The following is a 57,671-nucleotide window of genomic DNA, read 5'->3' on the forward strand; positions in this document are numbered from 1 at the left end:
CGTGGGCTGCGCCAGCGACCCCGCGCGAGGCAGGAGGCGACGGCCACACGCCCAGCCGAAGGCATCGGCAAGCGTGCGCGCAACATAGACGGGCATGTCGGGCACGAGTGCGGCCTCCGCCGCGTTGCCAGGCGGGATGACGAGCGACTCGAAGCCGTGGTTTTGCGCGGCGAGCAGCGCAGGAATAACGCCGGGCACGGGACGCACCGTGCCGTCGAGGCCCAGCTCCCCGAGGAAGAGCGTTGTCTCCAGACGGCGCACGATATCGCCGGAGAGCCCGAAGCCGCCTAGCTCTTCTTCCTGTTCCGTCAGCCCCGCGGTGAGAATGGCGAGTGCAATGGGCAGATCGAAGTGCGCGCCGGACTTGGGCAGGCTCGCGGGCGCCATGGACACGATGATCTTCGTCTTTGGCCACGGCAGCGTGCTATTAGACACGGCGGTGCGAATCCGCGAGCGCGCCTCGCTGATTCCGGTATCGGCCATACCCACGATCTGAATGCCGGGCAGGCCCACCCCGATATTCGCCTCGACGTGGACCGGATGCGCGAGCACGCCGTCGAGGGCCGTCGTCGCAGCCTTACCCAGCGCCATGCTCGACTCCTGCGTAATAGTCCACGTCAAAGTCGTCGCCGCGAGCGGTGAGCGCGAGGACGTCAAAGCGCACGTCGGCGAGCGGCCGGGCCCCGGCGAGCCACTGCTGCGCGGCCTTGCGCATGCGCTTGAGCTTGCGCGGGGTGACAGCCTCCGCCACGCCGAAGGCCGGCGTGGAACGCGTCTTTACCTCCACGAAGACGATGGTGCCGTCCTTCTCACGGACAATGAGGTCTAATTCGCCGCACGCGTAAGCGACGTTGCATCCCAGCACCGTCGCGCCCCGAGCGCAATAAAAGCGGGCGGCCCAGCTTTCCCCGCGCCGGGCCAGGTGCGTACGAGCCTGAGTTTTCGTTTGCATGTGTCTGTCTCCTAGTTAGTTACGGACCGCAGTACTACGGCCTCGTACCTAGCCAAGCGGCAGATACACCACAACGACAAGGGGCCGCCTCGCGGGCGGCCCCGATTCTGTGGATAACGTAGTTCACGATATGAGTTATCCACAGAGAGATTGTTCAACACATTGACAGGTCTCATGCCGGTGTGAATGGCACCGGCACGAACGCGCCTAATCCGGCATGATGAAGTCCGGTTTATCGAGCTCCTCGATATTGACGTCCTTGTACGTAATGACGCGGACGTAACGGACGAAACGCGCGGAGCGGTACATGTCCCACACCCAGGCATCAGACATGCGGACCTCGTAGTAGACGTCCGAGCCGGAGGTGTGCGGGATGAGCTCGACGGCGTTGGCAAGGTAGAAGCGGCGCTCGGTCTCCACGACATAAGAGAATTGGCTCACCACATCGCGGTATTCGCGGTAGAGGGACAGCTCGACTTCGGCCTCGTAGTTGTCCAGTTCCTCAGCGCTCATCGTTGCTCCTTGAGAAAGTTACCTCGTTCTTACAGGCTTTAAACTCTAGCGCCCCGTTACGCCCGCGCCACGTTGCCACGCGCGAGAAATTCCGCCTGCGCTCGGGCCACGTTCGCATAGCTCATGCGGTGCTCCGGCGTGGCGCCCAGCTTTCCGATGGCCCCCTCGTGTGCCTTGGTCCCGTAGCCCTTATGCCCCGCAAGCCCATAGCCTGGGTAACGCTCGTCGAGGTCCACCATAATGTGGTCACGGCTCACCTTGGCCAGCACGCTCGCCGCGGCGATACACCGCGCGGCGGCGTCGCCGCCTACCATCGGGAGCTGGGGCACGGGCAGACCGGGGACCTTGAGGGCATCGGTAAGCACATAACGCGGGCGCACCTCGAGGCGCGCGACGGCGCGGCGCATGCCGGAGACGTTGGCATGCTGAATGCCCCAGTAGTCGATGTCTGAGGCCTCGATGTGGACGACCGACCACGCAAGCGCCTTCGCCTTGATGATAGGAAAGAGCTTCTCGCGTGCGGCGGGCGTGAGCTTCTTCGAGTCCGTGAGCGTCGCCAGCTCCGGGATAATCCGCTGGGGTAGCACACACGCGGCGATGGTGATAGGACCGCAGCACGCGCCGCGGCCGGCTTCGTCTACGCCTGCGACGGGCCCCAAGCCGGCTTGGGCGAGCGCGACCTCGTAGGTGCGCTGCTGTTTAAGCGTGCGCATGCTCAACGGTGCCGATGCGGCTCAACGGCATGACGATGGCACGAACCTTGCCGCGCACGTTGTCGACCGGAATGGTGCCTTGCTCCGCGTCACCCAAGTGCGCGCGGGAATCTGCGGAGTTCGTGCGGTTATCTCCCATGACCCAGATGTGGTCCTCGGGTACTGTGACCGGTCCGAAGTAATCGCCGCCGCAGGCCAGCGAGCCCGTCTCCGGCGAAATAGGATTCTGCGGGGGCTGAAGCACGTACGGCTCCGTGCGCGCCTGGCCATCAACCATGATGCCGGGGTCCCCCGCCTGGCACGAGACCGTCTGGCCTTCGGTCGCGATGACGCGCTTGACGAGGATATTCGCGTCGCCCTGAATAAGGCCCGCCGCGGCGAAGAGGTTCTGCAGGCCGCGAATAAACACGTTATGCGATCGCTGCAGCTCATACGTCGTGTTCCACGAGGGCTCGCCTTCGAAGACGACGACATCCCCGGGCTTGGGATCTGCGAAGTAGTAGCTCACTTTTTCCACCGCGATGCGGTCCCCGTTGCAGCCCTGGCACCCGTGGAGCGTCGGTTCCATGGACCCCGACGGGATAACGTAGATGCGTCCGATGAGCGCCGATCCCACCGCCAACAGTACGAAGGCGGCGAGCATGGTTTTCAGCAGCCATGAGGCGTCATCCCGCACGGATTGCCCCAGCGTAATGCGCTGAGGTTCGCGCGGCAGGCGGTGAGTGTCAGCCCTGGATGTCGATGGCATCAACGCCGCCAATGCGCGTGAACGGGAAGAAGATGAAGGAAACCTTGCCGCGAATATTCTCCTCCGGGATCGTGCCCTGGTATTCGTCTTGCATGTGGTAACGCGAATCAAGCGAGTTCGTGCGGTTATCGCCCATCACCCAATAGTTGCCCTCCGGCACGGTGATCGGACCGAAGTACGGGCCGCCGCACTCCTCCGAGCCGTTCGACTCATCGACGGGGTACGTGGGCGGGTTCTGGATATAGGACTGATCGATAGGCTTGCCGTCGACCATAACGGCCGGGTCGCCCGCCTGGCACGAGACCGTCTGGCCACCCGTCGCAATGACGCGCTTGACCAGCGTGTTCTCATCCGGTGGCGTCAGCGAGACGTAGGACAGTGCGTCCTGAATCTTGTGGATGGTCGGGTTATCCGAGCGCGGCGAAGTATACGCGCCATTCCACGAGTCCGTGCCCTTGAAGACCACAACATCGCCCGGCTCCGGATGCTTATCCCCGTAGTAGCTGACCTTCTCGACGAAGATGCGGTCGCCCGTGCATCCCTGGCAGCCATGCAGCGTCGGCTCCATGGACGCGGACGGAATGACGTACTGGCGGCCGATAGTGTTTTGCACCAAACCCACCACCGCGAGCACCGCGACGACGATGAGCAGAGTCTCTACCAGCCACGGCAGCTGCTTCTTCTGCTTCTTCTCGTTCTTCGATCTGGTCTCATCCGGCACACCCGGCACGTGCGAGTCACCGGATGCGGGTACAGCATTATTAGTCACGGGCTAAAGCCTACAACACGACTCGCCGCGTACTGCAGATCCCTCGGATGCCCAAGTCTCGCCGTCGGCTACGCATAAGGTGTGAGCCAGAAGGTTTATTTCGCCCTCCAGAGGGGGAAATAAACCTTCTTCCTCACACCTTTAGGTAACACGCATCGCGTCAGCGCGACATTTAGCGCTCCCGCAGCACTCCCCGCGCGACCTCAAGCAGCCACTCGTCCGCCCAGTCGCGGCCTAGCTTGCCGTCGACGTAGAAGCCCTGCTCGAAGTAGGACTCGTGCGTATAGCCGAAGTCGCCGGCGACGCGCAGCGAGTTGATGGTTCCTTGGTTGGCTGGATCCGCCATCGCCGCATCCAATCCCGCCGCGTGTTGAAGCTGCGCGACGAGCTGCGTCGTGACCTGCTTCGCCGCACGCTGGCGCAGCTGCGTGGGCGTGTCCAGCTGCGGCGCGAGTCCCAAGTGATAGGCCTGCCAGTAGACGGATTCGGCGGCATCGACGGCCTTGAAGCCCTCGACTGCTACGTCGAACCAGGCGCCGACCTCGGGGCTTATCGAGTTCAGCGGCTCGGACGCGACCTCGAGCACCGGGATGAGATAGTCCGACATCGCGCCCTCATACGCAAGGTTGGGCAACGCCGCGATGAGCCCGATACCCACGAGCTGCTCAATAGATAGTCCCGGGTGCGTATGCGACTCGAGAATCAGGTAGTACTGGGACAACTCCGCCACGGTCGCCACGAGTGTGGGCACCTGGAGGACGGACGCACCCGACTCGGCCAAGGCCGCGCCCACATCTTTGCCCTCTGACATCCCGGCGAGGAAGCGCTCCACCACGCGGGGCGTCAACGTATCCGAGGGGCCCTCCTATTCGACGCGATTGGCGTAGTCCGCGATATCGCGCACGATGGTATCCGAGGGCGTCGCACATGCCATGTCCGTGTTATTGCACAGGGAGACAACCTTGCCCTCCATGCCTGCGAAGTTTCCAGGGCGCTGGCCGGTCATGCCCTCGCGACCAGCGCTCAAGCCCGTCCCGCCGTCGAGGATGATCTCGCCATTCGCCGCGCGTGTGCCCGCGGGCACCGGACCGTAGAGCTTCGCGGGTCGTGCAGGTGGGGCGCCGAGCCGTGCGCGGCCGGGGTCGGCAACAAGGACGACCGCGGCGACATCGTCAGGCGTTACGCCCTTCACGCGGCCGGCGGAAATCTCTGCGGCGATATCACCGGCGACCGAGGCACCCTGGGAGTAGCCAATCACCATGTAGCGCGTGGAAGGGCACGCACGCTCGACGTACTCGAGCTCGCGGCGCGCGTCCTCGACGCCTGCACGCACGGATTCACCATAGGTCGCGGCTTCCGAACCCAGCGCGTTGGGTTGGAAAGCGCTGAATCGGCCGAGGGAGGCCGGATATTGGATATTCGTACCGCTCACATCATCTGCGCCGAGACGAATCTGGAGCGTATCTACGGGATTCCACCCGCTGAAGTCGAGCCCCACCGGCTCCGCGGTGTAATACCGCGCGCTAAATCCCGTGCCGGCCGCCTGCAGAACGTGAATGGCCGTGCACTGGCGTGCGACCGCGCGCGGGGCCGCATGCACCGAAAGCACGGCAATCACAGCGACCAGAAGGCAGGCAAGCACAGAGCGGAGAGCAGAGAGCGTCACGAGGGAATTCTAAGCCGTGCCGTGTAGCCCCGCATAAAACGGCGGAACCGCCCCGCTCCAGCACAGGAGACGAGGCGGTAACAGCGCGCTAGAACTAGCGGCGCTCCTTGATGCGAGCCTTCTTGCCGCGCAGGTCGCGCAGGTAGTACAGCTTCGCACGGCGGACACGGCCACGGCGAACGACCTCGATGGAGGCGATGTTCGGGGAGTGCACCGGGAAGGTACGCTCGACGCCGATACCGAAGGAAACCTTACGGACGGTGAAGGTCTCGCGGATGCCAGCGCCCTGACGGCGGATGCAGACACCCTTGAACAGCTGGGTACGCTCGGTGGTGCCCTCGATGACCTTGACGTTGACGTCAAGGGTATCGCCCGGGCGGAAGTTCGGGATGTCCTCGCGCAGCGAGGCCTTGTCCAGCAGATCAATCTTGTTGGTCATTGATTTTCCTTTTCAATTTAAGACAGAGGACCCAAGCGCTTCCTCAGGGAAGCTGACCGGTTCGTGCCTGTTACATAGAACAGCCATCTATTGTTCCATAACCCCTGCACCCAAACAAAATCTCTCAAATCGCTGACAAACCCGAGGCCTTGTGTTTAGTCTAGGACTCGCACTTATCCCCACGGGAGCCCGCATGGAAGCGGGCTGAGATGGCCGCTGGAACCGCGGCCGCACCGTTCGAACCTGTCTGGTTAGCACCAGCGAAGGAAGAGAGGTCAGGCCCATGTCGGCTACCCATGAGCAAGAAATCCACCCCAAGCACTCCTACTCGCCGATCCGTGAGAAGGGTCTCGAGGTCCCGGAAACCGAAATCCAACTCGACGACTCCCCCACCGGCCCCAACGAGTCTTTCCGCATCTACCGCACCCGCGGCCCGGAATGCGATCCCACGCAAGGGCTTCCGCCCCTGCGACAAGCATGGATCGAAGAGCGTAACGACACCGAAGAATACGAGGGCCGCGCACGCGATCTCGCTGACGACGGCAAGTCTGCCCAGAAGCGTGGTGCCGCGTCCCAGGAATGGAAGGGCACAAAGCCCACGCCACGTAGGGGGACCAAACGCGTCACCCAAATGCACTACGCCCGCCAGGGCATTATCACCAAGGAAATGGAATTCGTCGCCCTGCGCGAGCACTGCGATCCAGAGTTCGTCCGCTCCGAGGTCGCCCGCGGGCGCGCCATCATCCCCAACAACATCAACCACCCCGAGTCCGAGCCCATGATCATCGGCCGGAAGTTCCTCACCAAGATCAACACCAACATCGGCAACTCGGCGGTCACAAGCTCCATCGAGGAAGAAGTGTCAAAGCTGCGCTGGGCCACCCGCTGGGGCGCAGACACCGTCATGGATCTCTCCACGGGCGACGATATCCACACGACCCGCGAGTGGATCCTGCGCAACTCCCCCGTCCCCATTGGCACGGTGCCCATCTACCAGGCACTGGAAAAGGTAAACGGCATCGCGGAGGACCTCACCTGGGAGATCTTCCGTGACACCGTCATCGAGCAATGCGAACAGGGCGTGGACTACATGACCATCCACGCCGGCGTGTTGCTTCCCTACATTCCGCTTACCACCGAGCGCGTCACCGGCATCGTCAGCCGCGGCGGTTCCATCATGGCCGGCTGGTGCCTCGCCCACCACAAGGAGTCCTTCCTCTACGAGAACTTCGACGAGCTCTGCGAGATCTTCTCCCGCTACGACGTCGCCTTCTCCCTCGGCGACGGCCTGCGCCCCGGCTGCCTCGCGGACGCCAACGACACCGCGCAGTTTGCGGAGCTGAAGACCATCGGCGAGCTCACCCGTCGCGCCTGGGAGTACGACGTCCAGGTCATGGTCGAGGGCCCCGGCCACGTCCCGCTCAATATGATTCAGGAAAACAACGAGCTGGAGCAGGACTGGGCTTCCGATGCCCCCTTCTATACCCTCGGTCCCCTCGTCACCGATATCGCGCCCGGCTACGACCACATCACCTCGGCCATCGGTGCGGCCCACATCGCGATGGGCGGCACGGCGATGCTCTGCTACGTCACGCCGAAGGAGCACCTCGGCCTGCCCAACCGCGACGACGTGAAGACCGGCGTCATTACGTATAAGCTGGCGGCCCATGCCGCCGATGTCGCCAAGGGGCACCCCGGCGCCCGCGCCTGGGACGACGCGATGAGCAAGGCCCGCTTCGAGTTCCGCTGGCACGACCAGTTCGCGCTCTCCCTCGATCCGGATACCGCGCAGGCCTACCACGACGAAACCCTGCCGGCCGAGCCTGCGAAGACGGCCCACTTCTGTTCCATGTGCGGCCCGAAGTTCTGCTCCATGCGCATCAGCCAGGACATTCGCGACACCTTCGGCGCGAAGCTCGGCATGCCCACCATGCCTGCGCCCGCTGGCGCGTCCGCAGAAGCAGCAGGAGAAGCCCTCAAAGCCGCCGAGTTCCGCGCCGCCGGCTCCGAAATCTACCAGGAGGTTTAATCCATGCGCGCCGATCTGCGCTGTTACTTTGTGACAGGTTCCGAGCCTTCCGATGCCCTCGCCCGCCGCGCCGCCGCAGCTGCTTCAGGTGGGGCCGGGGTCATCCAAGTACGTTCGAAGCCCATTTCGGCGCGCGACCTCTATGACCTCGGCGCGGCTGTGTCCACCGCCGTCCACGCCGCGAACCCAGGCACCGCCGTCGTCATCGACGACCGAGTCGACGTCGCCCTCGCCCTGCGCGAGGCGGGCTTCCCCGTCGCCGGTGTCCACCTGGGCCAGGACGATCTCTCCGTCCGCGCGGCCCGCGAGCTCCTCGGCCCCGACGCACTCATCGGGCTCACGACCGGCACCCTGTCCCTCATCGAGGACGCCAACCAGTACGCGGACGTCCTCGACTACGTCGGCTGCGGTCCTTTCCGTGCCACCCCCACGAAGGACTCCGGCCGGCCACCGCTGGGACTCGCGGGCNTGCTTGCTCCCGCCGCCGAGGTCGTCTATCAGCAAGACCCGCTCTTCCCACTCATGCAGGCGGCCGGCGCCTGGCACCCGCGGCTCATCGAACTCGTCGCCGCGCACACGGACCTGCCCACCGGCTACCGCACCGAGGGCACCCTCGTCGTCGCCGCGGACCGCGCGGACGCGCAACACCTCTCCGAACTGCTCGACTACCAGACTGCCCACGGCATGGAGGTCGAACGCATTACGACCCGAGCCGCCCGTTCCATGGAGCCCGCGCTCTCCCCGCGTCTCGCCGGTGCCGTCTCCATCCCCGGCGACACGCAGCTCTTCCCGCGGATGTTCGCCGCGGCCGCCCTCGACGCCGCGCGCAATCTCGGCGTCGACGTCCGCACCGAGCGTGTCACCCGTATCACCCCAGACGGCGCGGTCACCACCGACCAAGGCACCCACCAGGCTGACACTGTGGTGCTCGCAGCCGGACTCGGCGTCGCCCACATCAACGGCTGGTACGAGGACACGAACCCGCTTCAGCTGCGTCCCGTCTATGGCGACATTCTGCGCCTCCGCGTACCCGTCTCTCTCCAGCCGCTTGTCACTCGCGTTGTCCGCGGCTTCGTCGAGGACCGCCCCATCTACGTCATCCCCCGCGTCGACGGCACCATCGCAGTGGGAGCGACGACCCGCGAAGACAGCCTCCCCCGCCGCGTCGGCAGCGTCTACGACCTGCTCCGCGACGCCATCCGCGTCGTCCCCGGCCTCGAGGAATGCGAACTCCTCGAAGTCACCACCGGCGCCCGCCCCGGCACGCCCGACGATCTCCCCTACCTCGGGCGCCTCCCGCACGCGCCACAGATCATCGTCTCCACCGGCTACTTCCGGCACGGCATCCTGCTGTCTGCTTTCGCTGCTCGCACGACCCGCGAGCTCATCGAAGAGCAGACTCTCACTCTCGACCTCACCGCCTGCGATCCGCTCCGGCATAAGGACTAACCATGCATATCACCCTCAATGGCTCCCCATACGAGACCAACGCCACAACACTCGCCGAGCTCATCACCGAACTCGGCGCGCCCGAAGACGGCACTGCCGCCGCTATCAATGCCCGCGTCGTGCCCAAGTCGGGGTGGCACACAGCGCTCGAGCCCGGCGCGACCGTCGACTTACTCACCGCCGTCCAAGGAGGCTAAGAATGCTCACCATCGCTGATAAGAACTTCGACTCCCACCTCATCATGGGTACCGGCGGCGCCACGAGCTTCGACGCCCTCGAGTCCGCGCTCGCGGCTTCGGGCACGCAGCTCACCACCGTCGCCATGCGCCGCTTCAACCCTCACGCCGGCGGCGAGTCCGTCTTCGGGCTGATCAAGCGACTGGGTATCACACCGCTGCCCAATACGGCGGGCTGCCGCACGGCCCGCGACGCCGTGCTCACGGCACAGCTCGCTCGGGAGGCGCTCGGCACGAACTGGGTGAAGGTCGAAGTCATCACGGACGAGCACACGCTGCTTCCCGATATCGTGGAGACCCTCGACGCCACCGAGCTCCTCGTCGCGGAGGGCTTCACAGTTCTCGCGTACACCAGCGACGACCCGGCCGCAGCACAGCGCCTCGAGGACGCCGGCGCCGCCGCAGTGATGCCGCTCGGCGCACCCATCGGCACGGGACTAGGCATCCTCAACCCGCACAATATCGAGCTCATCTGCTCCCGCGCGTCCGTACCCGTCCTCATCGACGCTGGTATTGGCACAGCTTCCGATGCCGCCCGCGCCATGGAGCTCGGCTGCTCCGGTGTCCTCCTCGCCAGCGCCGTCAACCGCTGCCAGGATCCGACGGCCATGGCGAACGCCATGCGCCTCGCAGTTGAATCCGGCCTTCTTGCGCGCGACGCTGGCCGCATTCCGAAGCGCGAACATGCCCAAGCTTCCTCCACCTTCGAGGGCTTCGCGTCGTGGCAAGAGGCGGTTCTGTGACGCCCTTATCTCCGGAGGAAGAACGTCGGACCGCCCGCCAAACCCTGCTCATCGGTCGCGACGCGCAGCAACGACTCCACAACGCACACGTCCTCGTCGTGGGCGCTGGCGGCCTGGGCTGCCCGGCACTGCAGCAGCTGGTAGCAGGAGGCATCGGCAAGCTCACGCTCATCGATGACGACGTCGTGGATCTGACAAACATCCACCGGCAGATACTCTTTGGTGCCGCGGACGTTGGTCGCCCCAAGGCGGAGGTCGCAGCCGCCCGAGTACGCGACCTCCAGCCCGGCGTACAGATCAACGCGCGACGCGAGCGTCTCACTTCAGACAACGCGCTCGACCTCGTCGCCGTGGCAGACCTCGTCCTCGACGGCAGTGACACCTATGCAACGAAGTATCTGGTCGCGGACGCCTGCGAGATGACGTCGACCCCGCTCGTCTGGGGCACAGTCCTGCGCTTCCACGGCGACGTCGCGCTCTTCCATTCCGGCGCCGACACCCCGGACGGTCGTGGCGTGGGCCTGCGCGACCTCCTCCCCTCCCCGCCGTCAGACACCGCGACGTGCGAGACCGCCGGCGTCCTCGGCGCGACGACATCCGTCGTGGGCGGACTCATGGCGACCACGGCCTTGGGGTTTCTCTCTGAACTCGACGCACCGGTCGGACGGGTGACGAGCTACGACGCGTTCCCACCGCTATTCCGCACGCTCACCGTGGGCGCAGACCCGGCGCGCCCACTCGTCACCCACCTGCCGGAAGCACAGAAGACTAGCGCTATCGCGCGATGGCCCAGCGCGGTTCTCGATATCCGCGAATACGAGGAGCGACTCTTGGTTGAGCTCACGCCCCCGCCCGGCACACGTCTCGTTGAGCTGCCGCTCTCCCGCATCCACGACGACGCCCACGTCGCCAACGCCCTCCGAGAGCTCGACGCCGACGACGTGGGAGTCCTGTGTTCTCTGGGCAAGAAGTCCGCCGCTTTCGCACTGCGTTACGAGGAGCTTGCGCACACATGCGGTGCACGCCTACACAACATTGACGGCGGAGCTCGTGTCCTCGGTTCCTAGCTAAACCAGTGGCATGTCTATCGAGCTCAAGTCTTGGTCGGTGACCGACTATCTCGACAGCCCTGAAACCATCGCAGCTCACCGAGATCGTGAAGCCGCTCGCGCCGTCGGGCTGACCCTGCGCGTCGACACGATGGAGGACTAGCCAGCGATTTCCTCGCGGAGTGTCTGCTCCAACGTCGTCGTGTCGTGGCCGATGAGCTGAGACAGGGTCTCGGACGGGCCGTCGAGGCCGCCCTGGGCCACGGCGGTGTCCATGCCGAGCAGGAAGCCCATGGTGCCTTCGTCGACGCCTTCGGCCTCGAGCTTGGCGCGGTGACCATCCTCGTCGGACTCGAGGAACTCGATTTGCTGGCCCGAGACGTCAGCGACGGTCTGGGCGAATTCGAGTGCGGTCCAGGCGGTCTGGCCGCCCAGCTCGAGGGTTTCGCCACGGTGCTCATCCGTCGTGGCGAGAACAGCGAGCGCCTCCGCGTAGTCCTTGCGGGAAGCGGATGCGATCGTGCCGTCGCCGGAGTGGGCAAAGTGTGCACCGCGGGCGACGACGAGCTGGTAAGCGTCGAGGTAGTTCTCGTTGTACCAGTTGTTGCGGGCAATCGTCGCGGTAATCGGCGAAGCAGCGAGACGCTCCTCCGTCGCCTTGTGCTCCGGCGCGACGAAGAGCGGAGAGTTATCCGCGCGGGTCGCCGAGGTGTAGATGATCTCCTTCACGCCGGCCTTCTCGGCTGCGTCGATGACGTTGGCGTGCTGCTGCTCGCGCTGGCCCATCTCGGAGCCGGAGATGAAGATGAGGGTCTCGACGCCATCGAGTGCGGCGTCGAGGGTCGCCGAGTCGTTGTAGTCCACGACAGCGGTCTGCAGACCCACGTCGGCGAGTGCCTGCAGCTTGCCCTCGTGACGGCCCATGCCGCGGATATCGCCGGGCTGCACGCCACGATTCATGAGTGCGACGACGGTGAGCGCGCCGAGCTGGCCGGTGGCGCCGGTCATGCCGATGGTGGTCATGGAAAACTCCTTACAGTTAGTGTGTTTTCCACGACTCTACCCCGCTTTAATCTTGAAGCGGCGAGCTAGCGGCCAAAGCCGGCGTTGCGGAGGGCATCGGCAAGCGAGCCGCCGCCCTGGTTGCCACGGGACTGCTTACTGCCGCCCTTGCTCTTCGGGCCGCCTTGGCGGCCCCCGCCGCGCTTTTTCGGCGCAGGCTGACCCGGCTCGTCATTGAGGCGCAGCGACAAACCGATGCGCTGACGCTCGACGTCGACCTCCATGACCTTAACCTTGACGACTTGGCCGGAGCGAACGACCTCATGCGGGTCCGAGATAAACTTGTCGCTCATCGCGGAGACGTGGACGAGGCCGTCCTGGTGGACTCCCACGTCAACGAAGGCGCCGAAGGCCGCGACGTTGGTGACGGTGCCCTCGAGGATCATGCCCGGCTTCAGGTCGGAGACCTTCTCGACGCCCTCCTTGAAGGACGCGGTCTTGAACTCCGGGCGCGGGTCGCGGCCGGGTTTGTCGAGCTCCGCAATGATATCGGTGACGGTGGGCACGCCGAAGGTCTCGTCCGCGAAATCCGCGGGCTTGAGCTTGGTGAGGACGGCGGAGTTGCCGATGAGTTCGCCAACTCCCAGGCCGGTGGACTCAGCGATGCGAGCGACGACCGGGTAGGCCTCCGGGTGGACGGCGGAGGCATCAAGCGGATCCGTGCCGCCGGTAATGCGGAGGAAGCCGGCGGCCTGCTCAAACGCCTTGGGTCCGAGTCGCGGGACCTTCTTGAGTTCCTTGCGCGAAGCAAAGGAACCGTTCTCGTCACGGTAAGCAACGATATTGCCCGCGATGGTGGAGTTCACGCCGGCGACGCGCTCAAGAAGCGGGACCGAGGCCGTGTTGAGGTCCACGCCCACGCCGTTGACGGCGTCCTCGACCACACCGTCCAGGGTGCGAGCAAGCGCGGTCTGGTTCACGTCGTGCTGGTACTGCCCCACGCCGATAGCCTTGGGGTCGATCTTGACGAGCTCCGCGAGCGGGTCCTGGAGGCGACGGGCGATGGACACAGCGCCGCGGAGGGAAACGTCCATGTCCGGGAACTCGTCGGCGGCCAGTTGCGAGGCGGAGTACACGGAGGCGCCGGACTCGGAGACCACGACGGGTGTGGGGCGCTTGCCGCCGGCCTTCGCGATGAGGTCCGCGACTTCGTTGGCCATCTTCTCGGACTCACGGGACGCGGTGCCGTTGCCCACGGCCATGAGATCGACGGCGTGCGTCGCGCAGAGCCCGGCGAGGGTCTGCACGGCGTCGTTCCAGCGGTTCTGCGGCTGGTGCGGATACACAATCGCGGTGTCGAGCACCTTGCCGGTGGGGTCCACGACCGCGCACTTCACGCCGTTGCGGTAGCCCGGGTCGATGCCCAGGGTCGCGCGCTGGCCGGCGGGGGCAGCAAGCAGGACGTCGCGCAGGTTCGTGGCGAAGACCTTGAGCGCGCCATCTTCAGCGATTTCTTTGAGGCGCATGCGCACGTCGAGGCCAGACGAGATGTAGAGCTTAGTGCGCCAGCCCCAATGGACGGCGTCGGACAGCCACTTTGAATCCTTGACATCCAAGTCGAAGCGGTCGGCAATGAGCCCTTCGTACTGGGTATCGTCGCCCGCGTCGAGGTTGAGCTGCAGGATGCCTTCGCTCTCACCGCGCAGGAGCGCGAGGATTCGGTGGGACGGAAGCTTGTCGAAAGGCTCGGAGAACTCGAAGTAATCCTTGAACTTCGCGCCTTCTTGCTCCTTGCCCGCAACGACGCCGGCTGTCATGGTGCCGTCGGTAAACATCTTCTCGCGGACCTCGCCGACGAGGTCCGCGTCGAGTGCGAAACGGTCAATGAGGATGGCACGGGCGCCCTCGAGGGCCTTCTTCGTGTCTTCGAAGCCCTCGGTCTTGTAGTGTTCCGCCAGCTCGGCCGGGTCCGCGGTCGGATTCTCGATCAGCTTATCGGTGAGCGGCTCGAGGCCGGCCTCGCGCGCGATGTCCGCCTTGGTCTTGCGGCGCTTTTTGTACGGCAGGTACAGGTCCTCCAGGCGCGCCTTGGTCTCGCAGCCGCGGATGAGCGCCTTGAGGTCGTCCGTGAGCTTGCCCTGCTCCTCGATGGCGGCAAGCACCGTCTCCTTGCGCTCCTCGAGTTCACGCAGGTACGTCGCACGCTCCTCGATGGTGCGCAGCTGACTGTCGTCGAGCCCGCCGGTGACTTCCTTGCGATAACGCGCAATAAACGGCACGGTATTGCCCTCGGCGAGCAGCTTGAGCGCTGCCTCGATTTGGGACTCGCGTACCCCGACTTCTTGTGCAATGGTAGCTGCAATCATTCGCCTGATTCTACCGGTCGCTTTAGACTCGATCTGTATGAGGGATTGCATCGTCATCGGCGGCGGCCAAGCCGGACTCGCGACCGCGTACTACCTGCGCCGAGCTGGAATCGAACCGCTCATTCTCGACGATCAGAACGGCCCCGGCGCGGCGTGGCGCCATGTGTGGCCGTCCATGACGCTATTTAGCTTGGCGAGCTTTTCTAATCTGCCGGGCATGCCTATGCCGCACTATGACGGTTTCCCGCCAGCCAGTCACGTCATTGCATACCTAGAGAAATACGAAGAGCGCTACGGCTTTGAGGTGCACCGGCCCGTACACGTGTCCTCCTTGTCGTGGACTGGTTGCTCCTATGCGCTGGAGACCTCCGTCGGCGCGATGGAGGCGCGCACCGTCGTCGCAGCGACGGGCACGTGGTCCGCGCCGTACGCGCCCTTCGTCCCCGGCGCCTTCGACGGGACCCAATGGCATTCGGCCCGCTACCCCGGATCTAAGCCTTTTGAGGGCACGCGCGTCGCCGTCGTCGGCGCGAAGAACTCAGGCGCGCAGATCGCAGCGGAGCTCACCCGCGTCGCTGAAGTGACGTGGTACACCCGCCACGAGCCGCGGTGGATGGCGGATGATGTGGACGGGCGCGTGCTTTTTGAGGACGCACACCGCCGCGCCATTGCGCTGATGCGCGGCGAGCCGGATCCCGGGCCAGGCCCTACCGGGGACATCGTCATGCTGCCAGAGATCCTCGAAGCGCGTGATTCCGGCAGGTTGAAAGCGACACCGATGTTCGACTCCCTCGACCGGGTCAAGGCAGATCACTTGATTTGGTGCACCGGGTTCCGTCCGGCGCTGCGCGCGCTGCGGGCTGTCCTTGACTCTTCGAGCGGCACGCCAGTGCCGCTCCATCCGGGTCTCTTTCTCGTGGGCTACGGCGACATCGTGGGCCCGGGCGCCGCGACGATAACCGGCGTAGGTCCGTATGCCAAGCGCGCAGCGGCCGGAGTTAAAGAGCTTCTGAACGACTAGGCTAAACGCCCTTTCCCCACCATAACTTCGAAATTCTGACAGATTTTCGGAGTTAGGGTGGGGAAAGCGCTGGGGCTCGGCATGCTACAGGCACTGCGCCTTGCCGGGACGCGTATCAAAGGCATCATCCGCGAGGTGGCCCTCGTTGGAAGTGCCGTACCAGAGCGTGTTCTCCGGCAGGGCCGCGACGACGGCCTGCGTCAACGCGCGCGGGGCAAGTTCTGTCTCCACATTGAGGGTGAGGCGGTACGTGCCTTGGGTAATCGGCATGGAGTCGTACTTCGCAGTGTATTCGGACACCAGGATGTTCTCCGGGGTGCAGGCGGACTCGACGAGGGTACATGACTCACGCTCGACGGTCGTCTCGGGAGCGAGGGCCGCAGCGAGGTCGAGGCCCGCGATGTCCTGCGGCGACATGAGCACGGTGAGATCAGTACTAGCCTTCAAACCCAAGTTCCTTTAAGTAAGCGCGGTCTTTCTTGTCCAACGCCACGCCTTCCAGCAATTCGGGGCGGCGCTCCAGAGTTCGCTTGAGGGCTTGGTCGCGGTGCCAGCGGTCGACGAGCGCGTGGTTACCGGAGGTGAGCACTTCGGGAACCTCGAGCCCGCGCCATTCGCGGGGCTTGGTGTAACTTGGGCCCTCGAGCAGCCCATCGGAGAAGGAATCCTCTTCGTGCGAGCGTTTATTGCCCAGGACGCCCGGGATCAGGCGTACGACGGCCTCGGCGATGACGAGGACGGCAACTTCCCCACCGATGAGGACGTAGTCGCCAATGGAGACCTCGCGCACGCGGTACCGGTGCGCCGCATCATCGACGACGCGTTGATCGATGCCTTCGTAGCGTCCGCATGCGAAGACGATGTGCTCCTCGCGGGACCAGGCGCGGGCATCGGGCTGCGCGAAAGGCTTTCCAGCGGGAGTTGGCACGATAAGCAGCGGCAACGACGGGTCTTCGCCTTCACGCACGTCACGACCCTCGTAGGGGGTTGCCTCAACGCCCTCAACATCGTCGTGCGTCGGACGAGCAAGATGCGGAAGCGAGGACTCGAGTTCAGTGGCCGCGGCGGTCCCCGCGGCGACATCATCCAGCGCAGGGCCCCAGACCTCCGGCTTCATGACCATGCCAGGGCCGCCGCCAAACGGCGAGTCATCCACTGACTTGTGGACGTCCGTGGCCCAGCCGCGCAGGTCGTGGACGCCGACAGAAAGGCGACCTTGTTCGATCGCTTTGCCCAGCAGCGCGTGGCGCAGCGGGTCGAGATACTCGGGAAAGATGGTGACAACGTCGAGCCTCATAGATCGAACAGCCCCTCTGGCGGAGTGATGGTGCACGTGCCAGCCTCCAGGTCAATGTCGGGCACAATTTCCTCGACGAACGGGACCAAGACTTCCTTGCCACCGTCGAGAGTGAGCTCGAGGAGCGACTGCGCGGGGCCGTGCGTGACACCGGTGACCTCACCGACATCGGCACCGTTGTGAATGACGCGCAGGCCTTCGAGCTCGTGGTCGTAGAAGCCATCATCGTCCGGGTCTTCAAGCGGCGGCGCGAAGAACTGGGTGCCGCGCAGCGTATCCGCTGTCGTGCGGTCGTGAATCTCCTCGAAGAAGATAAGGAGTCGTCCCTTGTGTACGCGCACGGACTTCACCGTGAGCGTGTGTTCCTTTTTTCCTTGCGTGCCATGCAGGACCTCGCCCACGGCGTACCGGACCTCCGGTTCGTCCGTGGTGGGCTCGACAACGAGCTCGCCCTTGATGCCGTGCGATTTGATGACGCGGCCGATGAGTAATTCCATGCCGCCTACTCTATAGGGTCAGGCTTTCGCTGCGACCAAGAACACCTACCAGGCGGTAAAGCGAGCCCGTAGGCTGGGCGCATGACAACCCCAGAGAACCCTTCCTCCCTGCCCATCAATGACGTGACGACCTTCGGCGACGCCGCGCATGAGGGCGGCGGACTCGTCTTCTTCGATTTCCTTGCGGAGGCGCCTGCTGCCGATGCCTCCCGCCCGCGACCCGCAGTCAAGCGTGCCCTCAGCGGACACCGCGCCAACCACATCGTCTTCACCTTCGTGCCCGGCCAGACCTTGCCGGATCATAAGGCGGCCCACCCCATTACTGTGCAAGTCCTCACAGGCTCTGTGCTCTTCGAGTGCGAAGGCGACACTCACGAACTGCACCCGGGTGTCGCAGTCCACCTGCCGGCCTACCTTCCACATGCAGTGCGGCTGCCGGAAGACTCTGATCACGGCCAGGCGATCATGCTGCTCACCATGCACACGGGTGAATAAAGCCGATAAGAGCTGGCGATAACACCCACTGGTCTGAGACACTTATACTCTGTTTCTGTGAGTACTAAGCCTTATCACCACGGAAACCTCAAAGGCGAGTTGTTGCGCGTCGCCGAAGAGATCGGCCGCGAAGAAGGCCCCGAGGCGATCTCCATTCGCCAAGTCACCCGCCGCGTCGGTGTGTCCCCCACGGCGGCCTACCGTCATTACACGGACCAGGAGGAGCTTCTCAACGCCGTGTCCAACCGCGCGGTCGACGAGCTCATCGCGCGTCTCAACGTGGTCCTCACCGATCACGAGAGCCGCCCCCTCGTTGCGGACCGCATGATGGCGTGTGCGTGGGTCTACTTCAACTTCGCGATGGAAGAGCCCCATATGTTCCGTTGCATGCTCGCCGGACGTAGCTTGGACCTTCCCACCGTGATGGGCGGCAGCGGCGGTGATGAGGAGCATCTCGAGCCACACGTACAGGCGCTACGGGAATTCTCCGAGTGTTTCCGCATCCATGCCCAGCGCACGGACGGCGTGAGCCACCTCCAGTACTTCATGCAGAACGCGCTCGCCGCGTGGTCCACGGTCCACGGCTTTACCGTGCTCTGTACGACCGGCCAGATGGCGGATCTGCCGCGTGAGATGAAGAACGAGCTCGCCCAAGGCGTCTTCGCCTCCGCCATGCGCGGCACAGACTTCACGGATGTCAACGACCCGTTCCGCAACTACCCCGACGGCAAGCCAGATTCGGACGACGATACCTAGGCCGTCGCGCCCATGACGTTGGAAGCAGTTCCACCCCAAGGCACCGAAAATTCATAGCCTGTCCACCCAAGTGGGCGGGCTATGTTTATGTCCATTCCCGCTGTCTGAAAGGACAGTGGAACTAGTCGCTGGCTTCGGTATGGCCTATTCCTGTCCCTGTCTGACAATAATCCGGGGGTGTTCCTGCTCCAGGGCCGCATTTTACGGGGAAACGCGTAAAACCCCGCAACCGCGAACGGTTACGGGGTAGCGCTTAAGCAGAATTACTCTGCGGACTCCTCAGCCGGAGCTTCCTCAGCAGCCTCAGCCTCAGCGGCAGCCTTGGCCTCAGCCTCGGCGGCGGCAGCAGCCTCAGCAGCAGCCTTAGCCTCTTCCTTGGCCTTGCGCTTCTTCTCGGTGATGGCCTCGAGGGTCGGGCCGTTGGCAGCCTCAGACAGGGCAGCGTTGAAGAGGTCAAGCTTGGACGGCTTCTCCTCGGCAACCTGGAGGGTGCCCTCGGCGCCCGGCAGGCCCTTGAACTTCTGCCAGTCACCGGTGACCTTCAGCAGAGCGAGTACCGGCTCGGTCGGCTGTGCGCCGACGCCCAGCCAGTACTGTGCGCGCTCGGAATCGATCTGAATGAGGGACGGCTGCTGCTTCGGGGAGTAGATGCCGATGTTCTCGATAGCCTTACCGGAACGACGGGTGCGGGCATCAGCGATGATTACGCGGTACTCAGGGGTGCGAATCTTACCGATACGCTGCAGCTTAATCTTAACGGCCATGATTGGCTCCTTTGCGTGTAGTCACTGGGCAGTACAGACACGCGAGCCGTGTGCTCGCGCCGGTTCAACCCTCGGATTTAGCCTGCGTGTGACATGCCCGCCGTCCGTAGGCGGTGGGGGCGTTACGCAGGATAAGTGTCAAATTGTGCCGCCACATGCGTGGCAACCCGACATATACTACAGGCAACCAGGCCAATTCCGGAAATCACGTCGCGTCAGTTCCGGTTTTCATGCATGCGCCAGGTAACCTTACGGGCCGTACCTAGTTTATAGCTTCCCGTTTGCCTGCTCTTTCTTTCCCGTCTCCTGCGACGGGATTATAGGAGGAGCACTAAGGACGAGGTCAGGACCCACCCACACCATGGCAGAATCAACACGAAATTTTCGCTACCGTTACGATCTTGATGGACTGCGCGGCATCGCGATCGGCCTCGTCGTCCTCTATCACGTCTTCGTGGGACGCGTCTCCGGCGGCGTGGACGTCTTCTTGTTGCTCTCTGGCTACTTCTTCCTGGGCTCCCAGCTACGCTACGCGGAAAAGCCGAATGCCTCTTTTAACCCGTGGTGGCCGATCTGGCGCACGCTGCGCCGCCTGGTCCCGGCGCTTGCGCTCACGGTGGGTACAACGTTCCTCCTCGTCAAGTTCTTCACCCCGCAACTGCTGCGCACGGAGCTCGTCCAGCAGATCACGGCGACGGTGTTTTACTACCAGAACTGGGAGCTGGCACGGCAGAACGCCGATTATGCGGCGGCATCGGCAAGCACCTCGCCGCTGCAGCACCTGTGGTCCATGGCCGTGCAGGGCCAGTTCTATGTCATGTCCATCGCGTTTGCGCTGGGCTTGGGGCTCCTCGTCCGCGCACTGGGCCGCCGCACCCTCACCGTGCAGAAGATCGCCGGCCCCATCCTCGTTATCGTCACGATCGCGTCCTTCGCATACGCCTGCCGCTTTGGTCTCTACGGCCCGGCCGCAAACTACTACTCCACCTGGTCGCGTGCGTGGGAGCTCACGCTCGGCGGCGTGCTCGCCATCTACGGTGCAAAGCTGGCCGTCCCCCAGCGTTTTTCCAACTTCTTTACGGGCTTCGGCCTCCTCGCGCTCATCTGCACGGGCGCGCTTATCGCGAATACGGCGGCCTACCCCGGTCCGCTGTCCTTGCTGCCGCTCGGCGGTGCCGTGCTCATCATCCTGGGCGGCGGCGGATCCCTGTCCCAGGCCATGGCCTCGAAGAAGGCACGCTGGCTCGGCGACGTCGCCTACCCGCTCTACCTGTGGCACTGGCCGCTGCTCATCCTGTCCACGGCATACCTGGGCATGGAGCGCCCCACCTGGTGGCTGGGCGTTATCATCATCGCCATTTCGCTCGTCCTCGCGGATCTCACGCACCGCTTCCTCGAGCGTCCGCTGCGCCAGCGCCGCAAGCGCCCGACGCGCGACGATATGCCGGTCAATTCTGCGCTCGCCTCTCTGCGCACTACGGCCGGCGCCTGGCGCGGCGTGGGCGGCGTGCTTATGGGCGCAGCGACCATTGCGCTGCTTACTATTCAGCCCGTGTGGATGTCCCAGGTCCGCGACGGCGAGGGCCTCACCCTCGACCCCGCGCGCTACCCCGGCGCCATGGCGTTCAACGGCACCACGGCCCCAGAGGGTGTCACGGTCCAGCCGGATCCTATCCTCGTGGGCGGCATCATGCCTCCGACCTCGACCTCGCATTGCTTCGTGGCGAAGCAGGCGGATCCGAACTACTACAACACGGAACGCGTAGACGGAACGCCGTGCATCTTCGGCGACCAGGATGCGGACTTCAAGGTCTACCTCGTCGGCGGTTCCCACGCCGAGCAGTGGGCCTCGGGCCTGGACAAGCTTGGCCGCGAGATGCACTTCCAGCTCGTTCCGATCGTCCGCCAAGACTGCCCCATCGAGTTGGGCGATGACGTAACCGTCACCCCGGAGTGCAAGGCCTGGGCCGAGGGCGCCGTCGAGCAGATCGTCGATGGCGGTGCGGACCTCGTCATCTCCAACACGACGCGTCCACAGGACTTCTACGGGCACGGCCCCGACGTCGTGCCAGCCGGCTACGCCGCGTTCTGGGACTTCCTCGCGGAGCAGAACATTCCGTTCATGGGCCTGCGCGATAACCCGTGGGGCTTCGACGCCGCTGGCGTGGGCCGCGAGTTTGACGAGTGCTACGTCGCAACCCAGGACGTGGACGCGTGCAGCATGGACCGCAACCAGGTCTACGCCCCAGTGGACCCGGCCGCGATTGTGCTTGCGAAGTACAAGAACATGATCGCCGTTGATACCTCCAACTGGTTCTGTGACGACACGCAGTGCCCCGTCATTATCGGCAACGTCTTCGTCTACCGCGACATGCACCACATCTCGAATGCCTTCGCAGACTCCGCGATGCCGCTGCTACGTCAGTACATCGAGCCCTTCATGAAGGGCGAGACGGTCCAACAAGAGGCTCCCGATGCCCCCGCGGGCGAAGACCCCGCAGCCCCCACTGCCACGCCGTACGACGAAGAACACCAGAACCCCCGCACCACGGCGGACGTTGCCCCCTACCCCATGGTCGCGGCCCCCACCGCGGTTTAAACTCGCCTCACGCCGCACATGGCCCTAGGAGGTTGGTCATTTACCCAGCTCGCCGAATTCCCATGAATTTCGGTGAACAGCGCCAATGGCCAACCTGCTAGGGCCTTCTAGTTTTACGAAGCGGCGTGGAGTTCCTTCCACGCCTGCGGCACGTACGCACACGTCGGGTCTGAGGCGAGCGGATCGCCCGTCATAGCGAACGCAGTCGACCGCGAACCACCGCACACGGACGCAAATTCGCACACGGAGCACTTACCCGACCACTGCTGCGGATCGCGCAGCTTCTTAAACACCGGCGAGGTGGCGTAGATATCCGGCAGGGTCTGCTCCTTGACGTTTCCGCAGTGCATGGGCAGAAAACCGTTCGGGTACACGTCGCCGAGATGGTCGATGAAGACGAAGCCGGAACCCGCATTAATAGCCATGGGCGGACGCGGACGGCGAGTGTGCTCGGCCGGTCCCAGCAGGCGCTCGGTTTCCTCGGTGAGGAACTTATAGAGCTCGCCGCCTTCATAGGGCTGTCCCTTGGAGCGCTGCAGGACAATGCGCCGGTACTGCGGGCCCTCCGTCGTCTTGATGGCAACGCGGTTGGACACGTCGTGGAGCCAGTTCATGGCGTCTTCACGCTCGAGCGGGCTGAGCGCGCCGAGTCCCGTGCCGCGGCCGGTGGGCACGAGGAAGAATACGCTCCACAGCTTGGCGCCCATATCGATGACTCGCTTGAGCAGCGCCGGGGCTTCCTTCACGTTGTTCGACGTGATGGTCGAGTTGATCTGCAGGCGGAAGCCCACGTCCGTGACGATCTCCGCCATCTCGACGGTGCGGACAAACGTGCCACTGAAACCGCGGAAGTAGTCATGCGTCGCGGCCGTCGCACCGTCGAGGGACAGCGAGAGCGCCGAGCCTCCCACCGCCTTGAGGCCTTCCAGGCGCGCGCGGGTCAACCGCGGCGTCACGGACGGCGACAGCGAAATGTTGAGCCCCAGCGAGGTGCCGTATTCCGTGAGTTCCTCCAGGTCACCGCGCTCGAACGGATCGCCGCCGGTGAGGACGACGATGGGACGCGGCTTGTCATACGTCGCGATGGAGTCGAGCAACGCCTTGCCTTCCGCCGTGGTGAGCTGCCCCGGCGCCGGCTCGTGTTGAGCGTCCGCACGGCAGTGTTGGCACACGAGCTGGCACGCACGCGTGACCTCCCAAATGGCGATGAACGGCTTGGCGTTAATATCGTGGCGCACCTGGCGCACGATGGGCGTGTCCTTCACGGGGTCCCCTCACTGAAGCGAATGTTTTCTACAACTTTAGTCGTAGAAATCTCGCGCATAAAATAAGGAGAGCCTCACTCCCATTCCATCTAGTCCCTCACTGACGCTTCAGGCCGAGATGAGCCCCACACCCGTGGCGGAAGGCTCATCCCGGCCTGAAGTGATAATAAAGCTACTTCTTCTTGCCCTGGCCGAAATCGAGGTTGTCAAGGTCGATGTTTTCCATACCCTTGGGCAACTTCATGCCTCCCATACCACCCATGCCGGGGAAGCCTCCGCCTTGGCCCATCTGCTCCTGCATCTTCTGCAGTTCCTGCATGGAGGGCATGCCGCCAGGCATACCCGGCATTCCAGGCATGCCACCGCCGCCACCGCGACGCTGCTTGGCGGGCTTGCGCTTGCCGTTCTTGCCCTTGCGGCCCTTGGGCTTCTTTTTCGTGGCGGAGCGACCGCCGCCCATGCCGGGCATGCCGAACTGGCCGGCCATGCGCGACATCATCTTCTTCGCCTCGTTGAAGCGCTCGATAAGGGAGTTGACCTCAGAAACGGTCACACCAGAACCGTTGGCAATGCGCTTGCGGCGCGAGGCGTTGAGGATCTTGGGATTCTCGCGCTCTTCGGGGGTCATACCGCGAATAATGGCTTGGATGCGGTCGAGCTGCTTCTCGTCGACCATGTCAGCCATCTGCGACATCTGCTTGCCGCCCGGCATCATCTTGAGCAGGTTGCCGATGGGGCCCATCTTGCGGACCATGAGCATCTGGTCAAGGAAGTCGTTGAGCGTCATCTCGCCCGAGCCGATCTTCGCTGCGGCTTCCTCGGCCTTCTGGTGGTCGAGGGTGGCCTCGGCCTGCTCGATGAGGGTGAGCAGGTCGCCCATACCGAGGATGCGGCTCGACATGCGCTCCGGGTGGAAGACGTCGAAGTCGTCGAGCTTCTCGCCGGTCGATGCAAAGAGAATGGGCTTGCCGGTGACCTCACGGATGGACAGCGCGGCACCACCGCGGGCATCGCCATCGAGCTTGGTGAGCACGACACCGGTGAAGTCCACGCCGTCACGGAAGGCCTCGGCGGTCTGGACGGCGTCCTGGCCGATCATCGAGTCGATGACGAAGAGGACTTCGTCCGGGTTCACGGCGTCGCGGATATTGCGAGCCTGTGTCATGAGCGTTTCGTCGATACCGAGGCGGCCGGCGGTATCGATGATGACCACGTCGTGCTGGGTGCGCTTGGCTTCCTCGATACCGGCCTGGGCGACGGCAACCGGGTCGCCGTGGGAGGTGCCCATCTCGTGCTCGCTGGTGTCGATGGACGTGCCGGGGTCCGGCGCGAAGGTGGGCACGCCGGCGCGCTCGCCCACGATTTGGAGCTGCTGGACCGCGCCCGGACGTTGGAGGTCGCAGGCCACGAGCATGGGCGTGTGTCCGTTCTTCGCCAAGTGCTTGGAGAGCTTGCCGGCGAGCGTCGTCTTACCGGCACCCTGGAGGCCGGCGAGCATGATGACGGTGGGCGGGTTCTTCGCGAACTGGAGTCGACGCGTCTCGCCGCCGAGGATCTCCACGAGCTCCTCGTTGACGATCTTGACCACCTGCTGGGCAGGGTTGAGCGCCTCGGAGACCTCGGCACCAACGGCGCGCTCCTTGATGCGCTTGATAAAGCCGCGGACGACGGTCAACGAGACGTCGGCCTCGAGCAGCGCGAGGCGGATTTCGCGGGCCGTCGTGTTGATATCGGCCTCGGTCAGCTTGCCCTTGCCGCGCAGCCCGGAGAGGGCGGATTGTAGGCGGTCAGATAGTGATTCAAACACTACGGTGGCGCTCCCTTAAGTAAAATTTGACGGATTTTCGCTTTTAACTACTCTAGTCGCTTGCCAAGGCCCGGGTCACATTCGCTACCACGGCAGAGCGGCTTACCTCGCCGCGCAGACGCGCATGGACGATCATTGTGGCGCCGAGAACCTCGTGGCGCAGCCACTCCACGTCCGGCAGCGCGCCCAGCAAATGGCCCAACGCGGCCACCCGCTCCGCCGTGCGCACAGTAAGCACCGCGCCGAGTTCAAAGACAGCGGTGGTCGGAGCGGGCTCAATCTCGGGAAGGACCGAGTATGTGCCCGACGCATAGGATTGGAGGAAACGCTGCTCATTGGCGGCATCGGCAAGCTGCTGCTGGACGGTGCGGATATCGAACTCCGCGGCGTAGCTGCCGTCCCGCTCGCGGATAATCCGCGAGCCCATGACGGTCCAGCCCAGGGCCGCGATGAGCGCGAGCGGGCGCACCATCTCGCGCTGGTACTCGCCGCACCAGTACACGGTAAGCCGCTCCTCCTCCCAGTCGACGCGCAGGCCGATATCGCGCGGGGCGTCGACGATGGGCCGGGTGAGCGCCCGGGGCTCGAGCGCCTCCAGCGCGCGGGTCGTCATCGCGTGGACAGCAGAGGCCAGCCGTGAGGTCCACACGCCGGGCCCCGTCGAGCGGGCGTCGGCCTCCGCAAGCACGGCTAGCAGGGAGACGGTGAGCTGGTCGTAGCTGGCGGCATCGAGAAGCGCGTCGCGCGCCTCGTCCGACCAAGGGTCCATGCGCGCGGCGAGCTTGGCCAACGTTGTGTGCTCAGCAACGATGGTCTGCACGCGCGACATATCCGCGAGGTTGAGCCGCATACGCTGGGCTTGGCGAACGACTATTTCCGCGCCGACCTGCTCGTGCGGGCGGTCGTAGCCTTTGCCCATGTCATGGAAGAGCGCAGTCAAGAGCAGAAGGTCCGGCCGCGCGACGGTCGTGCGGGCCTCCGCACAGCGCACCACCGTGTTGATGGAATGCGCGTCGACGGAATGCGTGTGCGACCGCTCCCGCGGCAGAAGGCCACGGATATGCGCCCAGTCAGGCACGAGCCGCTCCCACAGGCCATGCGCGTCGAGGTCTTCGATAACCCGCGGGGAATGGCGCGGCGAGGACAGGATGGAGTAAAAGTCATCCACCGCGGCTTGTGGCCACCGGTCCGTGACCGTGGGTAGCTCTTGGAGCTGCACCCACGTCGCCTCGGAAACGGGAATGCCCGTGCGTGCCGACGCCGCCGCAACGCGCGTGAGCAGCCACGGATCCTCTAGGTTGGGGTTGCGCGAGAGCGTAATAGTGCCCCCGGCGTCGATGACGTCGATGTCGAGCGGCCGCCGGATCCCTTTCCGCTCCCTTTTCCCTACGAGCCCGCGGGCGGTGGCCAGGCCTCTTTCTAGGGCATGGTCGACCGCGCTGGCGGCCTCGACGAGCGCGGCGGAGAGCTCATAGCGGTCCTTAAACCCCAGGTCTTCTGCGATATCCGCGGCGAATTCGGGGTCGAGCGCGTCGCGATGGCGGCGCGCGTGGACGTGGAGCAGGGTGCGCACGTCGAGCAAGAGCTCTTTTTGCGTATCGAGCCGCGGATTATCGCACAGGTTGCCCAGCGCGAGTGCGCGCAGGAGCTGAATATCGCGCAGCCCTCCCCTGCCGTTCTTAAGCTCCGGGTTCGTCATCGCGGCGACGGCGCCGGACCGGTGCCAGCGCGCGATGGCGGTATCAATAAACGCATCGAACCCACGCTGGAGCTGGCGCCGCCAGACGGCGAGCAACTTCGCGCGGGCTTCATCGACGAGCAGCTTATTGCCCGCGACGTAGGCAAGATCCAGCTGCGCAAAGCCTGCCGATGCATCTTCTGCCGCAATGTCCGCACACTCGTCCGGCGTTCGCACCGCGTAGTCGAGGTGGTACTTCGCGTCCCACACGGGGTACCACATCTGCGCGACCTTTTCCTCGTCCAGCTCCTTGTCAGCGGGATGGAGGAGAATAAGGTCGATGTCCGAGCGTGGGGTCATCTCCTGGCGGGCGAACGACCCTGTCGCGGCGAGCGCGGTGCCTTGGGGCAGATCGAGAGAGCGGACAACGGCAAGCGCCGAGGCATAAGCCTCGGCGCGAATGTCGGATGGTGTCACGGGACTAAATGGCGGCTTCGCCGCGCTCGCCGGTGCGGACGCGGATGAGGTCCTCGACCGGGGTGACCCAGACCTTGCCGTCACCAATCTTGCCGGTGTACGCGGACTCGACGATGGCGTTGAGTACCTCGTCCACCTGCTCATCGGCGAGGACGATCTCCAGCTTGACCTTCGGCACGAAGTCCGTGGCGTACTCGGCGCCGCGGTAGACCTCGCTGTGGCCGCGCTGCTGACCGAAGCCCTGGGTTTCCGTCACGGTCAGGCCGTGGACATCGAGCTGCTCCAGCGCTGCACGCACGTCCGGAAGGGTAAAGGGCTTGACTACTGCGGTGATGAGCTTCATGGTTTACTCCTTGACGTCGGTGCGCGGCGGGATGGTAGGCGCCGTGGAATTATTCGTACTGCCAATCATAGTAGCGGGTGCTCGCATGCCAGATTGTGCGGCCAGATCGTAACCCGACTCACGGTGCTCGGAAACATCGACACCGGCCGCCTCGTCTTCGTCCTCAATCCTCCAGCCGAGGGTGTACTTGAGTGCCAGCGCAATGACTAGCGTGACGATTCCAGCGAAGACCATAGCGACCACCGCGATGACGGTCTGAATAATGAGGAGCTTAACGCCGTAGCCTGCATCGTCCGTAAGCAGGCCGCCCTCGCTGGCAAAAAGTGCCAAGCCGATGGTGCCCCACAGACCGGCGACGAGGTGCACGCCGACCGCGTCGAGCGAGTCATCGAAGCCGAATGTGTACTTCAGCCCCACGCCCAGGCACGCCACCGCGCCGCCGATGCCACCCAGAATCAACGAGGTCACCGGCGTCAGCGCGCCAGCGGCGGGAGTAATGGCGACAAGTCCAGCAACAACACCGGAGGCCGCGCCGAGAGACGTGGCCGCCTTATCTCGAATGGCCTCCACAGCCATCCAGCCGAGCATGGCCGCTGCGGTCGCCGCCGCCGTGTTGAGCCACGCCAGGCCCGCCAGACCATCCGCGGCGAAGGCGGAGCCGCCGTTGAAGCCGAACCAGCCGAAGAAGAGCAGCGCCGCGCCTGTCATGACCATGGGCAGGTTATGCGGACGAGAGACCTTGGTGGGCCAGCCGGCACGCTTGCCCACGACGATGGCGAGAACGAGTGCCGCGGTACCAGCAGAGATATGCACAACGGTGCCGCCTGCAAAGTCCACCGGCGAGACTGCCGCGGTGGTCTCACCGGCCTCAGTAACGGTGCCGAAGATCCAGGAAGAAAGGGAACGCTCCGCGTGGGAGAGCAACCCCCCACCCCAAACCATGTGCGCCAGCGGGAAGTAAACAAAAGTCACCCACAGACCACTAAAAGCCAGCCACGTACCGAACTTCACGCGGCCCAGCAGCGCACCGGAAATAATTGCGGTAGAGATCACCGCAAAGGTGAGCTGGAATCCGATATCGATGACGTTCGCATACCCGGACGCCCCCGCGATGTAGTTGCCGTCCGCGTCCGTAATAGAGTCGCGCAGTCCGAAGAACTCGAACGGGTTCGCGACCACGCCGCCCCACGACTGCGTGCCGTAGGACATCGACCAGCCCCACAGGACGTAGGCGACGCAGACCATGCCGAGCGCGCCGAAGGACATCATCATCATGTTGAGGACACTTCGCTTATCCGAAAGTCCACCATAAAACAACGCCAGGGCCGGCGTCATGAGAAGCACTAATGCAGCAGAGATAAGCATCCACGCGGAGTTGCCGGACACCGCAGCCAGTTGATCGGGAGTCATCCGTCTCGCCCTTTTCTATAGATTGATAGGTACGCGAAGGACATTACCTGTCGCGCTATAGAAACACAGCTTGGGTTCATCTTTCGCATGTCACCCCCAATCCGGTCAGCGCTATCACCTGCACCGTTACCCCCGATCGCTCGAACGCCCGGCCTGAATTTAAAGGCCCGACCCCACCTCGCCTCGCCCGCCCGCACAGCTTCCCACGTTAAGCATTCGAAAGTGTTGACCAACGCCAACGGGGATGGACATGCCGGGTTGCCGTAGCTCTCGAACATATAATCTAACGCCTTGATGGAGGGGTAGCCTCTCATGACCACCGTTCCACCAGACAGCCCGAACCACCCGCCCGACGCTTACTTCGCACCACTGAACCTGAGAGCTCAGCTTCGACGACTAGAAAAACACAAAGACGCCAGCGAGCAGAAGCTCACCGGCGCCTCGTTCCTACTGTGCTGCCGCATCCCCCGGGGACTGCGGGGCGTTAGGATCCGGCACAATGCCGGCCGGCAGTGGATTGTCTGCCACCACCTTGTGGTCCTTAGACTCACGCGCGGCCTTGCGGCGTGCAAACTTCACGTCGGTGACCGTCACACCGTAGATGGAACGGCCCATGTAGAACGAGCCCACTGACCCGATAATCCACACACCAAACAGCGTGAGCAGCACCTTGACCAGGTTCCAAAAATCGAAGCCGGTCGTCGACCAATCGATGATGAGCTTGGCGCAAAGGAGCAAGGGCACGGCCACGCCTACGGTGGGACCGAGCAGGTTGACACGCGTGAGGGCATCGGGAGCGCGCCACAGCGCCACGGTCGTTGCAACGACCATGACGGTGGCAGCGATGACGAGCACCGCCGCGATAATCTCTGCAATCGTCATGGGGTTTACCTCCTGCCCTTCGAAATAATGCGGGACATCGACAGGGTGGGCAGCACGCCGGCGACAATGGCTGCCAGCAACACGATGTCGTACGCAATGGACATGTCGTTGAGCAGCGTCCACGAAATAAACATGGCGATCATGCCGTAGAACACGAGGTCCGAAATCACCGTGCGGGTGAGCTCATCACGCGAGCGCAAGGCAAGCAGGAGTCCCGCGCACACGGCACCTCCCATGATGAAGATGCAGATGACAACAATCCACCCGAAGAGGGAAAGATTCGCGAAGTCAATCATTACTTCTGCTCCTTTCGGTTGGCGCGGAGGAGATCAGCCGGTGTCGTCTTCGGCGTGTCATCTGCAGCCAGCGGTGTGTCATCCGCATGAGCCATATCCGGCGCGCGCATGTGCCGGCCAACGGTCTCCAAAGTATATTCGTAGAACGCTGGGTCGAGCTCTGTCGCGTCTCCTTGTCCTGGCACGCCATAGTCGATGCCCTTAACGTGGGGTGCCACGCGCTCTTCCATGTCCGCGAGGCTTGCCATCACGTCAGCAGGATCGTCGCCCTGTACCGCTTGAACGAGGACAATGCGCGGTAAACCTTCACGCGGAGGTTCGCGCAACCCCAGCGACAGTGTTCCCGGCGTCGCCGTAATCGACGACGTGAACCAGAAAATATCCCAGGCATCGGTCACGCGCAGCGGATAACGCAACACGACCGGATGATAGCCATTATTCGGCTTCAAAGAATCGAGTGCGAGCGAGAAACCTGCGACAAAGATTTCTTTGACGAGCCACGGTGTATAGACGCAGCCATGCAGAATCCGCTTAATATCCATTTATCGGCCCTCCTGAATTCCATCGAGCTGCGGCATGCCCACCGGGTCATCGCCCAAAATAGCGGCGGAGTAGGCATCCACATTAAGGAGATCGCCCGACGCCGTGAGCGTCACGTCGACAACGAAGCCGGCGAAGATAAACATACACAGCGAGCCCAGGATGAGCGCCAAAGACGGCGCCATGAGGTACTTGCGAATGACGAGTTCATCGGGCACCTTCTCCACCGGCAGCGGCTTGCCCCAGAAGACCTCACGCCACACGCGCAGCATGGACAAGAAGGCCGCGAAGGACGCGATGACAATAGCGGTGATGACGACCCAGGCCCACGCGGTACCGGTGCGCGCCACCTCGAAGACGATCATGACCTTGCCCCACATACCGGAGAAAGGCGGGAAGCCCACGATGGAGAAGGCACCGGCTGCGAAGATCCACGCGATGAGCGGGTCGCGGCGGGCCAAGCCAGACAGCTTGGACAAGTTTCCGGTGCCATACGTTTCCTCGACGGCGCCGGAGGCCAGGATGAGCGAACCCACCGTAATCATGTGGTGAATCGTGTAGAGAATGCCGGCGGCCAGCGCGCGCTGCGGGTCCTCGCCCGTAAAGGCGAGCATGACCAAGATGAACGGCATGCCATTGAGCATCTGATAACCCAGCACGCGGCGGATGGAGTTTTCCGCCAAGCCGCCAAAGGCGCCAATCGCCATGGAAATGATCATGATGACGATGATGAGTACGTTCCACCGCGCGTCCATGTCGAAGAGCACGACCCACAGGCGGAAGAGCATGTAGACGGCGACCTTGGTGTGGAGCGAGGAGAACAGGCCCATGACCGCTGCCGAGGTGCCCGGGTAGGTACGCGGCAGCCAGGACTGCACGGGGAAGACACCCGCCTTCGCTGCGATGGCGATGACGATGAGTCCGGCCGCGACGGTGACCTGGCCGTTGCCAGCGGCAGCGCCCTTAAGCGCCGCGAGGTTGACCGCCCCAGCGACCGAGTAGATGTAGCCCACGCCCACCATAAGCAACGTCGACGCAAAGAGGTTGACGAGGACGAAGGCACGGCCAGCCGCGAGACGCGACCACGTACCGGACATAGTGATGAGGCCGTAGGACGGCAGCAGCATGACCTCAATGAACACGAAGAAGTTAAAGAGATCCGCGGTGATGAGCGCGCCGTTAACGCCGGTGATGAGAATGAGCGTCAACGCAGGATAGTAGCGAGACTTGGTCTCGCCACCCACGATGGCGAACCAGTTCGCGCCGAACGAGACGATCATCGTCGTGATAATGAGCAATGCTGAGAAAGAGTCGGCCGCAAAGGCGATACCGGCATTGCCCACGTACAGACCCACGGTATGCGCGACGACGCCGTTCTGCGACGTAAACGCCAGCAGACCAAGGCCGGCGAAGATGCCGATACCCGGGATGATGAGCATGATGGCGTCACGCACGCGGCGCCACGGCGCCAGCAGAGCCAACGCAGCAGAAACGAGCGGGACCGCGGGGAACAGCGGGAGGAGCTGACTTGCAAGTTGCATTACTTCTCGCCCCCTTCAGCATTCGCGGCGTTGGGAGAAAGCGCGCCCTCATCCGGGTTCTTAATGCGCTGCACCGCATTTGCGGAGCGTTCCAGAATGTCGCGGTTTTTTGCGTCGCGACCCAAGGTGCTAAACGCGTGGTCGACAGTGTTGTCATCCACCGGCTCGACGACATCCGTGTCGTCGTTGGCGCCCATGGCCGCCATGGTAAGCAAAATCGTCGTTGTCGCCATGGAGATAACAACCGCCGTAAGCACGAAAGCCTGCGGCAGCGGGTCTGCCATCTCGGCGGCATCGACGCGGGAAGGGAAGGATTCGCCGCGGTAGGAGTAGACGCCCGTGGCCAGCAACGTGAGGTTCGCAGCGTGACTAAAGGCCATCATGCCCAACACGATGTGGACAAGGCCACGCTGTTGGATGAGATAGACCGCAGCGGCCATCAAAATACCAATGGTAAGTGCGAGATACATTTACTTCTCCCCCTTCATCCGTGCTGCGCGAACAGACGGCTTCTTGGTGCGAGCCTCGCGTTCATTGAGCAAGGCCAACGGGTCGGTCGAGGGGTTAATCGGGGCCGGGTACGGATCGTCCGCGTTATCCATAGTGATGCGCGGCGTCGTGGGCAGCGAGGAGTCGTCCCCGTGGACCCACGGCAGGTAGTCACGCTCTGTACCGGGGCGCAAGTAACCACCCAGGGCGTTGATGGCCATGGTGAGCATGCCCAGCACCGCAAGGTAAATACCTAAGTCGAAGATCATGGACGTTGTCCAGTGCTGGCCGAAGGCCTCGGCGTGAATAGCAGCAAGGAAGCCGCCGTTGCCCCAGCCGTGATGGAAGTAGCCCACAAAACCGGCGGACAGCGCAACAAGGATGCCGATACCGGTGAGGTGGATAGGCGTCATGCGGCCGAAGACGATCTCATCCGAGCCACGGGACAGGTACGCCAAGCCGATCGCGGCACCCATGATGAGCGCGGCCGGGAAGCCGCCGCCCGAGACCTGGTGTCCGCGGTAGAAGACGATGAGCGACAAGATAACCAGCATCGGCGCCACAAGGATGAGGGCCTTGCGCAGCGGCACGGAGTTGAGCTGCGACTGGCCGAAGGGCGCCGGGCGCGTGCCCGAGGTAAACGGGAAACGCGGCAGCGTCGAGGTAATCGCGGCGATAACGACGGCAGCCATGCCCAGCACGGACAGCTCGCCCAAGGTATCGAGTCCACGGAACTCGACGATGATGGTCGCCACGACATTGTCGCCGCCAGTAATTCCGGGTGCCTCGTTGAGGTACCACTCCGCGAGGCTCGAGCGCTCGTGGCGGCCCATGAGAGCCCACACGCCAAGGAAGGCGGCGATACCAGCAAGGATGGCGATGACAATCGAGCCCGTGCGACGCGAGGTGTTCTGCACGTTGTGGAAACGCTCCGGCAGGTAACGCAGGACCATCATCATGACGATGACCGACAACGCCTCAACGAGGAATTGCGTAAGCGCCACGTCCGGCGCGCCCATGATGAGCATCTGCAGCGTCACGCCCGCACCAGCGATACCAATCATGACAGCACCGGTGAGTCGGTTGTGCGTGCGCACCAGGCCAATCATGGACAGCGCCACGATGAGCAGCGGAATGATATCCCACGGGTTGTCCAAGCCAGGAACGCGCGGTGCCAACGCGACGCCGTCGACGCCCTCGCCAATGAGAGCGGCACCTGCAAGAACGATAATGAGCAGCACAATAGGCAGCATGAGACGCGAGGGATTATGCGTATCGGACATGCGGCCGAGCTGGCGACCAATCCACGTCGCGCCCTTTTGCATGGAGTGCAGGAGCTCGTTGCCACTGCGTGGCAGGAACGGGCGGGACTCGAACGCGGCCCAGAAGCGCTTGCGGAACACAACGCCCACAACACCGAGCACGAGCACCGTCACTGAAATGAGAAGCGGGATGGTAAGACCATGCCACAGTGCCAAGTGGGTGTGGGACTCTAAGCCGACCGCATCCACGACGGCATCGACAGGCTCGTCCGCACGCCCCATGATGAACACGAGCGGGAAGGACATGAATCCGGGCAACGCGGCCGGGAGCCACAGGCGCACCGGAGCCTCGTGGACGCCGCTCACATCACGCGGGCCGTCGAAGAAGGCGCCGAAGACGATCTTCGCAGAATACGTAAAAGTAAAGAACGCGCCGATGCCCGCGGCAAGCAACAGGATCACCTGGCCGGCTGAGCCAATCGGGGCATCCTCAAACGCGGTGAGCATGCCTTCCTTGGACACAAAACCCAGCAGCGGCGGGACCGCCGCCATGGAGGCTGCGCCGATGACCACGGAACCAAACGTCCACGGCATCTTATTCCACAGCACGCCCAAGCGACGAATGTCGCGGGAGCCCGCCTCGTGGTCGATGACGCCGATGAGCATGAACAGCGAAGACTTGAACAGCGCGTGCGCCGCCGTGTGCACGATGGCGGCCGCGATGGCGAAGGGGGTGCCGACGCCGATGGTCGCCACAATCCAGCCCAGGTGCGAGACGGTCGAGTATGCCGTGAGCTTCTTCAGATCGGTCTTCTGCACCGCGAAGACGGCGGACATGATCGCCGTGCCCATGCCCACCACGATAAGTAGCCAGTTCCATACGGCCACGTCGTGGAAGATGGTGGAGAAACGCACGAGCAGGTAGATGCCCGCCTTGACGACGGCCGCGGCGTGTAGGAAGGCCGAGACCGGGGTCGCCGCCGCCATGGCTTCTGGGAGCCAGAAGTGGAATGGGAACTGCGCGGACTTCGTAAACGCGGAAATCGCCACGAGCACCGCGACGCCCGCGGTCAGGCCCGGGCGCTGTGCCCACACGTCAGAGGCCAGAATGAGTTCAATGTGCGTCGTCCCTGCTGCCGTCGCCGCAATCGCCAGCGCGGTGAGCAAGGTGAGCCCACCAATGAAGGTGAGGACCAACGTGCGCTGGGAGCCTGCCTCGCCGCCGGAGCCGGAACGCGCGATGAGCATGAACGACGCGAGGGAGACAAGCTCCCACGCGACGAAGAGCAACACCACGTCATTAGCCAACACCAGCAGGAGGATGGACAGCATGAATGCCGTCATCAGGACGTAGAAACTGGTATTCCCCTGTTTCTTCGGCAGATACGCCGCGGAATAGGTAAACACCACAGCGCCGATGATAAGAGCAAGCAAGGCAAAGAAAGCACTCAGCGCGTCCGCGCGCAGGGACACGCTCACGTCCATGCCTGGTTCCACGAAATTGCGAACCCAGGTATACGTGACGGTGAGAGGCGTGCCGTCCAGCACGTCCCCCAGACGAGAGATGATGAGCCCCGCGGCCACAACAAAAAGGACCGCAAGCGGGTAACCCGCCTGCCGGTCCATGAGCTTGACGAGCCCGGGTGCAAGGATCAATGCCAAGGCTGCGAGGAGGACAACAAAGCTAAGAGTCACGAAAGAACTCGCCTCACAAACATTGGTTGAAATAGGACAGATGCGCATTAAATACAGCGTTTTCAACCCTACCATCGGGGCTCGTCCCAGGTCACATTACCTTTCGTTCGTTCGACAAGGCACAGAGCTTTCCGATGCCCCCATACCCCGCCCGCATGTGTGATGCAGGTAACGAGATGGTTAGGTAAGGTGAAATAACGTCACTATCCCCTAAGGGCACCGCTATGCACCCTCGCTTTCTCACACTGCCTGCCGTTGCCCTCCTCGCACTCAGCGGGTGTTCGGCGCTGCCCGAGCTCAAGTCAAAAGAAGATCTGCCCAACCAACAGTCGGAGACAGAATTCCCCCTCGCAGACGGCGATGTGGAACGTCTCTTTGTGGACGGCCGCCTCGCCGACTGCGAGCTGCCCATGCCTTTCCTCGTGCAGGCGGGCTTCGACGAGTCAGCGGGACTCGACGTCGGAGCCGATTCGACCGCAAGTGACGTCCTCCTCGACGGAAAATCCTGCGCCGGCATGACTGCCGTCGACAGCGAGGATAAGCCAGGACTCTTCATCTCCATGATCAGTTTTGTCGAAGCCACGGAATTCCGTGAGGGCATGGAAACCGAAGAAGTAGCAGAACCCACGTCATTTAAGGATCCAGCGCTCGCGGACTGGACGGTCTACCGCCTCGAAGACACCGAGATGCAGTCCACTCCCCTCTTCTCCGTCTTCGGCCCAAAGGGAACTCCGCTCGAGCAGTTCCAGATGACCGCCTCAGACAATGTGGAACGAGTCGCGCCCCTGGCCAACGACCTCATGGCGCTCACCAACCGCGCGGTCGAGCTCGGCGTGCTCACGAACTTTGACGGTTTCGACAACGTCCAGGCTCCCGGCGAAGGCTTCAAGGATGCCCGCACCGGCGCCATCCCCCTCGATCAGGAACGCTTCGCACGCACCACGGAGGGCCTCGACACGGTCGAGTCACCCGATACCGCCATCGAATTCGCAGGCGAGAGCACGAATATTCGGACGTGGCTCAGCGACGTTAACCAGCTCACCATGGACGACGTCGTGGGATCGAGCTGGGGGCGCCTGTGCTTTAATCTCAATCTCGAATTCGACGGTGGCATCAAAGCACTCCCCACGCTCGTGGACGTTGCGAGCAGCGCAGATGAACGTGTCGGGCTGCGCTTCGGCAACGGCGGCTACTCCACCGCCGTGACGGTCCAGGAACCCACCCTCAATCCGGAACACACCGCAGTTCCCATGTGCTCACAAACGACGTCTATCGCGCGTGGCGATATCGTCGTGACGATGAACGACGACTTCAGCACGATCGCCCCCGCCGATCTTCCTGACGCACTCCCCGCCTGGACGTTCAGCGTCGACATGCGCGACGGCGACTTCATCATCGACGCGGACGGCGCCGAGGATCCGGACTTCGTCGCGACGAAGACCGTCGGCGATTAAGCAGATATAAAAACAGATATAAAAAGAGCTCCGCAGTTCACTGCGGAGCTCATCACGTGTTCGATTTACTTCTTGTCGCCAAGTAGGGCGTCAACGAAGCCCTCAATCTCGAACGGCGCGAGGTCATCCGCGCCCTCGCCCAGGCCCACGAGCTTGACCGGCACGCCGAGCTCCTCCTGAACTTGGAAGACGATGCCGCCCTTGGCGGTGCCATCGAGCTTCGTGAGCACGACGCCCGTGATATCCACGATCTCGCGGAACACGCGCGCCTGTACGAGGCCGTTCTGGCCCACGGTTGAGTCGATGACCATGAGGACCTCGTCGACCTCGGCTTTCTTCTGGACCACGCGCTTGACCTTGCCCAGCTGGTCCATCAAGTCAGTCGACGTGTGCAGACGGCCGGCCGTGTCAATGAGCACCACGTCGACCCCCTGCTCCACCCCCTTCGCGACGGCATCGAATGCGACGGACGCAGGATCCGCGCCCTCCTTGCCGCGCACAGTATCGGCGCCGACGCGGCGACCCCAGGTCTCGAGCTGGTCAGCGGCCGCGGCACGGAACGTATCCGCCGCACCGAGCAGGACGCGGTGGCCCATGGCGACGAGCACGCGGGCGAGCTTGCCCGTGGTCGTCGTCTTGCCGGTGCCGTTGACGCCCACGACCATGATGACCGCCGGCTTGCCTTGGTTCGGCATGGCCTTGATGGAGCGATCCATCTCCGGGTGGCCGACCTCGATGAGCGACTCGCGGAGCATCTCACGGGCCTCCGCCTCGGAGTTCACGCCGCGCTCGGCGATCTTCTCGCGCAGAGACTCGGTGACCTTCATCGTGGCCTTGGTACCTAGGTCCGCCATGATGAGGGTATCTTCGACTTCCTCCCACGCGTCATCGTCCAGGTCGCCCGCGGACAGAATGCCCATGAGGCCCTGTCCGATGGCGTTCTGCGAACGCGACAGGCGTCCACGCAGCTTGCCCAGACGACCAGCCGCTGGCGCAATGTCCTCCGTCGGCTGTGCCGGCGTCTCCACCAGCTCGGTGTCCTCGGACGCGGTCTCGGACGTCGGCTCCTCCGGAACCTCGGTGACCTCGCGGGCTTCAGCGGCCGATGCCGTCTGTGCCTCGGCCGCAGCCGCAGCCTCCTGGGTGCGCTCGAGATCCGCGTCGTCTTCGATGTCGTCCACCGCATCTGCGATGTCGGCGTCATCCGGATCCTCGGCGACCTCGTCAAAGACCGGCGAGTCTTCCGTCGCGGATTCTTCCTCGACCTCGTCGCGTGTGGTCTCCGCTGCGGCATCTGCCTGTGCAGCGGCCTCCTCGGCCTCCACGTTCTCGGCCTCCACGTTCTCGGTCGCCGCCGCACCAACAGCTGCTGCAGCAGCAGCGCCTGCGGCACCGGCAGCTGCAGCACCCGCAGCAGGCTTCTCCGCTTCCGGCTCCTGAACCGGGGCGGTCGGCTCAGACTTCACCGGCTCCGGCTTAGTTTCCTCGACGACCTTCGAGTCCTGGACCGGCGCAGCGGGTTCGGACTTCACGGGCTCCGGCGTCTTAGACTCAGTCTTCGGAGTCTCGCCGCGCAGCTGCTCGTTGGCCATCGCCGTTGCGCTCGGCTCAGCGGAACCCGGCTGTGCGCTCGGGTTCGACGGTGGAGTCACCGGCTCCTTTGCTGGGCCAGCCTGCGTGAAGTTAAAGCCGCCCTGGGCCTGGTAGTTGCCGGACTTCTGCTCCTGCGTGAGCTGCTTTTCCTCAATCTCAGCCGGTTTCTCGAAAGAGACCTTCTTCGCTTCGCCGCGCTTCTTGCCTCCAATAATCACTCCAAGAATGATGAGAAGCAGGAGAGCAACGACGATAACGACGGTAAGAGTTGTGTTCATGCTCTCTATAGTGCCAAAGACACACGANGGCGTCGCCGGCGCGCGTCATGCGCTGCGAGATGACGCGCGTAACGCCGTCGCCGCGCATGGTCACGCCGTAGAGCACGTTCGCGATGTCCATCGTCGGCTTCTGGTGCGTGATGACGATGAGCTGCGAGTCCTTGCGCAGCTCCTCGAAGAGCGCAATGAGTCGGCGCAGGTTGACGTCGTCGAGGGCGGCCTCGACCTCGTCCATGACGTAGAACGGGCTGGGGCGCGCGCGGAAGATGGCCACGAGCATGGCCAGCGCGGTGAGCGACTTCTCGCCACCGGAAAGCAAGGACAGACGCTTGACCTTCTTTCCCGGCGGGCGAGCCTCAACCTCAATACCCGTGGTGAGCATGTCGTCTGGGTCGGTGAGGACGAGTCGGCCCTCGCCGCCTGGGAAGAGGGTCTGAAAGACCTTGGGGAACTCGGCCTCGACATCGTTCCACGCGTCCGTGAAGAGCTGGAGAATCTGTTCGTCGACGTCTTCGATGACGCCGGTGAGGTCCTTGCGCGCCTGGATGACGTCATCGAGCTGCGTGGAAAGGAAGGTGTAGCGCTCCTCCAGCGCTTTGTATTCTTCGAGGGCCAGCGGGTTGACCTTGCCCAGGGAGTTCAAGTCTTTTTCGGCTTGCTTGAGGCGCTTCGTCTCCGCGGCGCGGTCGAAGTCCTCGCCCGGCGTGTAATCGCGGAGCAGATCCGTCATCGACAGGCCGAGCTGCTCGACAAGCTTAGCTTCGGCCTCGTCGCGGCGGACCTGGGCCTGGGAGCGTGCGATATCCGAGTTATGCGCGTTCGAGGTGAGTCGGTCGAGCTGCGAGCGCGCGGCGGAGACCTGGGCCGCGGCCTGCTGAACGTGGNCGTCCGCGTCGACGCGGGCGAGGCGGTCGCGGGCCTCGGCGAGTTGCTCGCGCAGCTGCGTGAGCTGGACCTCGATGTCCGTGGCGCGAGCGGCGGCCTTCTCGTGCTCCGCCTTATTCGCCGCATGTTGGGACAGGAGACGCTGGTGGTCGCGCTTCCACGCCTCAATCTGCGTGTCGTGCTCGCGCAGCGCGGCCTTCGCGGAGGCGGCGGTGACGCGGGCGTCTTCCGCGGCGAGCTTGGCGCCCTCGAACGTGCCGGAAAGTTCCTCGAGCTCCGCTTGGGCGGTTACGAGTTCGGCTTCGGCGGCGGCGATGCGGGCGGCGACNGGACCGAGATCAGCGGTCTCCGGCGCGGTGGTTGCCAGCGTCTCGATGCGCGAGCGCAGCGTATAGACGGCGCGTTCGCGTTCGCGCTGGCCGTCACGCAGCTGCTCGAGGCGCTTATCGGCGGCATCGGATTCCGTAGCGGCGCGCACGTGGGCTTCTTCGAGGGGCTGGCGTTCCGCATCGAGGGCCGCCAGCTTATCCGCGACGCTGTCGGCCTCGCGCTGGGCGGCCTGCGTGCGNCTGCAGACGCGTCGGGGGCAAGCACGACGTCGGCGAGGAGCCGCGTGACGGCGGCGCGGACTTCCGGAACTGCGGTGACGTGGTCGAGTAGCCACGAGCAGCCACCTGGGAGCGTCGCGTCGAGGCGCCAGTCCCCCGGGTCGTGGTACGTGGAGGTGTCGAAGAGCGTGGCGCGGGCGGCATCGGAAAGCTGCGTGAGCAGCTCAGGGGTGAGGCTGCCGGCCTGGGCGTCGGCGAAGGCGCCCAGCGCCGCGGCGACGGCCGTTTCCTGCGAGGTCGTGAGGAAGTCCGCGAGCGGATGGAAGTCGGGACCGAGATCAGCGGTCTCCGGCGCGGTGGTTGCCAGCGTCTCGATGCGCGAGCGCAGCGTATAGACGGCGCGTTCGCGTTCGCGCTGGCCGTCACGCAGCTGCTCGAGGCGCTTATCGGCGGCATCGGATTCCGTAGCGGCGCGCACGTGGGCTTCTTCGAGGGGCTGGCGTTCCGCATCGAGGGCCGCCAGCTTATCCGCGACGCTGTCGGCCTCGCGCTGGGCGGCCTGCGTGCGCTCACGGGTGGAACCGAGGGTCTCCTCGTGGCGGGAGAGCTCGGATTCGACGGACTCGACCTGAGCAGTAAGCGACTCCTCCGCGGCAATAAGACGGACAACGCCCTCCCGGCGGTCCGCAATGGCGCGCAGTTGGGCCATGTGTTCGCGGTCGGCGGCCTCGAAGGCCTCCCGTTTCTCCAGCAAGGTTTCGCGCAGGGACTCCAGGCGCATGGCGGCTTCCTCTGCCGCTTCGAGGAGCATCTCGTGTTCCTCGTCGGCACGCGCAGCGCGGGCCTCAAGATCCTCGGGATCCTGGCCGGAGTAGGCGACCTGGGCGCCGACGTTCTGGGCGCGCTCGGTGGCGATGCGCTGGGTCGCAGAGACGCGCTCGACGAGCGAGGACAGATCGAACCACAGCTTTTGGGCGGCATCGGCAGCCGGTGCCGCGACGGCGAGCTGGGCCTCGACGTCGGCGTGGGCTTCTTCTGCAGCTTCGAGCTGAGCTTGGAGCGTGGCGACCTGTTCAGCGAGGAGCTCGGCTTGTTTCTCCGCGTTGTCGTATTCGGCGCGCAGGCGCACGACCTGATCGCCGGCGAGACGCAGGCGGGCGTCGCGCAGATCCGCTTGGACCGTGGCGGCGCGCTTCGCGGCTTCCGCCTGTCGCGCGAGGGGCTTGAGCTGCTTGCCCAGCTCATCCGTGAGGTCCTGGAGGCGATCCAGGTTCGCCTGCATGCCGGTGAGCTTGCGCTGCGCCTTTTCTTTGCGGCGGCGGTGCTTGAGGACGCCGGCCGCCTCTTCTATATAGGAACGGCGGTCCCCCGGACGCGACTCAAGGATCTCCGCGAGCTTGCCCTGCCCGACGATAACGTGCATCTCGCGGCCGATACCGGAGTCGCTGAGCAGCTCCTGAATATCCATGAGGCGGGCTTTGGCACCATTAATTTCATATTCACTCGCGCCGTCGCGGTACATGCGGCGGGTGACGGAGACCTCGGAGTACTCGATGGGCAGCGCACCATCCGCGTTGTCGATGGTGAGCGTCACCTCGGCGCGACCCAAGGCCTTGCGGTCACCCGCACCGGCGAAGATGACGTCCTGCATCTTGCCGCCACGCAACGTTTTGGCGGAGCCCTCCCCCATGACCCACGCGAGGGCATCGACGACATTGGATTTGCCGGAGCCGTTGGGACCAACCACGGCGCAGATGCCGGGCTCAAATTTCATAGACGTCGCCGACGCGAAGGACTTGAATCCTTTGAGCGTGAGCGATTTGAGGTGCATTCGTGCAATTCTAGCAAGCCCTGCGCCAGACCCAGATATAAGTACTTTTTAATTTTAAATTAAAACAAACTTACCCATGATTTTCCATTCCGATTCACAACTGCGCGCCGTGCGCGAAGCCAATGACGCCTCCGCACACAGCGCTTTCGATCGTGTCGTTGGCGCACTCAATCATCTCGCTGGTGAGCAGGAAGGGGAGACAATCACCGTCACGGATATCGTGCGGGAATCAGGTATTGCGCGCTCGGCCTTATACCGGCACTTCCGTGCGGGTGGCCGTGCTCGCCGCGGATAACGACGCGGGCGCCGAGGGCTGGCAGCACGTCTTTGAGCTTGCCGATGCCCTCCGTCCCTACGCTGTGCTCCTCCGCGCCGCCAGCGCGCGAAGTTGCGGTGCTCACCACGCGATGGATGAGCCACCTTCCCCGTAGTGTCTAGCGTTCGACAAAGCCCGATTCGCCCTTGGGCTCTGCCCACTGCGGAACGACCGTGTCGACCGTGCCGGGGCGGCGCGTCGTGGACGGCTGCTCACGGGTGAGCTCAAGGAGGCGCTCACAGACCTCGCGCGGCCCTTCCGCGACGATTTGGACGCGGCCGTCGCTCAAGTTTGTGGCGTGCCCGACCAAGCCAAGTTCTAGGGCGCGGGAGCGCACCCACCAACGAAACCCCACTCCTTGGACGTAGCCGTGAACAAATGCGGTCATGCGAACCATGGGGTGAGATCTCCTTAAATTTCGGTATCTGGGTTTCTCGTGGCGAGTTAGAACTCGCGGAAGTTGGTGTGGTCTCCCAGACTATCGTTCAAGTGCTGGCGGTCTTCCACGCTACGACGCGTCACAGGATCGGAACCGTCCCAGACCTCGATGTTGGACACGCCCGGCAGCATATCGCGGTGGAAGACGGGGTCGACGCCCTGGCGACGCTGTTCGTTGTAGTTCTTGAGCAGCTTGATGGCCACACCCGACAGCGGCACGATGGCTGCGACGTTGAGCAGCACCATGATGGCAGCACCGGTATCGGCCAGGTCGAAGACAGTGCCCAGCGGGGCCACGGCGCCGTAGAAGACGAAAGCCACAGAGATAACGCGGAAGCCCCACAGCGCCCACTTCTGCTTGAAGAGGTAGGTGATATTGGATTCCGCAAGGTAGTAGTTTCCTAGCACCGAAGAGAAGGCCAGGAAGAACAAAATGAAGGTGATGAAGTGCGTACCCCATGCACCCACGACGTTGCTCAGCGAGGACTGCGTGAGGGCCACGCCAGCGATCTCGTCGCTGCCGAAGGACTCGAAGTCCGTGCCCAGCAGGATGATGAACGCGGTGATGGAACAGACGACGAGGGTATCGAAGTAGACGCCGAGCGTCTGCACGAGTCCCTGCTTGACCGGGTGCGAGACCGTCGCGGTGGCCGCAGCGTTCGGGGCAGATCCCTCACCGGCCTCATTGGAGAACAGGCCGCGCTGAATACCCTTCATCAGTGCCATGCCGAGTGTCGCGCCCGCGACCTCGCTGAAGCCGAAGGCCGACTCCACAATGTGGAGGAACATTGCAGGCACTTCACCGATGTTGATGACGATGACCACGAGACCAACGGCGAGGTATGCCAGCGCCATGAAGGGCACGACGACCTGCGTGATGTTGGCAATGCGCTTCACGCCACCGATGATGATGAGACCCGAGACAAATGCAACGGCCAGACCGATGATGGCCTTAAATGTCGTGGAGTCCTGGTTGAAGGAGGTCGCGAAGGACTCAGAAATAGCGTTGGTCTGGAATGCTTCGTAGAGCCAGCCGAAGGTAATGGCGATGGCCACGGAGAAGACCGCCGCCAGCTTCTTCCAGCCCAGGCCGCGGCTCATGTAGTACGCCGGGCCACCGCGGTAGGTATCCCCGTCGCGGATCTTCCACAGCTGAGCGAGCGTCGACTCGATGAAGGCCGTCGCGCCACCGAGGATGGCAATCACCCACATCCAGAACACCGCGCCCGGTCCACCGACGGAAATCGCGACGGCCACGCCGGCGACGTTGCCGGTGCCCACGCGCGACGCCGCGGAAATGGTGAACGCCTTAAACGCGGAGATGCCGCCGTATTCCTCGTCCTCGTCGGCGCCCACGCCCTTGGGGCGCTCGACGATGGCCTTGAACATATCGGGAACCATACGGATCTGCACGACGGCAGTCCGGAAACCAAAGAAGAGACCCGCGGCGATGAGCAGCCACGGAAGGACCCATGTCCACAGAGTGTTGTTAATCGCACCGAGCACGGTGCTGAAAATTTCCTGCATGCAGAAAACAATAGGGTATGTGAGCCGGATCTACCTATCTCATGCGGCAGGAGACATCTCACTCTCCCCTATTTTTGACAATTCGGACAGTAGTGCGTGCCGCGCCCGCCCACCACGATCTTGGTCAGCGGCGTGCCGCACCGATCGCAGGGTTCGCCGTCTCGCCCATACGCGTGCAAGGAGCGGTCAAAGTATCCGGATTCGCCATTGACGTTGACGTACAAGGCGTCGAAGCTCGTGCCGCCCACCGCGAGCGCGCGCCCCATGACGTCCGACGCCGCTCCGAGGAGCGCCACCGCCTCACGTTGCAACAGGCTCGAGGCGCGCCGCGTCGGTCGGATCCCCGCCGCCCAGAACGCCTCGTCCGCGTAGATATTGCCAATTCCGCTCACCACGGTCTGGTCCATGAGCGCGACTTTCACGGCGCTCTTCTTTCGCCGCAGCCGTCGCGCGGTCGCCACGACATCGAAGGCTGGTTCCAAGGGATCAGGCGCGATATGTGCAATCTTCGACCAGGGACCATAGAGCCAATAGCCGAACGTGCGCTGGTCGATAAAGGACAGTTCGAGTCCCTCCGATAACTTCGCGCGCACCCGCACGTGTTTCGACGAAACCTCGCCCACCCGCATTTGTCCCGACATGCCCAGGTGCACATGGAGAACGTCGCGGTGCGAATCACTGCGGTCCTCCCCCTCGAATTCGAGCCACATGAACTTGCCCCGGCGCGCGACATCCGCGACGGTGCGCCCCACGAGCAGGCCCGCCAGCGGCGCCAGTTGTCCCCTGTTCGACCGCGGGTGAAGGACCTCCACGCGTTCAAACGTGCGGCCCGGCAGATAGCCCACCAACCCCCGGCGGACAGACTCGACCTCAGGAAGTTCCGGCATGCAGACCTAGCTCTGGGTCCACTTATCAACGGTGCCAGCAACGAGCTCCGGGTGCTCCGTCAGCGCGCCGTGGGCCTTTTCTGCTGCCTGTTGTTCGGCCAGCTTCTTGTTCTGACCGGTACCCACTCCTAGCTCTTTACCCGCGACATGCGCGTATGCGGTGAAAGTCTGCGCATGCTCGGGGCCGGTGGACGTCGCCGAATACACCGGCATGGGCGCGCGCAGCTCCGCGCACAACTCCTGCAGGTTCGTCTTCCAGTCCAAATGACGGCCCGAGGCAGTGGCGTTGTCGATCTTCTTCTTAAACAGAGTGAGAATCACGGCGCGCGCTGGCTCAAAACCATGCGTGCGGTAGATGGCGCCCAAAAGGGCCTCCATCGTGTCTGCCAGGATGGAGTCTTTATCTGCGCCGCCCGTGGTCGTCTCGCCCTTGCCCAGCAGGATGTACTGACCCAGGCCAATTTCGCGTGCGATGTCAGACAAGCCGTAGCGCGAGACGATGGACGCGCGCATCTTCGAGATATCAGACTCAGGACGCGACGGGTACTGCGTATAGAGCTGCGAGGCCACGGACAGGCCCAACACCGCGTCACCAAGAAACTCCAGTCGTTCGTTGTTCGGCAAGTGGCCGTGCTCGTTCGCGAAGGAACGGTGCGACAGCGCAAGACGGAGCAAGTCATGCGGAATGTCGATGCCGAGCGACGCCAGCAGCGGCGCATGGTCGACCGAGTTGAACGCAGCCTCCAGCGCTTCTTCACCCGTCATCTTGGTTTTCTTGCTCACAGGAACTTCTCCAGTCCGGCCCAACGCAGGTCAGTCGTATTATCCTCTTCGCCTGAGGTGCCCAGCGTCACGCCCTCGACCTCCGGCACGTCGCAGCCGCCCTCACACGTGGGGTTAAACGGCAGCGTCAAGCCAGCCTCATCGATGACGGCCTGAAGAATATCGATCTCGTCACCCTCGATGATCGGAGTCTCGTCACCCGAGCCCTCGTCCGCCTCATCCGCCGCATCACCAGAAATGAAATCCGGGTCCGTGGCATAGACCTGCGTGATGTGAAGGTCCACCGGCGGAGTGAGCGGGCGCAAGCACCGCGCGCACTCGCCTTCCAACTGTCCATGGATATCGGCGTCGACCATAATCGCGCCGCCCAGCGGGGTGAGCGTCGCGTCGACGCCCAGCTCGCTACCTTTGGGGATAGCAATCATTTCGACACCAATGCGCTCCGGCGCCGGCCCCGTCTGCGTGCGCTGCTGCGGCATGCCATCAGCATCCGGTCCGCGCAGCAAGTCCGCAACATTAAACTTAAGTGGAGAAGTCATAGCAATGACATATCCTACCCCGAACGCCCCTATACATGGCGGTTCGCCTACCGGGCACACAGATTTGCTCCGCTCTCTGGCAATCACCTGTCGAGGTGCGCACAAAGGCCTTTAAGTACACCCAAAGTGCTTTCTTCCGCGTAGCGCACGTCCTTATTCTTTTCTTATGACCAACGAATCCCTCGCGAGCGCGTCGAGCGCCGTAGCCACCCTGGCGCCACAAGCCCTTCATGCTTTTGTGTTCGCTGCCGTGGTGCCCTGCGCTCTCCTCGTGGGAATCGGCTTCCTTGCGCGCCACTTCACACGTCCCCGCACCGCTGGTACCACGCGGTGCTTGGGCTTCCGTCAGCTTCTCGTCCGCGGGTTCGCCTGCGGACTCAGCTTCGGAATCTTTACGCTGCTGCCAATCCCCTTCACGGTAACGGTCATTATCGCCTCGGGTTTATGCATCTTCGCCGCCTCGGTCTTAGCGTGGCGCGGCACGTTCCCCGTCGCCTCCGTCTTCGTTGCCGTGGCTGGCATGATGCTCGGCACGGTCACCGTGGAGATCCTCACGAATATCGTCTACGAACTCGAGTTTGGCACCAACGCCACGGCCAATTGGTCCACGTCGCTCACCATAATGTGGATCCTCTACGCCATTCCCAGCAGCATCATCGCGCTGCTCTTCGCGGGTCTGGCAGCACAGACCCGGCGCCCCCAGCCTGCCGATGCCCCCACGCGCGTCCACGCGCACACCCGCTAGGGCCGCCGGGCTATTCCCCGCTTAGCGCTGCGCGCGGTACGCGTTGTAGTCTTCTTCGCCGCGCCCGGAGGCACCGGCGCCGCGGCGCAGAGCCTGACGGTCGGAGCCCACGGTACGCAGGATGCCCGTGAGCGATTCCTCGAACTGAGACAGCTTCTCGTCGACGAAATCATCACACTCGCGGCGCAGGCGCGAGGATTCCGCATGGGCGGTCTCCACGATGCGGTGTGCCTCGTCATCCGCGCGGCGCACGACCTCAGACTCGGAGACCAAACGCTCCTGCTCCGCCTGACCTTCCGCCACCGCACGGTCATAGGACTGATTGCCCTGTGCGACAAGACGCTCGGCCTCAGCACGCGCATCCTCGACGGTACGGGCGGCACGATCTTCCGCCTGTGCCACCATCGAAGTGGAACGCTGCTGGGCCTCAGCGAGCATGCCATCCGAATCTTCTTGTGCACGCGCGACCATGTCCTGGGCATCGCGATCCGCGTCCGCGATGGTCTGGTCAGCACGCTCCTGCGCACCGGCCAGGATGGCGTCCTGGCGGTCCAGCACGTCTTGTGCATCATCGAGCTCGACGGGCAGCGCATTGCGCAACTCATCGAGAAGTGCCAGCATATCGTTGCGCGGGACGACGCAGTTCGACGTCATGGGCACGCCATAGGCCTGCTCCAGGATTTGTACAAGCTCGTCAAGGGACTCGAATACGCGATACATGCCCACCAGAATACGTGGGACTCCGCCCCACAACGGGGATCCCACGCACGAGTGTCCGCAAGATTATCGCTCAATGCGGCTTTCCCGTTAGCGCGACGAGAACGCGGCAAAGATATCGCTCGACAGCTTCACCATCTGCGCACGCTCCGCACGCGATCGTCCCTGCCCATCACGCACGGGCTCAACGCGCACCGTTACCTGCGACATGGTGACCTCTCCGGTGGCGACATCCTGGATAGAAATCGGGACAACGAACGTCGCGTTCGGCTGTTCCTTGGGCGGATTCGCAGTGAACTTACCCGTGCCTTTATCGACGGACACCCAGGCAGGCACGGTCCAACCCTTCGCAGGATCCGGACTCACGATGTCGTAGCGGTAACCACTGCGGCCATCTTTGAGCTGCGAGGTCGTCTCGCGCGACCAGATCTCCGGTGGCTGGGTCGTACTAAAGCCCTGCTCCGCCATGACGGCACGGTAGTGGACAACGTCCATCTTCTCGTTAGTCGCATCCGCGAGCGTGGGCGGTACCACGTGAATGCGCAGGATGGTGTACTCACTGGGGCCAATCTTCGGATTATGGATGGCCACAGCAACTTCATTGATGCCGGGATATTCAGCATCGCTCGCCGTGATAGTCAGGGTGCCATCGGGCGCGGCCTGGACGATGTCGTCACGAAATGGCAGTTCGTAGTTGTCATCGACAAAATTCGTGGAGAACGTGTACCCCTCCGCGGCCGGATCCGCCACCACGGAGCCGTCCGGGCGTGTCATCGAGGTCGGCCGGATGGTCATCGTTTGACCCTGGACAACCGTGGGAAGGTGCGGGTAGTGAATAGTGGCGTAGTCGCTCTCCGCCTCCGGGTTACCAATGGGACCCTGACCAATCTGGCCGTAGCCACCGGAGCCGTCCCGCACGATGGCCGCGTGGGCAGGGGCCACAGACAAAGAAACAGCGAGGACGGTACTCGCGAAGACAGAAGTGATACGTGACATGAGAAATTCCTTTCAGATGGCGTCTTACTTTTACTTCTGAAATACCTTAAAGTTCCCTTTGTGACCCAGGTTACCCAACCGAGCGGCCTACGTGAAGAGTTTCCGCTAAAGACAACTGCGGCCCCACCAAACCCTGAGGAAAGTGGAGCCGCGGAATGCTTAGGCAGCCGGAAGAATCGGAGCCCTAGATGACACCCTGCGCCAACATAGCGTCGGCAACCTTCTTGAAGCCCGCGATATTCGCGCCGGCAACGTAATCGCCCTCGCGGTCGTAGTCCTTCGCGGTCTTGTCGATGTCCTTGAAGATGTTGGACATAATCTCGTGGAGGCGCTGGTCGGTGTATTCGAAGGACCAGGAGTCACGGGAGGCGTTCTGCTGCATCTCAAGCGCAGACGTTGCAACGCCACCGGCATTGGCAGCCTTGCCCGGCGCGTAGTGGATGTCGTTCTGCAGGAAGAAGTGAACAGCCTCCGGGGTGGACGGCATGTTGGCGCCCTCCGCCACGTAACGGGTGCCGTTGGCAGCGAGCAGCTTGGCAGACTCGCCGTCGAGCTCGTTCTGGGTGGCACACGGCAGAGCCACGTCGGCCTTGACCTCCCAGATGTTGCCGCCCTTGTGGTACTCAGCGCCGTTGCCGGCCTCGGCAGCGTACGCGGAGATACGAGCGCGGCGAACTTCCTTGATGTCCTTGAGCAGCTCGAGGTCCACGCCGTTCGGGGTGGAGACGTAACCGGAGGAGTCAGACATGGCGACAACGGTGCCGCCCAGTTGCTGAACCTTCTCAGCGGCGTAGATGGCAACGTTACCGGAACCGGAGACGATAACCTTGGCGCCCTCGAAGGATTCATTGTGGGCCTTCATCATCTCGCTAGTGAGGTAGACCAGACCGTAGCCAGTGGCCTCGGTGCGAACGAGGGAGCCACCCCAGGTGAGACCCTTGCCGGTGAGGACGCCGGACTCGTGCTGGTTGGACAGGCGGCGGTACTGACCGAAGAGATAGCCGATCTCACGGCCGCCAACTCCGATGTCACCCGCTGGGACGTCGCGGTACTCGCCAATGTGGCGGTAGAGCTCCGTCATGAAGGACTGGCAGAAGCGCATGATTTCACGGTCCGACTTCCCCTTGGGGTCGAAGTCCGAGCCGCCCTTGCCGCCGCCGATGGGCAGGCCGGTGAGCGAGTTCTTAAAGATCTGCTCGAAGCCCAGGAACTTGATGATGCCCAGGTTGACGGACGGGTGGAAACGCAGACCACCCTTGTAGGGGCCGAGCGCGGAGTTGAACTGCACGCGGAAGCCACGGTTGACCTGAATGTCGCCATTGTCATCGGTCCACGGCACACGGAAGATGAGCTGGCGCTCCGGCTCGCAGAGACGCTCAATGAGGCCATAGTCGGCGTAGTGCGGGTCCTTGCCCAGCACGATCTTCAGAGAATCGAGAACCTCGGACACAGCCTGGTGAAACTCCGGTTCGCCAGCGTTGCGCTTGAGAAGCTTGTCGTAATACTCGGAAATTTGAGTGTCAACCGATGCAGTCATGTGCGACCCCTTTATATGTAGCGTCCCATGTGACGGGACTTAATTCCTAACGATTGATAGTTTCCACCGCCACACCCAAAAATGCAACTCGCGCGCCCGTTAGCTTCCCCACATCAATGCCACTACCAGCAATAATGGTTCCAAAAAATTTCTATAGCTATTTCTATACAACTACAGAATTGGAGAGATTTCGCCACCCTTTATACTCGTCTCTATGAATTCGCCCCTCATCATCGTCGCCCCTGATTCTTTCAAAGGCTCGGCTACCGCCGCCGAGGCCGCCGCAGGCATCGCCTCTGGCATCCGCGCCGAGCTTGCCGATGCCACCGTGGTCACCCTCCCTATGGCCGACGGCGGCGAGGGCACCGCCCAGGTCCTCGCCGAGGCAGCAGCCGCCCGCGGCGAACACATGGTCACCGTTCAGCTCCCAGCGACCGACGCCGTGGGCCGGCTCACCGAGGCAACCTACTTCCTCAACCAGTCCACGCAGACGGCCTACATTGACGTCGCCGCGGCCACGGGTCTGCCCGCCGTGAAGGACGCGCTTGAGCCGCGCACCGCAGATTCATATGGCACCGGCGTGTTGATCGCGGATGCCGAGTCGCGCGGCGCAAAGCACATCGTGCTGGGACTCGGCGGCTCCGCCACGATTGACGGCGGCACGGGCATTCTCACCGCGCTCGGTGCCGCCGCACATGACGCACGCGGCTATGCGCTATCCAAGGGCGGCGCCGCACTCGTGCAACTCGACACCATCGATACCGCGCAGCTCAATATGAAGGCGGCGATGCTTGACTACACGTTGCTCGCGGACACGCGCACGGTGCCGGCCCACGCCCCCGCCGTCTTTGGCCCACAAAAGGGCGCGACCCGCGAGGACGTCGCGCTCCTTACTGGCGCCATGCTGCGTCTGTGCGAGGTCACCGGCATCGACGCCGATCGCGAGAGCTTCGGCGCGGCTGGCTGCATTCCGGTCGGGCTCACGTGGGTCTCTGCCCTTCTGTGGGGCTCCGAGGACCACACCACGCTCGAGCCCGGCGGACGCTTCGTCGCCGAGGCCCTAGGAATTCCGGAACGTCTCCGCGAGGCCGCCCTCCTCGTGACCGGCGAAGGCCGCTTTGACGAGCAGTCCACGACCGGCAAGGTCGTAGGCACGCTCCTCGACCTCGCGGAAGACTCCGCCACCCCCGCCGCCGTTGTCGCGGGCGAACTTGCCTCCAACGTCCCCGAAGGCGTGCTGTCTGCCGAGCTCAGCCAAAAAGGCGAGCTCCAGGAGCAACTGCGCGAGGCCGGCCGTGCTATAGCCCGCAGCTTCAGCTCACGAGGCTAGGTCACAACGACTGCCGGGAATTCCTCCGCCTCCGCGGTAGATTCCTGCCTCGCAAAACGCGATTACGCAGCCCCAGGATGGTAGCGCCGATCACTGCAGCAATCACCGAGCCGGTGAGAATCGCAATCTTGGATACGTCGTTACAGGCCGATCCCACACCACAGGACAGCTCGGCGATGAGCGGCGATACATATCACCTCGCTCCACGCGATGGACGGGCCGAGGTAGAAAATACCGCCAATACACATGCAATATCCGTCGCCTGAGATGTCTAGCGGAGGATCTCCAGCGTCCACGGGAAGATCGCGGGCAGCTCATAATCCTTCTCGTTCTCGAGTAGCACGTAATCCTGCGGCAACTCCGCATGCGGGGTCAGCAGGCGTGAGAGCACCATCGCGAGCTGGTTGATAGAACCGTTGAGGCCCTCGACGGCAATCGGGTAACGGTAGACGGAGGCGAACTCCAAGTCCTGGCCGTCGTGCTCGTCGCGGTAGACCTGGCGCAGCTGGTCGGCAAGTCCCTCCGGCAGCTTCGGGTTCGTCACAAGCTCCACGTTGGCCGAGGTCATACGGCCGGCCTGCACGAGCTTATCGACGGCAGTCTGGAAAACCCCGCGGACCTTCTCGCTCTGCTCATCCGGGGCGAGGACATCAAATTGAATAATAGGCATGAGGGCAACCTTACCCATGGGAGTAAGGTGAAATCCATGTCTTCTGCAACAACATCCCATGCCTCTACTATCGCCCAGCTTCTCCACGACACCACCGCTGACCTGTCGTGGCAGCGCGAGTTCTACGAAGACCTCCACCGCAACCCCGAGCTCTCCCACGAAGAGGAGCGCACGGCGAGCCGGATTCGGGAGCGCCTGGAGGCGTTGGACTGCGAGATTATTGGGGGCATCGGCGGGCATGGCATGGTGGCCGTCTTCCGCAACGGTGAAGGTCCCACCGTCCTGGTGCGCGCGGACTTCGACGCGCTGCCGATCGCGGAGGCTTCCGGCGCGGCGTATGCCTCGACGAATGGAAACATGCATGCGTGCGGCCACGACATGCACGCCACCGGTTTGTTGGGCGCCTGCTCCATCCTCGACGCGGAACGCGACGCGTGGTCTAGCACCTTCCTCGCACTCTTCCAACCTGCGGAGGAAACCTCGGATGGCGCGAAGCTCATGATTGCCGATGACCTAGTGGGGCGCGTGCCGAAGCCCGATATCTGCTTGGGCCAACACATCATGCCGGGGCCGGCAGGACAGGTGCAGTCCGCCGCGGGTCCGGTGCTCGCCGGCTGCGACTCCATCCGCATCACCATCAACGGCCGTTCCGCGCACGCGTCCATGCCGCATAAATCAATCGACGCGACCTATATCGCGGCGATGATCGTCGTGCGTCTCCAGGGAATCGTCGGCCGTGAGGTCGCACCGAGCGACTTCTTTGTCATTTCCGTGGGCGAACTGCACTCGGGCGATAAGAACAACATCATCCCCGATTCCGCGACGCTCGTGCTCAATACTCGGTACTACGATCCCGCGATTGCTGAGCGCGTCTATGCATCGCTCAAGCGCGTCGTTGAGGCCGAATGCACCGCCTCGGGGTCACCGCTTCCGCCGACTTTCGAATTTTATGCGCACGGTGAGGTCACTGATAACGACATTGCCGCGCACGAGGCTGTCCGCGAGGTATTCGACGCCACCTTTGGCGAGGACTCTGTCACCGGGGAACCCAATACCGCTTCCGAGGACTTCTGCTACCTGCCGCAGGCCTGGGGCGTGCCCTACTACTACTGGTTTGTGGGATCTACCTCGGCGGATCAGCAGGATAATCCGCCAGTCAACCACCAAGCAGACTTCCTGCCGGAGTATGAGCCGACCGCCCACGCGGCAACCCGCGCCGCGGCCGCTGCGTCGCTCACGTATCTCGCGCATTAAGCTTGCGCGACGCGTCATTAGCCGCTCTGCACACGTCACCTCGCGCGGCTAAAATAGAGTGCATTCGTTTCCATCCACAACAGTAGAGGAAAAATGTCGCACTCCGCATTTGAAAGGGCCATCCCAGGCCACGTCCGCGCTGCCGCTGGCGTCACCCCGCTCACGGCTACTGACCGCAAATTCTGGTCCGGACTGTCGTCCGCCGTCATGGAACAGATTGCGGACAACTGGGAGGCCACGCGCCGCGCATACCGCAAGACCCGCCGTCAGCATTACTTCTCCGCGGAATTCCTCCAGGGCCGCGCGCTGCTCAACAACTTAACCAACCTGGACCTCGTCGATGACGCTGTTGCCGCCTCCCGCGCCGCAGGCCGCGAGCTCACCGACGTCCTCGAGGCCGAGCACGATGCCGCGCTGGGCAACGGTGGCCTGGGCCGCCTTGCTGCTTGCTTCCTCGATTCCGCCGTCACGCAGGATTACCCAGTGACCGGCTACGGTCTGCTCTATCGCTACGGCCTGTTCCGCCAATCTTTCGACCACGGCCACCAGAAGGAACAGCCGGACTCCTGGATGGAAAACGGCTACGACTTCGTCGTGCGCCGCGCCACGAGCCAGCGCCGCGTCCACTTCGACGACATGGATGTCCGCGCCATCCCCTACGACATGCCGATTACCGGTTACGGCACGGACAACGTGGGTACGCTGCGTCTGTGGAAGTCCGAGCCCATCGACGAATTCGATTACGACGCCTTCAACTCCCAGCGCTTTACTGACGCCATCGTCGAGCGCGAGCGCGTCATGGACATCTGTCGCGTGCTCTACCCCAACGACACGACGTACGAGGGCAAGGTCCTGCGCGTGCGCCAGCAGTACTTCTTCGTCTCTGCCTCGCTGCAGCAGATGATCGACGACTACCTCGAGGACCACGGCGACGACCTCACGGGCTTCGCGGACTACAACTCCATTCAGCTCAACGACACCCACCCGGTGCTCGCTATCCCGGAGCTCATGCGCCTGCTGATGGATGAGCACGAGCTGGGCTGGGATGACGCTTGGGCCGTCGTCCAGAAGACCTTCGCCTACACCAACCACACCGTCCTGGCTGAGGCCCTGGAGAGCTGGGAAGTCTCCATCTTCCAGAAGCTGTTCTGGCGCATCTGGGAAATCGTCGAGGAAATCGACCGCCGCTTCCGTTCCGAGATGGCCGAGCGTGGCCTCGACCAAGGCCGCATCGATTACATGGCTCCAGTCTCCAACGGCCAGGTCCACATGGCGTGGATTGCCTGCTACGCGGCCTTCTCTATCAACGGCGTGGCCGCCCTGCACACCGAGATCATCAAGGCGGACACTCTGTCTGAGTGGTACGACCTCTGGCCGGAGAAGTTCAACAATAAGACGAATGGCGTCACCCCGCGCCGCTGGCTGAAGATGTGTAACCCGCGTCTGGCCAAGCTGCTCACCAAGCAGTCCGGCTCGGACGAGTGGGTCACCAACCTCACCGCGCTCAAGGAACTCGCGCCCCTGGCCGATAACCCCAAAGTGCTCGCCAAGCTCCAGGACATCAAGCGCAAGAACAAGGCCGACTTTGCTGCCTGGGTCAAGGACCACCAAGGCGCTGAGGTCGACCCGGATTCCATCTTCGACGTCCAAATCAAGCGTCTGCACGAGTACAAGCGTCAGCTCATGAACGCGCTCTACATCTTGGACCTCTACTTCCGCATCAAGGACGACGGCGAGACCGTCCCGAAGCGCACGTTCATCTTCGGCGCCAAGGCAGCCCCGGGCTACATGCGTGCGAAGGCCATTATCAAGCTCATCAACACCATCGCCGAGCTGGTCAACAACGACCCGGCGACCAAGGACATCATCCGTGTCGTCTTCGTGGAGAACTACAACGTCTCCCCTGCCGAGAAGATCATCCCGGCCGCCGATGTGTCCGAGCAGATCTCCGTCGCCGGTAAGGAAGCCTCCGGTACCTCCAACATGAAGTTCATGATGAACGGAGCACTCACTCTGGGAACGATGGACGGCGCGAACGTTGAGATCGTCGACGCTGTCGGCGAGGAGAACGCCTACATCTTCGGTGCCCGCAACGAGGAACTACCGGAGCTGCGCAAGTCCTACAACCCAGGTGAGCTCTACAACACGGTTCCGGGTCTCAAGCGCGTTCTCGACGCATTGACCAACGGATTGCTCGGTCACGAGAACTCCGGTCTCTTCGGCGACCTGCGTTCCTCCCTCCTCGATGGCCAGGGCGAGCACGCTCAAGACACCTACTACGTCCTCGGCGACTTCGCTGACTATCGCGAAACCCGCGACCGCATGGCTCAGGACTACGTCGATGACCCGGATAACTGGGCGAAGAAGGCATGGCTCAACATCTGCTACTCCGGCCGCTTCTCCTCCGACCGCACCATCGCGGATTACGCAAACGAGGTCTGGAAGATTAAGCCAACGCCGATTGCTGGTACCGAAGCCTAAATAACTAAGGCCTCCTCCGTGCCGCCGCCGAGCACTGTGCTCCGCGGCGGCACACGCGTCTCAAGCGTTCGCGGAAAAGAACACCGAGGAAATCGAATGCAGCCGGCACCACATGGCGTGTGGTGCCGGTTGCAGTGGGATTTCGTGGAGTCCTACTTCCAAGACAGTCTCGGGGGCTTGTGAGAGGCCTATGCAGTTGTGTTGTTCCGCCAAGGAGGGCGGCAATTCTTTAGAGGTTGACCGAGTCGATGCCGAGTGCGGGCATGATGCGGTCGAGCGGCATAGCAGCGATGTTCTGGGGGCCGGAGTCGCCGTGGGTGCTGGTTGCTTCAAAGACAATGCGACCGGAGGCGGCCTGGTATTGGTAGGCGCCGCAGGAAAGGCCGGAGACGGCGCCGAGGATAGATATGAGGAATGACGAGGGCTGCGGCGACGAGGATGACGATGGCGATGACAGCGCCAACAATAGTTTTAGGTTTCATTTCTATCCCTTTTACCTAGCTCCAACTTCAAGGTTGAATCCTATAGGGAGAGTTCGGCTGCCGAAGGCTCACGACCACCATCCGGGGAAATTTCGAACAAACTTCCAGTTGACTGCCAGCAAGTGAGGTACATTCGACAGCATGACTACCGGTGAGAATTCGAACGACATCCAGTGGCTCAAAGCCTACTTCATCCGAGGGGGCACGTCGAAGGGCGTCTTTTTTAATGCTGCGGATTTGCCGGCTGACCGAGCAGAACGTGACGCCCTCTTCTGCGCGATGATGGGCTCGCCGGATCCGAACGGGCGGCAGCTCGATGGCATGGGCGGCGGTATTTCGTCTCTGTCCAAGGTCATGATTGTGGACACGGCGAGCGACGATGAGCATGACCTCACGTATACTTTCGCCCAGGTCGCCGTCGATACTACGTCGGTGGATTATTCGGCAAACTGCGGTAATCTCTCCTCCGCTATTGCGCCGTTCGCGCTCGAGGCAGGCCTCCTGACGTTGCCCGATGGCGAGCATGCCGTTCGATTGTTCAATACGAATACCTCGAAGACGGTCATCGCCCGGCTCACGGTTGTTGGTGGCC

53 protein-coding genes, 2 pseudogenes and 1 riboswitch (1 of these 56 running past the window's edge) are annotated in these 57,671 nt (G+C 63.3%); of the genes and pseudogenes, 17 read left to right on the forward strand and 38 right to left on the reverse strand.

Going from position 1 to position 57,671, the window contains the following annotated elements; all coding sequences use genetic code 11:
- The 9 genes from BN9444_RS10435 to rplS form a co-directional block, all read right to left on the reverse strand.
- Positions 1-591: magnesium chelatase domain-containing protein (locus tag BN9444_RS10435; protein WP_141681588.1), on the reverse strand; the 591-nt coding region annotated here is incomplete at its 3' end.
- Complete coding sequence (locus BN9444_RS10440; protein ID WP_066486856.1) at positions 578-952, reverse strand: YraN family protein; 375 nt, start codon at positions 950-952, stop codon at positions 578-580. The genes BN9444_RS10440 and BN9444_RS10435, both read right to left, overlap by 14 nt.
- Before the next feature lie 207 nt (positions 953-1,159).
- Entirely contained in the window at positions 1,160-1,465 is a 306-nt protein-coding gene (locus BN9444_RS10445) for a DUF2469 domain-containing protein (RefSeq protein WP_066486858.1), read from the reverse strand.
- A gap of 56 nt (positions 1,466-1,521) precedes the next feature.
- A complete protein-coding gene (locus BN9444_RS10450) occupies positions 1,522-2,178 on the reverse strand; it encodes a ribonuclease HII (RefSeq protein WP_068801874.1) in 657 nt (218 codons plus the stop codon).
- Positions 2,165-2,821, reverse strand: a complete 657-nt coding sequence (lepB, locus tag BN9444_RS10455; RefSeq protein WP_230384067.1) for a signal peptidase I — start codon at positions 2,819-2,821, stop codon at positions 2,165-2,167. Before lepB (BN9444_RS10455) ends, BN9444_RS10450 begins: the two co-directional genes overlap by 14 nt.
- Before the next feature lie 82 nt (positions 2,822-2,903).
- Positions 2,904-3,656 carry a signal peptidase I gene (gene lepB / locus BN9444_RS10460; RefSeq protein ID WP_231725020.1) on the reverse strand — a complete coding sequence of 251 codons (753 nt, stop codon included), beginning with the start codon at positions 3,654-3,656 and terminating at the stop codon, positions 2,904-2,906.
- Between the two features lie 211 nt (positions 3,657-3,867).
- Complete coding sequence (locus tag BN9444_RS10465) at positions 3,868-4,506, reverse strand: hypothetical protein (RefSeq protein WP_141681538.1); 639 nt, start codon at positions 4,504-4,506, stop codon at positions 3,868-3,870.
- A gap of 54 nt (positions 4,507-4,560) precedes the next feature.
- Positions 4,561-5,361 (reverse strand): cutinase family protein, encoded by an 801-nt coding sequence (locus BN9444_RS10470; RefSeq protein WP_068801876.1) that lies wholly within the window; start codon positions 5,359-5,361, stop codon positions 4,561-4,563.
- Positions 5,362-5,455: 94 nt separating this feature from the next.
- The gene (gene rplS / locus BN9444_RS10475; protein ID WP_066486884.1) at positions 5,456-5,800 is read right to left on the reverse strand and encodes a 50S ribosomal protein L19; all 345 of its coding nucleotides are present in this window, start codon (positions 5,798-5,800) and stop codon (positions 5,456-5,458) included.
- 171 nt (positions 5,801-5,971) lie between these two features.
- Positions 5,972-6,087: riboswitch (TPP riboswitch) on the forward strand.
- Here rplS and thiC point away from each other — a divergent pair.
- From thiC to BN9444_RS15385, 6 genes are all read left to right on the forward strand, one after another.
- A complete protein-coding gene (gene thiC / locus BN9444_RS10480) occupies positions 6,084-7,829 on the forward strand; it encodes a phosphomethylpyrimidine synthase ThiC (RefSeq protein WP_068801877.1) in 1,746 nt (581 codons plus the stop codon). Its footprint overlaps the riboswitch before it by 4 nt.
- 3 nt (positions 7,830-7,832) lie before the next feature.
- A complete protein-coding gene (gene thiO, locus BN9444_RS10485; RefSeq protein WP_077210078.1) occupies positions 7,833-9,278 on the forward strand; it encodes a glycine oxidase ThiO in 1,446 nt (481 codons plus the stop codon).
- 2 nt (positions 9,279-9,280) lie between these two features.
- Positions 9,281-9,475, forward strand: coding sequence for a sulfur carrier protein ThiS (gene thiS / locus BN9444_RS10490; RefSeq protein ID WP_066486896.1), 195 nt, complete (start codon positions 9,281-9,283; stop codon positions 9,473-9,475).
- A gap of 2 nt (positions 9,476-9,477) precedes the next feature.
- Positions 9,478-10,257, forward strand: a complete 780-nt coding sequence (locus BN9444_RS10495; protein WP_066486900.1) for a thiazole synthase — start codon at positions 9,478-9,480, stop codon at positions 10,255-10,257.
- Complete coding sequence (locus BN9444_RS10500; RefSeq protein ID WP_068801878.1) at positions 10,254-11,324, forward strand: ThiF family adenylyltransferase; 1,071 nt, start codon at positions 10,254-10,256, stop codon at positions 11,322-11,324. The genes BN9444_RS10495 and BN9444_RS10500 overlap by 4 nt, the downstream gene beginning before the upstream one ends.
- A gap of 13 nt (positions 11,325-11,337) precedes the next feature.
- A complete protein-coding gene (locus BN9444_RS15385) occupies positions 11,338-11,469 on the forward strand; it encodes a hypothetical protein (protein WP_255356842.1) in 132 nt (43 codons plus the stop codon).
- Here the strand turns inward: BN9444_RS15385 and BN9444_RS10505 are convergent.
- A complete protein-coding gene (locus BN9444_RS10505) occupies positions 11,466-12,329 on the reverse strand; it encodes an NAD(P)H-binding protein (RefSeq protein ID WP_068801879.1) in 864 nt (287 codons plus the stop codon). The two genes, BN9444_RS15385 and BN9444_RS10505, sit on opposite strands and share 4 nt — an antisense overlap.
- A gap of 65 nt (positions 12,330-12,394) precedes the next feature.
- Complete coding sequence (locus BN9444_RS10510) at positions 12,395-14,674, reverse strand: Tex family protein (RefSeq protein ID WP_068801880.1); 2,280 nt, start codon at positions 14,672-14,674, stop codon at positions 12,395-12,397.
- A gap of 37 nt (positions 14,675-14,711) precedes the next feature.
- On the opposite strand from BN9444_RS10510, the gene BN9444_RS10515 reads away from it, so the two are divergent.
- Positions 14,712-15,695, forward strand: a complete 984-nt coding sequence (locus BN9444_RS10515; protein ID WP_068801881.1) for an FAD-dependent oxidoreductase — start codon at positions 14,712-14,714, stop codon at positions 15,693-15,695.
- A gap of 84 nt (positions 15,696-15,779) precedes the next feature.
- Here BN9444_RS10515 and BN9444_RS10520 read toward each other — a convergent pair whose 3' ends face one another.
- From BN9444_RS10520 to rimM, 3 genes are read right to left on the reverse strand one after another with little or no spacing between them, the layout of a single operon-like run.
- Entirely contained in the window at positions 15,780-16,142 is a 363-nt protein-coding gene (locus BN9444_RS10520; RefSeq protein ID WP_066486932.1) for a hypothetical protein, read from the reverse strand.
- Positions 16,132-16,992 carry a tRNA (guanosine(37)-N1)-methyltransferase TrmD gene (trmD, locus tag BN9444_RS10525; RefSeq protein ID WP_068801883.1) on the reverse strand — a complete coding sequence of 287 codons (861 nt, stop codon included), beginning with the start codon at positions 16,990-16,992 and terminating at the stop codon, positions 16,132-16,134. Before trmD ends, BN9444_RS10520 begins: the two co-directional genes overlap by 11 nt.
- Entirely contained in the window at positions 16,989-17,489 is a 501-nt protein-coding gene (gene rimM / locus BN9444_RS10530) for a ribosome maturation factor RimM (protein ID WP_068801884.1), read from the reverse strand. The genes trmD and rimM overlap by 4 nt, the downstream gene beginning before the upstream one ends.
- 81 nt (positions 17,490-17,570) lie before the next feature.
- Here rimM and BN9444_RS10535 point away from each other — a divergent pair, with 81 nt between their 5' ends.
- The gene (locus BN9444_RS10535; protein WP_068801885.1) at positions 17,571-17,984 is read left to right on the forward strand and encodes a cupin domain-containing protein; all 414 of its coding nucleotides are present in this window, start codon (positions 17,571-17,573) and stop codon (positions 17,982-17,984) included.
- A gap of 57 nt (positions 17,985-18,041) precedes the next feature.
- Positions 18,042-18,740 (forward strand): TetR/AcrR family transcriptional regulator, encoded by a 699-nt coding sequence (locus BN9444_RS10540; RefSeq protein WP_068801886.1) that lies wholly within the window; start codon positions 18,042-18,044, stop codon positions 18,738-18,740.
- Between the two features lie 263 nt (positions 18,741-19,003).
- On the opposite strand, the gene rpsP is transcribed toward BN9444_RS10540, so the two are convergent.
- Positions 19,004-19,504 carry a 30S ribosomal protein S16 gene (rpsP, locus tag BN9444_RS10545; protein ID WP_068801887.1) on the reverse strand — a complete coding sequence of 167 codons (501 nt, stop codon included), beginning with the start codon at positions 19,502-19,504 and terminating at the stop codon, positions 19,004-19,006.
- A gap of 361 nt (positions 19,505-19,865) precedes the next feature.
- Here rpsP and BN9444_RS10550 point away from each other — a divergent pair, with 361 nt between their 5' ends.
- Positions 19,866-22,103, forward strand: a complete 2,238-nt coding sequence (locus BN9444_RS10550; RefSeq protein ID WP_068801888.1) for an acyltransferase family protein — start codon at positions 19,866-19,868, stop codon at positions 22,101-22,103.
- Between the two features lie 113 nt (positions 22,104-22,216).
- Here BN9444_RS10550 and BN9444_RS10555 read toward each other — a convergent pair whose 3' ends face one another.
- The 11 genes and pseudogenes from BN9444_RS10555 to BN9444_RS10605 form a co-directional block, all read right to left on the reverse strand.
- On the reverse strand, positions 22,217-23,368 hold the full coding sequence (locus BN9444_RS10555; RefSeq protein WP_068801889.1) for a TIGR04053 family radical SAM/SPASM domain-containing protein: 1,152 nt from the start codon (positions 23,366-23,368) through the stop codon (positions 22,217-22,219).
- A 172-nt stretch (positions 23,369-23,540) separates the two neighbouring features.
- Positions 23,541-25,175, reverse strand: a complete 1,635-nt coding sequence (gene ffh / locus BN9444_RS10560) for a signal recognition particle protein (RefSeq protein ID WP_066486979.1) — start codon at positions 25,173-25,175, stop codon at positions 23,541-23,543.
- Between the two features lie 52 nt (positions 25,176-25,227).
- Positions 25,228-27,330, reverse strand: coding sequence for a [protein-PII] uridylyltransferase (locus tag BN9444_RS10565; protein ID WP_068801890.1), 2,103 nt, complete (start codon positions 27,328-27,330; stop codon positions 25,228-25,230).
- A gap of 4 nt (positions 27,331-27,334) precedes the next feature.
- Entirely contained in the window at positions 27,335-27,673 is a 339-nt protein-coding gene (locus BN9444_RS10570; protein WP_066486982.1) for a P-II family nitrogen regulator, read from the reverse strand.
- Positions 27,674-27,676: 3 nt separating this feature from the next.
- Complete coding sequence (locus tag BN9444_RS10575) at positions 27,677-29,083, reverse strand: ammonium transporter (protein ID WP_066512726.1); 1,407 nt, start codon at positions 29,081-29,083, stop codon at positions 27,677-27,679.
- A 579-nt stretch (positions 29,084-29,662) separates the two neighbouring features.
- Positions 29,663-29,965, reverse strand: a pseudogene (locus tag BN9444_RS10580) (Na+/H+ antiporter subunit G); the annotation flags it as partial.
- Positions 29,966-29,970: 5 nt separating this feature from the next.
- Positions 29,971-30,261: a cation:proton antiporter gene (locus tag BN9444_RS10585; RefSeq protein ID WP_066486988.1), complete on the reverse strand. Its 291-nt coding sequence runs from the start codon at positions 30,259-30,261 to the stop codon at positions 29,971-29,973.
- Complete coding sequence (locus BN9444_RS10590) at positions 30,261-30,803, reverse strand: monovalent cation/H+ antiporter subunit E (protein ID WP_181734554.1); 543 nt, start codon at positions 30,801-30,803, stop codon at positions 30,261-30,263. Before BN9444_RS10590 ends, BN9444_RS10585 begins: the two co-directional genes overlap by 1 nt.
- Entirely contained in the window at positions 30,804-32,342 is a 1,539-nt protein-coding gene (locus tag BN9444_RS10595) for a monovalent cation/H+ antiporter subunit D family protein (protein WP_068801891.1), read from the reverse strand. It lies immediately after the preceding gene.
- Positions 32,342-32,812, reverse strand: coding sequence for a sodium:proton antiporter (locus BN9444_RS10600; protein ID WP_066486995.1), 471 nt, complete (start codon positions 32,810-32,812; stop codon positions 32,342-32,344). Before BN9444_RS10600 ends, BN9444_RS10595 begins: the two co-directional genes overlap by 1 nt.
- Positions 32,813-35,788 carry a DUF4040 family protein gene (locus tag BN9444_RS10605; RefSeq protein WP_068801892.1) on the reverse strand — a complete coding sequence of 992 codons (2,976 nt, stop codon included), beginning with the start codon at positions 35,786-35,788 and terminating at the stop codon, positions 32,813-32,815.
- A 224-nt stretch (positions 35,789-36,012) separates the two neighbouring features.
- On the opposite strand from BN9444_RS10605, the gene BN9444_RS10610 reads away from it, so the two are divergent.
- On the forward strand, positions 36,013-37,242 hold the full coding sequence (locus tag BN9444_RS10610; protein ID WP_068801893.1) for a hypothetical protein: 1,230 nt from the start codon (positions 36,013-36,015) through the stop codon (positions 37,240-37,242).
- A 65-nt stretch (positions 37,243-37,307) separates the two neighbouring features.
- Here the strand turns inward: BN9444_RS10610 and ftsY are convergent, their stop codons facing one another.
- Together ftsY and BN9444_RS13900 are read right to left on the reverse strand one after the other, a co-directional pair.
- The gene (ftsY, locus tag BN9444_RS10615; RefSeq protein ID WP_233423611.1) at positions 37,308-39,053 is read right to left on the reverse strand and encodes a signal recognition particle-docking protein FtsY; all 1,746 of its coding nucleotides are present in this window, start codon (positions 39,051-39,053) and stop codon (positions 37,308-37,310) included.
- A pseudogene (locus tag BN9444_RS13900) lies at positions 38,992-42,377 on the reverse strand (chromosome segregation SMC family protein). Before BN9444_RS13900 ends, ftsY begins: the two are co-directional and overlap by 62 nt.
- 76 nt (positions 42,378-42,453) lie before the next feature.
- On the opposite strand from BN9444_RS13900, the gene BN9444_RS14340 reads away from it, so the two are divergent.
- Positions 42,454-42,672, forward strand: coding sequence for a TetR family transcriptional regulator (locus BN9444_RS14340; protein WP_066512750.1), 219 nt, complete (start codon positions 42,454-42,456; stop codon positions 42,670-42,672).
- Positions 42,673-42,811: 139 nt separating this feature from the next.
- Here BN9444_RS14340 and BN9444_RS10625 read toward each other — a convergent pair whose 3' ends face one another.
- The 5 genes from BN9444_RS10625 to BN9444_RS10645 form a co-directional block, all read right to left on the reverse strand.
- Positions 42,812-43,090 (reverse strand): acylphosphatase, encoded by a 279-nt coding sequence (locus BN9444_RS10625; RefSeq protein ID WP_066512765.1) that lies wholly within the window; start codon positions 43,088-43,090, stop codon positions 42,812-42,814.
- 47 nt (positions 43,091-43,137) lie between these two features.
- On the reverse strand, positions 43,138-44,658 hold the full coding sequence (locus BN9444_RS10630; protein WP_066487028.1) for an alanine/glycine:cation symporter family protein: 1,521 nt from the start codon (positions 44,656-44,658) through the stop codon (positions 43,138-43,140).
- Between the two features lie 68 nt (positions 44,659-44,726).
- Entirely contained in the window at positions 44,727-45,545 is an 819-nt protein-coding gene (gene mutM / locus BN9444_RS10635; RefSeq protein WP_066487030.1) for a bifunctional DNA-formamidopyrimidine glycosylase/DNA-(apurinic or apyrimidinic site) lyase, read from the reverse strand.
- A gap of 6 nt (positions 45,546-45,551) precedes the next feature.
- The gene (rnc, locus tag BN9444_RS10640) at positions 45,552-46,328 is read right to left on the reverse strand and encodes a ribonuclease III (RefSeq protein ID WP_066512772.1); all 777 of its coding nucleotides are present in this window, start codon (positions 46,326-46,328) and stop codon (positions 45,552-45,554) included.
- Positions 46,325-46,867 (reverse strand): YceD family protein, encoded by a 543-nt coding sequence (locus tag BN9444_RS10645; protein WP_066487033.1) that lies wholly within the window; start codon positions 46,865-46,867, stop codon positions 46,325-46,327. The genes rnc and BN9444_RS10645 overlap by 4 nt, the downstream gene beginning before the upstream one ends.
- 166 nt (positions 46,868-47,033) lie before the next feature.
- Between BN9444_RS10645 and BN9444_RS10650 the strand changes: the two genes are divergently transcribed.
- Entirely contained in the window at positions 47,034-47,612 is a 579-nt protein-coding gene (locus BN9444_RS10650; RefSeq protein ID WP_066487036.1) for a hypothetical protein, read from the forward strand.
- 21 nt (positions 47,613-47,633) lie between these two features.
- Here BN9444_RS10650 and BN9444_RS10655 read toward each other — a convergent pair whose 3' ends face one another.
- The 3 genes from BN9444_RS10655 to gdhA all read right to left on the reverse strand — a co-directional run bounded on the left by BN9444_RS10655 (position 47,634) and on the right by gdhA (position 50,862).
- Positions 47,634-48,332: a DivIVA domain-containing protein gene (locus BN9444_RS10655; RefSeq protein WP_066487040.1), complete on the reverse strand. Its 699-nt coding sequence runs from the start codon at positions 48,330-48,332 to the stop codon at positions 47,634-47,636.
- Between the two features lie 87 nt (positions 48,333-48,419).
- Positions 48,420-49,325, reverse strand: a complete 906-nt coding sequence (locus BN9444_RS10660; RefSeq protein WP_066512783.1) for a hypothetical protein — start codon at positions 49,323-49,325, stop codon at positions 48,420-48,422.
- Positions 49,326-49,509: 184 nt separating this feature from the next.
- On the reverse strand, positions 49,510-50,862 hold the full coding sequence (gdhA, locus tag BN9444_RS10665) for an NADP-specific glutamate dehydrogenase (protein ID WP_066512792.1): 1,353 nt from the start codon (positions 50,860-50,862) through the stop codon (positions 49,510-49,512).
- A gap of 214 nt (positions 50,863-51,076) precedes the next feature.
- Here gdhA and BN9444_RS10670 point away from each other — a divergent pair, with 214 nt between their 5' ends.
- A complete protein-coding gene (locus tag BN9444_RS10670; RefSeq protein WP_066487056.1) occupies positions 51,077-52,192 on the forward strand; it encodes a glycerate kinase in 1,116 nt (371 codons plus the stop codon).
- Between the two features lie 271 nt (positions 52,193-52,463).
- Here the strand turns inward: BN9444_RS10670 and BN9444_RS10675 are convergent, their stop codons facing one another.
- Positions 52,464-52,862, reverse strand: coding sequence for a hypothetical protein (locus BN9444_RS10675; RefSeq protein WP_066487223.1), 399 nt, complete (start codon positions 52,860-52,862; stop codon positions 52,464-52,466).
- A gap of 36 nt (positions 52,863-52,898) precedes the next feature.
- Here BN9444_RS10675 and BN9444_RS10680 point away from each other — a divergent pair, with 36 nt between their 5' ends.
- Positions 52,899-54,116 carry an amidohydrolase gene (locus tag BN9444_RS10680; protein ID WP_068801896.1) on the forward strand — a complete coding sequence of 406 codons (1,218 nt, stop codon included), beginning with the start codon at positions 52,899-52,901 and terminating at the stop codon, positions 54,114-54,116.
- A 93-nt stretch (positions 54,117-54,209) separates the two neighbouring features.
- Positions 54,210-56,597, forward strand: coding sequence for a glycogen/starch/alpha-glucan phosphorylase (locus BN9444_RS10685; RefSeq protein ID WP_066512797.1), 2,388 nt, complete (start codon positions 54,210-54,212; stop codon positions 56,595-56,597).
- Between the two features lie 229 nt (positions 56,598-56,826).
- On the opposite strand, the gene BN9444_RS10690 is transcribed toward BN9444_RS10685, so the two are convergent.
- The gene (locus BN9444_RS10690) at positions 56,827-57,063 is read right to left on the reverse strand and encodes a hypothetical protein (RefSeq protein WP_141681539.1); all 237 of its coding nucleotides are present in this window, start codon (positions 57,061-57,063) and stop codon (positions 56,827-56,829) included.
- Positions 57,064-57,220: 157 nt separating this feature from the next.
- On the opposite strand from BN9444_RS10690, the gene BN9444_RS10695 reads away from it, so the two are divergent.
- A protein-coding gene (locus tag BN9444_RS10695; RefSeq protein ID WP_068801897.1) for a PrpF domain-containing protein crosses the window boundary here: on the forward strand, positions 57,221-57,671 show its start. The gene runs 662 nt beyond the window's last position; 451 of the gene's 1,113 nt are visible here — the first part of the coding sequence; the start codon lies at positions 57,221-57,223; its stop codon lies off the right edge, out of view.

This window comes from Corynebacterium phoceense, from assembly GCF_900092335.1.
Lineage (GTDB): Bacteria > Actinomycetota > Actinomycetes > Mycobacteriales > Mycobacteriaceae > Corynebacterium > Corynebacterium phoceense.

Excerpts from the sequence above, each read along its gene's own strand:
- BN9444_RS10440 (WP_066486856.1), bottom strand. The coding sequence starts at position 952 with ATGCAAACGAAAACTCAGGCTCGTACGCACCTGGCCCGGCGCGGGGAA.
- BN9444_RS10445 (WP_066486858.1), bottom strand. The coding sequence starts at position 1,465 with ATGAGCGCTGAGGAACTGGACAACTACGAGGCCGAAGTCGAGCTGTCC.
- BN9444_RS10450 (WP_068801874.1), bottom strand. The coding sequence starts at position 2,178 with ATGCGCACGCTTAAACAGCAGCGCACCTACGAGGTCGCGCTCGCCCAA.
- lepB (WP_230384067.1), bottom strand. The coding sequence starts at position 2,821 with ATGCTCGCCGCCTTCGTACTGTTGGCGGTGGGATCGGCGCTCATCGGA.
- BN9444_RS10465 (WP_141681538.1), bottom strand. The coding sequence starts at position 4,506 with ATGTCAGAGGGCAAAGATGTGGGCGCGGCCTTGGCCGAGTCGGGTGCG.
- rplS (WP_066486884.1), bottom strand. The coding sequence starts at position 5,800 with ATGACCAACAAGATTGATCTGCTGGACAAGGCCTCGCTGCGCGAGGAC.
- thiC (WP_068801877.1), top strand. The coding sequence starts at position 6,084 with ATGTCGGCTACCCATGAGCAAGAAATCCACCCCAAGCACTCCTACTCG.
- thiS (WP_066486896.1), top strand. The coding sequence starts at position 9,281 with ATGCATATCACCCTCAATGGCTCCCCATACGAGACCAACGCCACAACA.
- BN9444_RS10495 (WP_066486900.1), top strand. The coding sequence starts at position 9,478 with ATGCTCACCATCGCTGATAAGAACTTCGACTCCCACCTCATCATGGGT.
- BN9444_RS15385 (WP_255356842.1), top strand. The coding sequence starts at position 11,338 with ATGTCTATCGAGCTCAAGTCTTGGTCGGTGACCGACTATCTCGACAGC.
- BN9444_RS10505 (WP_068801879.1), bottom strand. The coding sequence starts at position 12,329 with ATGACCACCATCGGCATGACCGGCGCCACCGGCCAGCTCGGCGCGCTC.
- BN9444_RS10510 (WP_068801880.1), bottom strand. The coding sequence starts at position 14,674 with ATGATTGCAGCTACCATTGCACAAGAAGTCGGGGTACGCGAGTCCCAA.
- BN9444_RS10515 (WP_068801881.1), top strand. The coding sequence starts at position 14,712 with ATGAGGGATTGCATCGTCATCGGCGGCGGCCAAGCCGGACTCGCGACC.
- trmD (WP_068801883.1), bottom strand. The coding sequence starts at position 16,992 with ATGAGGCTCGACGTTGTCACCATCTTTCCCGAGTATCTCGACCCGCTG.
- rimM (WP_068801884.1), bottom strand. The coding sequence starts at position 17,489 with ATGGAATTACTCATCGGCCGCGTCATCAAATCGCACGGCATCAAGGGC.
- BN9444_RS10535 (WP_068801885.1), top strand. The coding sequence starts at position 17,571 with ATGACAACCCCAGAGAACCCTTCCTCCCTGCCCATCAATGACGTGACG.
- rpsP (WP_068801887.1), bottom strand. The coding sequence starts at position 19,504 with ATGGCCGTTAAGATTAAGCTGCAGCGTATCGGTAAGATTCGCACCCCT.
- BN9444_RS10550 (WP_068801888.1), top strand. The coding sequence starts at position 19,866 with ATGGCAGAATCAACACGAAATTTTCGCTACCGTTACGATCTTGATGGA.
- BN9444_RS10570 (WP_066486982.1), bottom strand. The coding sequence starts at position 27,673 with ATGAAGCTCATCACCGCAGTAGTCAAGCCCTTTACCCTTCCGGACGTG.
- BN9444_RS10575 (WP_066512726.1), bottom strand. The coding sequence starts at position 29,083 with ATGACTCCCGATCAACTGGCTGCGGTGTCCGGCAACTCCGCGTGGATG.
- BN9444_RS10585 (WP_066486988.1), bottom strand. The coding sequence starts at position 30,261 with ATGATTGACTTCGCGAATCTTTCCCTCTTCGGGTGGATTGTTGTCATC.
- BN9444_RS10590 (WP_181734554.1), bottom strand. The coding sequence starts at position 30,803 with ATGGATATTAAGCGGATTCTGCATGGCTGCGTCTATACACCGTGGCTC.
- BN9444_RS10595 (WP_068801891.1), bottom strand. The coding sequence starts at position 32,342 with ATGCAACTTGCAAGTCAGCTCCTCCCGCTGTTCCCCGCGGTCCCGCTC.
- BN9444_RS10600 (WP_066486995.1), bottom strand. The coding sequence starts at position 32,812 with ATGTATCTCGCACTTACCATTGGTATTTTGATGGCCGCTGCGGTCTAT.
- BN9444_RS10610 (WP_068801893.1), top strand. The coding sequence starts at position 36,013 with ATGCACCCTCGCTTTCTCACACTGCCTGCCGTTGCCCTCCTCGCACTC.
- BN9444_RS14340 (WP_066512750.1), top strand. The coding sequence starts at position 42,454 with ATGATTTTCCATTCCGATTCACAACTGCGCGCCGTGCGCGAAGCCAAT.
- BN9444_RS10625 (WP_066512765.1), bottom strand. The coding sequence starts at position 43,090 with ATGGTTCGCATGACCGCATTTGTTCACGGCTACGTCCAAGGAGTGGGG.
- BN9444_RS10630 (WP_066487028.1), bottom strand. The coding sequence starts at position 44,658 with ATGCAGGAAATTTTCAGCACCGTGCTCGGTGCGATTAACAACACTCTG.
- mutM (WP_066487030.1), bottom strand. The coding sequence starts at position 45,545 with ATGCCGGAACTTCCTGAGGTCGAGTCTGTCCGCCGGGGGTTGGTGGGC.
- BN9444_RS10645 (WP_066487033.1), bottom strand. The coding sequence starts at position 46,867 with ATGACTTCTCCACTTAAGTTTAATGTTGCGGACTTGCTGCGCGGACCG.
- BN9444_RS10650 (WP_066487036.1), top strand. The coding sequence starts at position 47,034 with ATGACCAACGAATCCCTCGCGAGCGCGTCGAGCGCCGTAGCCACCCTG.
- BN9444_RS10655 (WP_066487040.1), bottom strand. The coding sequence starts at position 48,332 with ATGTATCGCGTATTCGAGTCCCTTGACGAGCTTGTACAAATCCTGGAG.
- BN9444_RS10660 (WP_066512783.1), bottom strand. The coding sequence starts at position 49,325 with ATGTCACGTATCACTTCTGTCTTCGCGAGTACCGTCCTCGCTGTTTCT.
- gdhA (WP_066512792.1), bottom strand. The coding sequence starts at position 50,862 with ATGACTGCATCGGTTGACACTCAAATTTCCGAGTATTACGACAAGCTT.
- BN9444_RS10670 (WP_066487056.1), top strand. The coding sequence starts at position 51,077 with ATGAATTCGCCCCTCATCATCGTCGCCCCTGATTCTTTCAAAGGCTCG.
- BN9444_RS10675 (WP_066487223.1), bottom strand. The coding sequence starts at position 52,862 with ATGCCTATTATTCAATTTGATGTCCTCGCCCCGGATGAGCAGAGCGAG.
- BN9444_RS10680 (WP_068801896.1), top strand. The coding sequence starts at position 52,899 with ATGTCTTCTGCAACAACATCCCATGCCTCTACTATCGCCCAGCTTCTC.
- BN9444_RS10685 (WP_066512797.1), top strand. The coding sequence starts at position 54,210 with ATGTCGCACTCCGCATTTGAAAGGGCCATCCCAGGCCACGTCCGCGCT.